Consider the following 57190-nt stretch of genomic DNA (forward strand, 5'->3'; position numbering starts at 1 on the left):
CCCGCGGGGGGGTTGGCCCCCACTAAACCCACCCTGTGTGTGGGCCCGGGGGGGGGGGGGGGCCCCCGCCCGCCCCCCCCCCCACCGTCAGTTCACGAGCGGGAGCAGTTCGCCCCGTTGAGCGAGAAACTGGTCGGGGACGAGTAGGCCCCGCTCAGGGTGCCCTGGTAGCCGAAGCTGGCCGTGCCCCCCGGTGCGACCGACCCGTTGTGGCCGACGTTGCGGGCGGTCACCGTCGACCCGCTCTGGCTCACCGTGGCGTTCCAGGCGTTGGTGACCGTCTGCCCGCCGGGCAGGCTGTAGCTCAGCGTCCAACCGTTGATCGCGCTGGACCCGGTGTTGGTGATCTGCACGTCGGCCGTGAAGCCGTTGTTCCACGAGTTCGCCGTGTACTTCACCGCGCAGCTCGCGCCACCGCTCGGCGGCGGGGTCGTCGGGTTGGTGGGCGGCTGACCGCCACCGTTGACGTTGGCCGAGAACGAGGTCACCGCGAGGCCGACACCGCCCTGCCACGGCTCGAAGCCGGCCTGGATGCTGGTCAGGTACCAGGAGTTGGTGATCGCGCCCCGGTTACGGGTGTCGTTGATGAAGTCCAGCACGCTGAAGTTCAGGCTGGAGATCGCCGAGGACGCGACGTAGGAGATGACGTTGTTGGAGCCGTTGCTGCCCCGCCAGACCTCCCAGGTGCGGCCGGCCAGGTTCGTGGTGCCGACGACCGAGCCGATGGGCTGGATCGGGCCCTGCCGGTTGAGCCAGATCATGATCTCCATCTGGTTCACGCCGTCCCGCTTGGGCGACGGGTCCAGCCAGATGTCGTACGACGCGTTGTAGGTGGCGCCGCTGACGTAGCGGTAGGAGATGCTGCTGGTGGCGCTGCTGATCTGGCTCACCTGGATCGGCAGGTTCGTGCCGGGGGAGCAGTTGGTGTAGTGACAACCAAAGAACACCGAGGGGTACGCCGTGGGCGCCCCGTTGGTGGGGCTGCTCCCGTTCAGCGTGGTGATCTCGAAGCCGTTGCTGGTGGCGTTGATGCACTGCTGGGCGGTGGTGCCCCAGCGGTTGTTCTGCACCACGTAGCGGCCCTGGATGACTGTCGAGCCGTACTGTTCGCAGATCTGGGTGTCGGCGGAGGCGCTCCCGCCGAGGGCCACGGCCACCAGTGAACTGGCGACCAGCAACCCGGCGGCGGCCAGGGCCCGAAGTTGACGTTTCATGACACTCCTCGACTCGGCGCGTGCCGGGCGCCGGATGTGGTGGGGTGGTGCGGGAGCGCTCCCACGCTCAACGACACATTTACATGTCTGAAACTGGTGCGCAACCGTCCGCGTCGAACTGGTGAATTGTGAGGATTGCCATGCCCCGCCGGACGGCTGCCGACGGACGGCCAGCCAAGCGGCTCGGGTCGCCGACGAGCGGCGGGGAGTGGACCGATTGGGCCTGGTGTGCGCCGATCGCTCCGAGTAGCGTGTTGCCTCCAACGCGTGCCGCTCCCCCTCCGGAGGCGTACACCACCATGGGTGGCTCCCCCCTGCGCATCCTCGTCGTCGGCGCGGGCATCGCCGGCCTGGCCGTAGCCCGGGCGCTGCGCCTGGCGGGCTTCCGGCCCGACGTCACCGACAAGCTGCCACCGGGGGAGTCCACCGAGACCGGTCTCTACCTGCCCGGCAACGCCGCCCGCGCGCTGCACCGGCTCGACCTGCACGACCCGGTCCGGCCGATCGGGCAGGTGATCCACCGGCAGCGGTTCTACGACGCCGCCGGCGCGCAACTCTGCGAAGTCGACCTCGACGCCCTCTGGGCCGGCGTCGGCGAGTGCCGGGCGCTGCCCCGGGCCGACCTGCACCGGGTGCTGCTCAGCGGTGCCGGCGGCGCCGTCCGGCACGGCGCCGAGGTCCGCACCCTGGACCTGCTCCCGGGCGCGGTGGGCGTCACCTTCACCGACGGCACCACCACGGAGTACGACCTGGTCATCGGTGCCGACGGGCCACGCTCCTCGGTCCGCGCGCTGGCCGCGCTCGGTGGGCCGCCGCGCCCCGTCGGGCAGGTCGTCTACCGGGCCCTCCTACGCGACGGCCCACCGGTCACCGAGTGGACCGCGCTACTCGGCCAGCGCTCCGGGTTCCTGATGGTGCCGATCGGTGCCGGACGGCTGCACATCTACGCCGACGAGGCCGGCACCGAGGAACCCGCCGACCCCCTCGCCCGGCTGCGGGACCTCTTCGCCGACTACCGCGGCCCGGTGCCCGAGGTGCTGGCGGCCCTCGACGAGGTGCACGTCGGGATCACCGACGAGGTGGAGTTGGGTCGCTGGTACCGGGGGCGCGTCCTGCTGGTCGGCGACGCCGCGCACGCCACCGCGCCCACGCTGTCGCAGGGTGCGGCAATGGCCCTCGAGGACGCCGTGGTGCTGGCCGAGTCGCTGCGCGCCGCCAACAGCGTGGAGGCGGCCCTGGTGGCGTACGAAAGTCGTCGCCGTCCGCGTACCCGATGGGTGCGGGACCGGACCCGGGACCGCAACCGCACCAGGGACGTCCCGCCGGCGCTGCGCGACCCGCTGCTGCGCGGACGCGGCGACCGGATCTTCGGGGAGCACTACCGGCTCCTGCTCGGCCCGCTGTAGGCCCGTAGTAGATCGTGTCACGCCACCCCACGCGGCGCTGCGACCTGCCGGGGACTATCCTCCTTGCGGATGACGGCCCGCCGATAACCAGCGTGTGCCGAGCGGGACAACCGAGAACCGGAGGCCACTCGTGACCACCGTCGCACCCAAGCCGGTCGTGACCCGGCCCTGGCCGGTCCGGGAGCCGGTCAAGGGGTCGGCCATCGCGCGGCTGCTGCGAACCACGGACGCGAAGCAGATCGGGATCATGTACATGATCACCGCGTTCGTGTTCTTCATGATCGGTGGCCTGATGGCTCTGGTCATGCGTGCTGAGCTGGCCCGACCCGGGCTGCAGTTCCTGTCGCCCGAGCAGTACAACCAGCTCTTCACGATGCACGGCACGATCATGTTGCTGTTCTTCGCGACGCCGATCGTGTTCGCCTTCGCGAACTACATCGTGCCGATCCAGATCGGCGCGCCTGACGTCTCCTTCCCCCGGCTGAACAGCTTCGCCTACTGGCTGTACCTGTTCGGCGGAACGATGGCGACCGCCGGGTTCATCACCCCGGGTGGCGCCGCTGACTTCGGCTGGTTCGCGTACGCGCCGCTGAGCAGCGTCGAGCACTCGCCGGGCGTCGGCGCCAACATGTGGATCATGGGTCTGGCCATCTCCGGCCTGGGCACCATCCTTGGCGCCGTGAACATGATCACTACGGTGCTGACCCTGCGTGCGCCCGGCATGACCATGTTCCGGATGCCGATCTTCACGTGGAACATCCTGGTCACCAGCCTTCTGGTGATCCTGGTCTTCCCGCTGCTGGCCGCCGCGCTCTTCGCGCTCGCCGCGGACCGCATCCTCGGCGCGCACGTGTACGACCCGGCAACCGGTGGGCCGATGCTCTGGCAGCACCTGTTCTGGTTCTTCGGTCACCCCGAGGTGTACATCGTCGCGTTGCCGTTCTTCGGCATCATCAGCGAGATCATTCCGGTCTTCTCCCGCAAGCCGATCTTCGGCTACAAGGGTCTGGTCGCCGCGACCGTCGCGATCGCCGCGCTCTCCATGAGCGTCTGGGCGCACCACATGTTCGCCACCGGCCAGGTGCTGCTGCCGTTCTTCAGCTTCCTGAGCTACCTGATCGCCGTGCCGACCGGTATGAAGTTCTTCAACTGGATCGGCACCATGTGGCGGGGCCAGATCAGCTTCGAGACGCCCATGCTCTGGGCGGTCGGCTTCCTGGTCACCTTCCTCTTCGGTGGTCTCACCGGTGTGCTGCTGGCCAGCCCGCCGATCGACTTCCACGTGTCGGACTCGTACTTCGTGGTGGCGCACTTCCACTACGTTCTCTTCGGCACCATCGTGTTCGCGGTCTTCGCGGGCATCTACTTCTGGTTCCCGAAGATGTTCGGCCGGATGCTCGACGAGCGCCTGGGCAAGGTGCACTTCTGGCTCACCATGATCGGCTTCCACACCACGTTCCTGGTGCAGCACTGGCTCGGCGCCGAGGGCATGCCCCGCCGGTACGCCGACTATCAGGTGGCCGACGGCTTCACCACGCTGAACACGATCTCCACGATCGGCGCGTTCATCACCGGTATCTCCACGCTGCCGTTCATCTACAACTGCTGGAAGTCGTACAAGACCGGCCCGGTGGTCGAGGTGAACGACCCCTGGGGTCACGGCAACTCGTTGGAGTGGGCGACCAGCAGCCCGCCGCCGCTGCGCAACTTCGACCGGATGCCGCGGATCCGCTCCGAGCGGCCGGCGTTCGACGCGAAGTTCCCGGAGTTGGCGGCCGGTGGCCAGAGCCTGGCCGGCCCGCCGGAGGGTGGCGCCAAGCCGCTCACCAGCGAGTCGGACGGCGGAGCCAGCTACCGCGAGGACACCGCGAGCGACGTCGACCGGCACTGACACTCAAGCTCAGCAGTACGACGGGCGCCGCCCCCGGGACACCGGGAGCGGCGCCCGTCGCCATTTCCAGCCACTGTCACTCCCACTGTTCGCCCTCGTTCCGGCCGCTCCCCCTCGCTCCCCAGGCCCGCTCGGCATCGGCCCGGCCCGGCCCGGCCCGGCCCGGCCCGGCCCGGCCCGGCCTGTCCTGGGTCGGCCTGGCCTGGCGTCGGTTCGCTCGGCCCCTTTTCGGCTCGTTTCGGTCCGGCCTGGCTCGGTCGGCCTGGCTCGGTCCGGCCTGGCTCGGTCGGCCTGGCTCGGTCGGCCTGGCTCGGTCCGGCCTGGCTCGGTCGGCCTGGCTCGCTCGGTCCGGCCTGGCTCCGTCCGGCCTGGCTCGGTCCGGCCCGGCTGGCGTCGGCCCGGCCCGCCCGGCGCCGGCGCCGGCGCCGGAGCAGGCAATGTCGCTAGTAAGCGTGATGTCTGTGAGTCATCACGATGACTCACAGACATCACGCTTTATGGCGTGTATGCCTGCCGGCTGTCGGGCGGACACCGGGATCTGCAGTTGTCCCGGCACGCCTGGAACTGAGCGGGCCGATGTAGCTACGTCAGATATTGAGCGCCTTGGCCGACACCGCCCTGCCCGCCCTGCCCTGCCCGCCCTGCCCGGCCCACAGCGCCCGGCCCACAGCGCCCGGCCCCGGCCGGCAGTGCCTGGCCCGCCCGGCCGGCAGTGCCTGGCCCGCCCGGCCGGCAGTGCGTGGCCCCGGCCGGCAGTGCCTGGCCCGCCCGGCCCGTTAGTGCGTGGCCCCGGCACGTAGTGCGTGGCCCCGGCACCTTGTGCGTGGCCCCGGCCCGTAGTGCGCGGCCCGGTCTGGGCTGCCGCCCGGGGCGTGTCCGGCTTAGATGGCCCTGTCCGGGCCGGGCCGTTGGATCTGGGCCCGACTGTCAGCGGGCGGCGAGGGTGAGGTCGGCCTCGGCGGGCGGCGGGGTGGCCGCTTCGGCGATGCGGCGGCGGCGCAGCTCGATCGGGAGCACCACCAGGGTGACCAGCGCGCCGAGCGCCCCGGTCACCACGAAGCCCCAGAGTGGCGCGCTGGCGTCGATCACCGCGCCGGCGAGCGGTGCGCCGACCGCGATGCCGACGGTGACCGCAGAGCCGTGCAGACCCATCGCTTCACCGCGCACCTCGGCCGGTACCAGGCGGCTGACCGCGTCCGAGCCGGCCGCGATGGTCGGCGCGCAGAGCGCGCCGGCGGGGATCAGCGCCAGGCACAGCAGCCACCAGTGCGCACCGCCCAGCCCCACCGGAATGGTGCACAGCGCCAGCGCGGCGGTCAGTGCCAGCGGGGAGAACGATCGGTGTACGGCACCGTAGGCGAAACCGCCGGCCAGCGAGGCGACCGCCCAGATGGCCAGGACCACGCCGGTCCAGCCGACCTCGCCGCTGGCCCGCAGGACAGCGACCACCGCCACGTCGGTGCCCCCGAGCACCAGGGTCGCGGCCGCGCTGAGCGCCAGGATGGCGAGCAGTCGCGGGGTCAGCCACTCCCGGCGCGGCACCCGGCGCTGTGGGCCGGCGGGTTCGTTGGCCTCCCGAATCGGTGGGTTGACGACCCACAGGGCGATCCCGGCGGCGACGATGCCGCCACCGACCAGATACATGGTGGTCTGCGCGGAGATCGCGGTGACCAGGGCCACCGCCAACGCTGGGCCGATCATGAAGGACAGCTCCACCGACATCGAGTCCAGTGCGTAGGCCGGGCGGCGTTGGTCCTCGGGTACCAGCGCGGCGATCGACTGACGGACCACGGAGAAGATGGGCAGGGCCAGGGAGCCGGCCACGAAGGCGGCCGGCAGGAGCACGGAGTACGCCAGCGACGGCGCGGTGGACCAGAAGATCGCCTCAGCGATCGCGGTGAGCACCAGGACCGGGCGCAGTCCACGCCGGTCCACGAGTCGGCCGAGCAGCGGCCCGCCGATCGCCGCGCCCACCGTGACCGCCGCGCCCACCAGGCCGGCCGCCCCATAGCCTCGATCAAGATCGAGCACCACGTGGAACGTCAGCGTCACCCCGGTCGCGGTGAGCGGAATACGGGCGAGGACGGCAACCAGTAGCAGCGACCGCAGGCCGGGCAGGGCGAGCGCCCGCCGGTAAGGCTTCATGTTCACGTGGGTCCGTACCTCCGGCGACATCCTCGACCGGCGGCGGCCCCTTGGCCAACCAATTAGCGCCTCATGCGGCCCTGATCACAGGCTGGCCGTGCATGAGCACCCCGGCGCCCTCCATGGCGCGTAGGGCCACGTCGGTGGTCGCCGGGGCGACGGCGGCGGTCAACTCCAGCAGCACGGTGGTGGCGAAACCCTCCCGGGCGGCGTCCAGCGCCGTCGCCCGGACGCAGTGGTCAGTGGCGATGCCGACCACGTCGACCCGGTCCACGTCGCGCCGGCGCAGCCAGTCGGCCAGGCACTCGCCGTCGTCGGCATGGCCCTCGAAACCGGAGTACGCCGCCGCGTGCTCGCCCTTGTGGAAGATCGCCTCGACCTTCGCGGTGTTCAGTTCCGGGTGGAACTCCGAACCGCTGGTGCCGACCACGCAGTGCCGGGGCCAGGACTCCACGAAGTCCGGGGGATCGCCGAAGTGGGCACCCGGGTCGACGTGGTAGTCCTTGGTGGCGACCAGGTGCGTCCACCGGTCCGGCTCGGCGGCGAGTAACCGGGAGATGCCGGCGGCCACCCCTGCGCCGCCGGCGACGGCCAGCGAGCCGCCCTCGCAGAAGTCGTTCTGCACGTCCACGATGATCAGCGCGTTGGCCATCGGGGGGTTTCCTCTCTCCGCACTGTCGGTCGGTGGTGCTCGGGGGATGACTCAGCCAGCGGGTACGACGGTGACCGGCACGGCCGGGTCGCCGGCCGAGAGCTTCAGTCCCTCCCACGGGATGGAGATCAGGCACTCCCGCAGGTGCTCGCGTGACTCGTCGAGGGTGGGCAGCGTCACCGACTCGCCGGCGACCACGTACGACTGCTGGAGCAGGCGGTCGTTGGGCTGCCGGTCGGGAACGCCCTGCGGGACGATGACCTCCTCGGTGGCGGTGCCGGTCGGCTTGTGCCGGCGGACCGCTACCTTCCGGCCGCCGATGGTGGCCTTGTGCTCGGAGCGCTTCACGACCGGCCGGCCCTCGACCTCGACCAATTTGTAGACCAGCCCGGCGGTCGGTGCCCCGGAGCCGGTGACCACGGCAGTGCCGGCGCCGTACATGTCCACCGGTTCGGCGGCCAGCGCGGCGATCGCGTACTCGTCCAGGTCACCGGAAACGATGATCTTGGTCTCGGTGGCGCCCAGCGAGTCGAGCAACTCCCGGGACTGCTGAGCGATCACCGCGAGGTCGCCGGAGTCGATCCGTACCGCCCGCAGGTCCGGCCCGGCCACCGCGATGGCGTTGCGGATGCCCTGGCTGATGTCGTACGTGTCGACCAGCAGCGTGGTGTCCTTGCCCAGCGTGGCGACCTGCGAGGCGAACGCAGCCCGCTCGTCGTCGTGCAGCAGGGTGAACGCGTGCGCTGCCGTGCCCGCCGTCGGGATGCCGTAGCGCGCGCCGGCGGCGAGGTTGGACGTGAACCGGAACCCGGCCAGGTACGCGGACCGCGCCGCGGCCACCGCCGCCTCCTCGTGTGCCCGACGCGACCCCATCTCGATCAGCGTCCGGCCCCGCGCCGCGGTCACCATCCGGGCCGCCGCGGCGGCCACCGCGCAATCGTGGTTGAGCACGGACAGCGCCACCGTCTCCAGCACCACGCATTCGGCGAAGCCGCCGGAGACGGTGAGGATCGGTGAACCGGGGAAGAACAGCTCACCCTCGGCGTACCCGTCGACGTCGCCGGTGAAGCGGTAGTCGGTGAGCCACGCCGCCGCCGCCTCGTCGACCACCCCGGTCCGCAGCAGGAAATCGACCTCGGTGGGGTCGAACCGGAAGTCGCGGATCAGCTCGATCAGACGGGCCGTCCCAGCGACCACGCCGTACCGGCGGCCGCTGGGCAGCCGGCGGCTGAACACCTCGAAGACGCACCGGCGATCGGCGGTGCCGTCCTTCAGTGCCGCGCTGACCATGGTCAGCTCGTAGTGGTCGGTCAGGAGCGCGGGGCGGTGGTTGCTCACCGCCCCAGCCTAAGGTTCAGCTCGGGTCGCCGCCGTCGTGGCCCGGGATCGAGCGCAACGCCGCCCAGAGTTCGGCCCGGGCGGTGACGCCGAGCTTGGCGTAGATCCGCTGGAGGTGGTTCTCCACGGTGCGCGCCGAGAGGTAGAGCCGTTCGGCGATGGCCCGGCTGGGAGCGCCGTGCGCGGCAAGGCGCGCCACCTGCCATTCCCGCTCGGTGAGCACTGGCGCGCCGGCCTGGAGCGCCGGCGTCCGGATCAGGTCACAGCGCCCGAGCAACCCGGCGAGGCGTTCCCGGGCGTCGTTGGCGGCGGCCGAGTGTTGCCGGCGCAGCCGCTGGACGGCCTGGGAGGTGGCCTCCGCGGCGTACACGGTCAACTCCAGGGCGGAGTAGTCGTCGGCGACCGCCAGCAGATCGGTGGGGGAGTCGGTCACCGCGGCGCGGGCGTGCCGGGCCAGCAGCGGCGGGAGCACCCCGTCGACCCGCTCGGATAGCTCGGCGAGGCGCTGCGCGACGGTGCGGCGGCTGCCGTCGGAGCAGGTCGGGCCGACGGCCATGCCCGCCTGGTCGAGTCGGACGAGGTCGTGCAGGACATGCACCTCGTGCCCGGCGAAGCCGTCGGAGCGCAGCCGGTCCACCAGGTCACCGAGGTGTTTGACCGCGCCCGGCAGGTCGCCCGACGTGGCGAGCGACGCGCCCCGGGCCTGCTCCAGCCACGGGTAGAGCACCGCCATGCCCGGCGCGTGCGTGCGGTCGGCCTCGGCCATCGCCGCAACCGCCTGCGCGGCGTCACCGCGCAGCGCCGCCGCCTGGGCGCGTTCGGCCTGGGCCAGACCGGCGTAGACCCGGCTCGTGGCCAGCACCGCGCAGGCACCCAGCGAGGTCCGCATGGCCGCGTCGCTCTGCCCACGCAGCCGGGCCGCGTACGCCTGAAGGATGGCCAGGTAGCCGGTGCCGAGGCGGAAGTCGCCGGCTCCGGCGAGGTCGGCGAACTCGTCGGCCACGATCGCGTCGATCCCGGCCAGGTCGCCGGTGAGCATGAGCCGGGTGCCTCGGGCCAGTTCCAGGGCCAACTGGAGGTACGGCATGTCGGTGCGCCAGCTCGCCGCGGCCGAGTGCACCTGGGCGATCGCCGTACCGCTGCGGGTCAGCTCGCCCTGCGCGGCCTGGACGTACGCGATGGTGGAGCGGGCCAGCTCGCGGGCGGCGACGCCCGCCGCCGGACGGTCGAGCACCCGTCGGCTGAGCTGCACAGCGGTGGCTGTGTCCAGGCGGTGCAGGCGCATGATCGCCTCGAATGCGTGCACCCGGGACCGGTCGGCGGAGTCGCTGAGCTGCTCGGCCCGGCTTGCGATCTCCTCCACCGTGGACTCCCGGCTCAGCCCCCAGTAGCTGACCATGCCGCGTACTGTCAGCCACCGGCAGAGCCGTCGCTCGTCGCCGGGCATGGGGGTGACCGCGTCGAGGACGTCGATCGCCTCGTCGGGCCGGTCGGCGAACATCAGGATGGTGGCCAGCAGCTCCGCCGCGTCGTAGCCGCCGTCGGCGTGCAGCGCGGCCCGCGCCAGGCGGGTCGCCAGCGGCACGTCGTAGCGGGTGAACGCCTGCACCGCGGCGTCCAGCAGCAGAGCCGGATCCTGTGCGGTGCCCGAGTCGAGTCGCCAGACCGCCACCCGCAACAGGTCGTCGCGTCGGCGTTTGCCGACCTGCTCGAGCAGGTCGGCGAGGTGTGCCTGGAGCCGGCGGGTGCGGCTGACCGGGCAGCGACGGCGCATCACCTCGCCGTAGAGCGGGTGTGCCAGCCGGACGTTGGTGCGCCGGTCGTGCTGGATGACGGTGATCAGCCCGCGTTCCTCGGCGGTCTCCACGTCCGACTGTTCGGCGGCCTGCCGCAGTAGGTGCAGGCCCAGTGGTTCGCCGAACGCGACCAGCTCGACGACCGCGCGGACGCCGTCGGTGAGTTTGCCGACCCGGGTGTCGATGAGGTCGGTCAGGTTGGGCGCCAGCTCCAGACGCCCGGTCCACTTCCAGATCCCGTACGTGCGCTTCAACTCGGCGCTGCCGTTGGCGGCGTGCACGAGCTCGCGCAGCAGCAGCGGGTTGCCGGCCGACAGCCGGCCGAGCCGGTCGGCGGAGTTCGCGTCGACCGGGCCGCCCAGGATCGCCGCCAGCAGGTCGGTGGTCTCCTCCTGCGGCATCGGGGTCAGCTCGACGTGCTCGACCAGGTCGTCGGTCCAGAGTGCGCGGATCGGCAGCGGAATCTGCTCACCGTCGCGCAGGGTGCCGACCACTGTGGCGTTCTCGGCGCGGGCGACGAGATGCACGAGTGCGGCCGAGGGGGGATCGAGCAGGTGGGCGTCGTCGATGGCGAGCACGATCCGTCGGCCGGCCGCCTGCTGTTGCAGAACGTTGAGCGCCCAGCGCAGGATGCCGGCGGGGGAGAGGCCCTGCGGCTGCTCGGCGGGGAGGACCTGGACGAGCCCACCGAACGGCAGCGCCGCGGTGGTGGCGCTGGCGGCGATGGACCAGATCGCGAACCGGTCGGTGGGCAACGCGCCCACGCCCTCGCGCAGCAGGCGACTCTTGCCGATGCCAGCGCTGCCGCTGAAGAAGAGCCCGCGGCCGGCCTCGCCGGTCACGGCCTCCAGCAGGCGGTTGAGCTCATCCGTGCGGCCGACGAACTCCCATCGACTCATTCGCGCAGCATATCGACCGGAATCCGTCCGCGCCCGTACCGTCACCGTGCGAAGTTGAGTAATCGCACAATTACCGCTGAGTATTCGAGGTGTTCCGCCCGGTCGTCGGCCCGCCCGTAGTCTTCCGACATCCGATTGACGTACCGGAAATTCCGCGACCGGATTTCCGGTCACCCGCAACGGGAGGCACCTGATGAAGCAGGGCCCTCTCCCCTCGGTCGATTCGCCGGACGACATGACCGGCCCAGCAAACCTACCGACCTGCGGCCCCCTCCCCACCCGGGTCGGCGTGTCCGGCGCCGCCCCGGATGAGCCGCTCGGTGTGGTCGCCGTTGGCCCGGCGGGTGCTGAGCGGCGTGCTGTGCTGGCCACCCTGCTCGAGCTCGACCCGGTCATGCTCACAGTGCCGGCGGGCAGTTGGTTGGTGGTGCGCGACGCCAAGGTGCCCACCCGGGCGGCGTTCGTGCCCGGTTACCGGCAGCCGCACTCGTACGGCGCGGACCGGGACGCCGCCGGTCCGGCGTTGGCCCGCCCGCCCCGGCGTGTCGAGCTGAGCGTGCCCCAGCCGCTGCTGCGGCACTTCACCCTGGTCGACGTTCCGGACACCGCCACCCTCGGTGTGTCCGGCACCCGGGTGCTGCTCGAAGCGGTGGGCCGGGCCGGCGCGATGCTCTTCGTGATCGCCGCCGACCAGGCCTTCACCGCCGCCGAGTTGAACCTGCTCGCCGAAGTCGCCCCGACCTCGGTGGAGGTCGTCTTCGCGGTGACCCCGGGCGCGGCGGGGTGGGCTCCGCTGGCCGACGGCACGGCGACTACGGAGGGCGCGGGGGCGTCCGTCCCGCCGGTCGGGGGTGCGGAGACCGAGGTGGATGCGGTCGCGGTCACTGTGGAGGCGCATCGGGCGGCGCTCCTGGCCGCGGTGCCGGCGCTGGCCGGCGCGCGGTGGTTCCCGGTCGACGGCGCCGACACTGCCGCCGCCCTACGGCGGGCGCTGGTGGGTTGGGCGTCGCGTGAGGGGTTGCAGCGGGCCAGCGTCGACCCACCGATCCTGCCGGGCCAGCAGGGCCGTGTGGCCGTGGCCGCCGATCCGGGTGACTGGTCCGAGCGGCTCGACCGCCATGCCCGCTCGTGTGCTCAGCGGATCCGCCAGCACCTCGCCCTGGAGTTGGCGAACATCCACCTTCGGGCCGTTCAGGAGATCGTGTTCGGAGTCGGCCTTGCCGGCCTACCGGATCTTCTCGACCGTGAGATGGCGGCGTTGTCGTTGTTGGCGACCGCGCAGTGCGATCAGGCGGTGCGCGGCATCATGACCGACGTCGCGTCCCAGGTGCTCGGCGCGCCGCCGGCCGAAGGCGTGCGCCGCCGGATCGCCACCGCTGTGCAGTACGGCCTGGCCGATCACCGGCCCGGCCACGAATTGGACAAGGTGCTGTTGATCACCAGCACGGCGGGCGTGGCCGAGTTGACCGGCATGGAGGCGATCGATGCCGCCGCCAGCTATCCGATGGCGTCCCGGGACGAGGTGCTCCCGCCCATTGCGGTGGCGCTCTCCGGCGGGTGCTGGCAGCAGTGGCGTACGCCGGGCAACGGTGACCACAGCGCGGCGCGAGCCTGGTCCCAGCGGGCGGTGCGCGAGGTCGAGTTGGGCTTGTCCAGGGAGATCTCCCGACGGTTCGAGGTGATCCGCCTCTCGCTGGGCGTGGTGCTCTCCGATGCAGTCGATCACGGCATTCTGCTCGCCTGACGGCGCGCCCACCGGTTGGTCCGGGTCCGGGCCGGACCCCACCTCCGATGGCGTCCGGGGCGGGTCGGGAGGGCCCGGGGTGGGTGATCCGCGCCGGTCCGGCGTTCCGGTTCCTCGGTTCCGGGGAACCGGTGGCACGATGGGGGGCATGGCGGCTCCGCAGGTTGCACCGGTCGAGACGCCGGACACTGACGAGGTGCCGGCGTCCGACCGGCAGTGGGTGACGATCGTGTGGGACGACCCGGTCAATCTGATGACGTACGTGACCTGGGTCTTCCAGAAGCTTTTCGGCTACAGCCGGGAGAGGGCCGAACAGCTGATGCTGGACGTGCACCACAAGGGCCGTGCCGTGGTCTCCACCGGTGCCCGCGAACGGATGGAGCACGACGCGTCGCAGCTGCACGCGTACGGGCTGTGGGCGACGGTGGACAGGTCATGAGCATGTTCCATCGCCAGGCCGGTCATTACGTCGCCGTCTTCGCCGTCGACGAGGTGCGGGTGCTGCGCAAGGTCGCCTCCGAGGTGGTGGGTCTGCTCACCGATGGCTTCGACCACACCGACCCGGTGGTCGGTCGGCTCTTTCCGGCGGTCTACCCGCAGGACGCTCCCGGCACCGCCGAGTTCCGCCGCTACACCGAGGGCGACCTGAAGACCGCGAAGATCGATCAGGCGGGGGCGATCCTGGCCGCGTTGCCGGACGAGGCCGGCGGCGAGGTGCGGCTGGACGCCGAGGCCGCCGAGGCGTGGTTGCGGGCGCTGAACGACGCACGGCTCGCGATGGGCGTCCGCCTGGAGATCAAGGACGGCACGGATCTGGGCGAGGAGCTGGACGACGCTGTCGCTGAGGACCCGGGTTCCAGCCGGGTGTTCCAGCTTTCGGTCTACGCCTATCTCGGGTATCTACAGGAGTCGCTGCTCAACGCCTTGATCGACTAAGGGTGACCGGCACCACTTCGACCTGTGCCCGGCAGGCGTTAGGCTGGTACACGTGCTGAGCATCGACCGGTCGATCATTGACGCGATCGTCGCCCACGCGCGCCGGGATCACCCTGACGAGGCGTGCGGCGTGGTCGCCGGTCCCGTCGGCAGCGACACCCCGACCCGGCACATCCCGATGGACAATGCGGCGCGGTCGATGACCTTCTACGAGTTCGACTCGATGGAGCATCTGCGCGTGTGGCGGGAGATGGACGACCGGGACGAGGAGCCCGTCGTCATCTACCACTCGCACACCGCCACCGAGGCGTACCCGTCGCGGACGGACGTCGCCTTCGCCGGTGAGCCGGGGGCGCACTACCTGCTCGTCTCGACCCGTGAGCCCGACTCGGAGGAGATCCGGTCGTTCCGGATCGTCGACGGCGTGATCACCGAGGAGCCGGTCCGTGTCGTGGAGGCCGGTGTCGACCCGCACGCCGTCCAGTCCTACATGTTCGGGCAGAGCCCGGCGACGGTCGATTACGAGTGTTCCGGCCGCTGACCTGTCAGCGCCGCAGCCATCTCGTCCCGTCACCGTAGGCACACCCGATCGAGGAGTTCCCATCATGGCCATTGAGGTTCGCATCCCCACCATCCTGCGCAGCTACACCGGCGGCGCCAAGGTCGTCGACGGCACCGGCGACACGCTCGCCGATCTGCTCACCGACCTGGATTCCCGGCACGGCGGTCTGCGCGGCCGGCTGATCACCGACGCGGGCACGCTGCACCGCTTCGTCAACGTCTACGTCAACGACGAGGACGTTCGCTTCCTCGGTGCGCTCGACGCGAAGCTCTCCGATGGCGACAGCGTCACCATCCTGCCGGCGGTGGCCGGCGGCGCGTTCGGCTTCGCCGCGGCAGCGGCGATCAGTTCGCACAGCGCCGCGGCAGCGGCGATCAGCGCGCGCAGCGCCGCGGCAGCGGCGATCAGTTCGCACAGCGCCGCGGCAGCGGCGATCAGCGCGCACAGCGCCGCGGCAGCGGCGATCAGCTCGCACAGCATCAGCTCGCAGAGTGCCGTCGACGCGGTGGCCCGCGACGCCGTCGCGGCTCGCTGAGGTCGGCCGCCATGGCGCGGTACGACAGCCTGCTCGACGCCTGCGGGGGTACGCCGCTGGTCGGCCTGCCCCGACTTTCCCCGACGGCGCCCGAGGGAGCCCCTCCGGTGCGGCTCTGGGCCAAGCTGGAGGACCGCAACCCCACCGGCAGCATCAAGGACCGCGCGGCGCTGTTCATGGTCCGGGCGGCGGAGGAGGCTGGCCGGCTCCGCACTGGTGACACCATCCTCGAGCCGACGAGCGGCAACACCGGCATCTCGTTGGCCATGGTGGCGAAGATGCGCGGCTACCGGTTGGTCTGCGTGATGCCGGAGAACGTCTCCACCGAGCGGGTGCAGATGCTCCGGATGTACGGGGCCGAGATCATCTTCTCGCCGGCGGCGGGTGGTTCCAACCAGGCGGTCGCCACGGCGAAGCAGATCGCCGTCGAGCACCCCGACTGGGTGATGCTCTACCAGTACGGCAACGAGGCGAACGCGCGGGCGCACTACGAGACGACCGGGCCGGAGCTGCTGCACGACCTGCCCAGCATCACGCACTTCGTGGCCGGGCTGGGCACCACCGGCACCCTGATGGGCACCGGGCGTTATCTGCGGGAAAAGGTCGAGGGCATTCAGATCGTGGCTGCCGAGCCGCGCTACGGCGAGTTGGTCTACGGGCTGCGCAACATCGACGAGGGGTACGTTCCGGAGCTCTACGACGCCTCGGTGCTCTCCCGGCGGTTCTCGGTCGGCACCCGGGACGCGGTGTTGCGCACCCGCCAGCTGGTGGAGGTGGAGGGCATCTTCGCCGGCTTCTCCACCGGTGCGATCCTGCACGCCGCGCTGGCGGTGGCGCACGAGGCGGTGCGCGACGGCCGGCGGGCCGATGTGGCCTTCGTGGTCTGCGACGGCGGATGGAAGTACCTGTCCACCGGCGCGTACGGCGGCACCCTCGCCGACGCCGAGGACGCCCTGGAGGGGCAGCTCTGGGCCTGACCGATCTGGTCTGCCGATTACGGGCCGTCGACATTCGTCGACGGCCCGTACGCCTTTTGATGTACCGCGAGCAGGTGTCACGTTCGTGACAACTTCCGTTGGATGATTCTTGCTGCCGGGTGCGCCAGCGTAGGCTGCGCAGCGTGGCGTACGCGTCGGTAGAGATCATGGCTGGGACCATCGCCGGCGCAGCTGCTACTGACAGTGACAGCGAGACCACTCGATGCGACTGACAGTTCTGGGGAGCGCCGGCAGTTTCCCTGGCCCCGAGTCGCCCTGCTCGGCCTACCTCGTCGAGGCCGACGGTTTCCGGCTTTTGGTCGACTTCGGCTCGGGGTCGCTGTCCAGCCTCCAGCGGTACGCGGGGTTGCACGCCCCGGATGCCATCCTGCTGACCCACCTGCACTGTGATCACATGTTCGACGCCGTGCTCTACGTGGTGGTGCGCCGGTACGCCCCGGACGGCCCCTACCCGGCGCTGCCGGTGTACGCGCCCGCCGGCGCGCCGGACCGGCTCAGCGCCGCCTACGGGGACGACGGTTCGGTGGAGGACGTGTACCAGTTCTACGCGCTCCAGCCGGGCACCTTCCCGATCGGCCCGTTCGCCGTCACCGTCGACCGGGTCAACCACCCCGTCGAGACGTACGGTGTGCGGCTGGAGCACGACGGCCGTTCGCTGTGCTACTCGTCGGACACCGCGCCCTGTGAGGCGCTGCTGCGGCTGGCCCAGAACGCCGACGTGTTCCTCTGCGAGGCCAGTTACCTCGACGGCGTGGACAATCCGCCGGATCTGCACCTGACCGGCCGGGAGGCCGGCGAGGCGGCGACCAAGGCCGCTGTGGGTCGACTGCTGCTCACCCACCTGGTGCCCGCCTGGGGCAGCGAGGCGCACACGTTGGAGTCGGCCGCCGCCGCGTACAGCGGGCCGCTCGAGGTGGTCCGGCCCGGCGCCAGCTACGACATCTGACGCACCGGGTCCCGGGCGCGGGCCGAGGAGTTCGGCTGGCCGGCCGCGGTCGCCGGGTTCCTCGGTGCGCACGGCGCGGGCGTTCTCCTGGGCACCGCGAGCGGGGTGGATCGCCGCACCGCATAAGGTGCAGGCATGGCGCGACCTGACGGGCGAGGGCCCTCTCAACTCCGACCGGTGACCCTGACCCGAGGCTGGAGCACCCATCCGGAGGGCTCGGTGCTCGTCGAGTTCGGCGGCACCCGGGTGCTCTGCACGGCGAGCGTCACCGAGGGGGTGCCCCGCTGGCGCAAGGGCTCCGGGCTCGGTTGGGTGACCGCCGAGTACGCGATGCTGCCCCGGGCCACCAACACCCGCTCCGACCGGGAAAGCGTCAAGGGCCGGGTCGGTGGCCGTACCCATGAGATCTCCCGGTTGATCGGCCGTAGTCTGCGGGCCAGCATCGACCTCAAGGCGCTCGGCGAGAACTCGATAGTGCTCGACTGCGACGTGCTCCAGGCGGACGGCGGCACCCGCACGGCCGCTATCACCGGCGCGTACGTCGCGTTGCACGACGCGGTGAGCTGGCTTGCCGCCCGCAAGTCGTTGGCCGGTAAGCCGGAGAAGGTGATGCACCGCTCGGTGGCCGCGGTCAGCGTGGGGATCATCGCCGGGGAGGCCCGGCTCGATCTCTGCTACGAGGAGGACGTCGCCGCCGAGGTGGACATGAACGTGGTGTGCACCGGCACTGGCGACTTCGTCGAGGTGCAGGGCACCGGCGAGGCGGGCGTGTTCGCCCGCGACCAGCTCGACGCCCTGCTCGACCTGGCCGTCGCCGGCTGCGCCGAGTTGGCCGAAGCCCAGCGGAAGGCACTCGCATGAACAAGGTCCTGCTCGCCACCCGTAACCGTAAGAAGCTGGTCGAGCTTCAGCGGATCCTGGACGGCGCGCTCGGCGCGCACCGGATCGCCCTGCTCGGGCTGGACGACATCGAGCAGTACGCGGAGCTGCCGGAGACCGGCCTGACCTTCGGCGAGAACGCGCTGATCAAGGCGCGGGAGGGCTGCCGGCAGAGCGGCCTGCCGACCATCGCCGACGACTCCGGGCTCGCTGTCGACGCGCTCAACGGGATGCCAGGGGTGTTCAGCGCCCGCTGGTCCGGCAAGCACGGCGACGACCGGGCCAACCTTCAGCTGGTGCTGGACCAGATCGGCGACGTGCCCGACGAGCAGCGGGCCGCCTCGTTCGTCTGCACCGTCGCGTTGGTGCTGCCGGGCGGCAAGGAGCACCTCGTCGACGGCCGGCAGTCCGGTCGGGTGCTGCGCGCGCCGCGCGGTGACGGTGGGTTCGGCTACGACCCGATCTTCCTGGGCGACGGACAGGACCGGACCAACGCCGAGCTGACCCCGGCGGAGAAGGACGCCATCAGTCACCGGGGCAAGGCGTTGCGCGAGCTGGCCAAGCTGATCGCCAAGGTGCTGCCGCCCGCCGCCTGACCCGCGGCGGACGACAGCGACCCGCCGGAGATCAGCCCAGCGGGCCGACCTCCCGTTCGATGGCGGCGCGTAACTCCGGCCCGGCGACGACGGCACGGGCCGCCTCCATCACCGGGGCGAGGAACACGTCCGGGCCGGGCTCGCCGGCTGCCGTACCGAGCGCGGCGACGGCCGCCCTGCCGGCCGGGGACGGCTCCAGTGGGGCGCGCAGTTGGAGGCCGCGTACGCCGGCCAGCAGCTCCACCGCGAGCAGGCTGGTCAGGTTGTCCAGGACGGTGCGCAGCTTCTTCGCGGCGGCCCAGCCCATCGAGACGTGGTCCTCCTGCATTCCGCTGGTGGGCAGCGAGTCCACCGAGGCGGGGGCGGCCAGTCGACGGTTCTCGGCGACGATCCCCGCCGCCGTGTACTGGGCGATCATCAGCCCGGAGTTGACCCCGGCGTCGGGGGAGAGGAACGCCGGCAGTTCCCGGGAGCGGGTCACGTCGAGCAGCCGGTCGACCCGCCGCTCGGCGATCGCGCCCACCTCGGCGGCGGCGATGGCGAGGAAGTCCGCGGCGAAGCCGAGCGGTGCGCCGTGGAAGTTCCCGGTCGACTCGACCCGGCCGTCCGGCAGCACCACCGGGTTGTCCACAACGGACACCAGTTCCCGGCCGGCGACGGTGCGGACGAAGTCCAGGGTGTCGCGGGCCGCGCCGGCCACCTGCGGCGCGCAGCGCATCGAGTACGCGTCCTGCACGGCGTGCGCCAGGTCGTCGCGGTGCGAGTCCATCACCCGGGAGTCCTGCAACAGACGGTGGATGTTCGCCGCCGACGTCGCCTGACCGGGGTGTGGGCGGATCGCGTGCAGCTCGGGCAGGAACGGCCGCTCCGAGCCGAGCATCGCTTCGATGGCCAGTGCGGCCGTCACGTCGGCCATGGCGAACAGGTGCTCCGCGTCGTGGATGGCCAGCAGCAGCATGCCGAGCATGCCGTCGGTGCCGTTGATCAGCGCCAGCCCCTCCTTGGCGGCCAGCTCGATCGGCTTGAGCCCGGCGGCGGTCAACGCGTCGGCGGCGTCCTGCCGTTCACCGGCCGGGCCGAGCACCCAGCCCTCGCCGAGCAGTACCAGCGCGCAGTGCGCCAGCGGCGCCAGGTCACCGGAGGCGCCCAGCGAGCCGTGCTCGGGGACCCACGGGGTGATGTCGTGGTTGAGCAGGTCGACCAGGGCTTCCGCGACCAGCGGCCGGACCCCGGAGCGGCCCAGGGCGAGGGACCGGACGCGCAGCAGCATCATGGCCCGGACCACCTCGCGCGGCATCGGGGCGCCCACCCCGGCGGCGTGCGAGCGGATCAGCGCGTGTTGCAGCTCGGCCCGCCGCTCCGGCGCGACGAAGGTGTTTGCCAACGCGCCGAACCCGGTGGAGACCCCGTAGACGGGACGGCCCGACGACTCGATGCCGTCCACGATGGCCCGGCTTGTCGCCATCGCGTCGATGGTGGCCGGGGCGAGGACGACGGTGGCGGTGCCGCGGGCCACCGCGAGCACGTCGTCGGCGGAGACTCCGGTGGGCTGGATGGTCACGTGCGTCATTGCGGAACTCCGTTGCGTATTACCTGGCGGATCAGGGGGACACCGGGCCGGTAGGCCAGGTGCAGGTGTGACGGCGCGTCGAGGACGACGAGGTCGGCCCGTGCGCCGGGGGTGAGGACACCGATGTCGTCGCGGCGCAGCGCCCGTGCGCCACCGGCGGTGGCGGCCCAGACCGCCTCCGCCGGGGTCATCCGCATCTCGCGGACCGCGAGGGCCACGCAGAACGGCATCGACGAGGTGTACGACGACCCGGGGTTGCAGTCCGTCGCCAGCGCCACCGTGACACCGACGTCGAGCAGCCGGCGGGCATCCGGGTAGGGCGAGCGGGTGGAGAACTCCGCGCCGGGCAGCAGGGTCGCCACGGTGCGGGTGCCCGACCCGTCGCTGTGGGCCGTGTCGGCCAGCGCGGCCACGTCGGCGTCGCTCAGGTGGGTGCAGTGGTCGACACTGGCCGCGTCCAGCTCCACACCCAGTTGCACCCCGGGGCCGGGGCCGAGCTGGTTGGCGTGCAGCCGTACGCCCAGGCCGGCGGCCTGACCGCAGGCCAGGATGGCGCGGGCGTGGTCCACGTCGAAGGCGCCCCGCTCGCAGAACACGTCGATCCACTTCGCGTACGGAGCGGCGGCGGCCAGCATCGGCCCGCAGACCAACCCCACGTAGTCGTCGGGGCGGTCGGCGTACTCGGCGGGCACCACGTGCGCGCCCAGGAAGGTGGTCTCGGTGCTGGTCTCGGCGGCGATCCGCAGCGAGCGGGCCTCGTCGGCGACGGTCAGGCCGTACCCACTCTTGATCTCCATGGTCGTGGTGCCCTGGCGCAGCGCCTCCCCGCGCAGCCGGCGCACCGTGGCACGCAGTTCCTCGTCGGTGGCGGCCCGGGTGGCACCGACGGTGGTCCGGATGCCGCCGCCGGTGTAGGGCTGACCGGCCATCCGGGCGGCGAACTCGGGGGCCCGGTCCCCGGCGAAGACCAGGTGGGCGTGGCTGTCCACGAACCCGGGCAGCACGGCGGCACCACCGGCGTCGACGTGGTGGTCGGCGGCCGGCGCGTACGCGGACGGCCCGACCCAGACCACCCGACCCGCCTCGACCAGCACGGCGGCGTCGCGGCGGATGCCGAGCGGGCCCTCGCCGGCACCGTTGGTGACCAGTTCCCCGATGTTGTCGACGAGCAGGCTGCCGCTCATGCGGGCGTCACCGCCTCGATCGCTGACGACAGTTCGGCCGGTACGTCGACGGTCAGGTGCCGGCCCTCGGCCACCACCACCCGGCCGTCCACCACCACCTGCTCGACGTCCGCCGCGCCGGCGGCGAAGAACGCGCCCACCGGTGGCACCCCGGCGGTGCGGGCGCTGTCCAGGCGTACCGTCACCAGGTCGGCGCGGGTGCCCACCGCGATCCTTCCGGCGTCGGCCCAGCCCAGCGCGGCGTGCCCGGCGACGCTGGCCGCGTTGAGCAGGTCGAGCGGCGCGAAGTGGCCGCGCCGGCGGGTCCGCAGCCGCTCGTCCAGCTCGACCGCCCGAGCCTCCTCGAACAGGTCGATCACTGCGTGGCTGTCGCTGCCGAGGCTCAACCGGATGCCGGCGTCGGCCATCAGCCGGGCCGGGCCGATGCCGTCGGCGAGGTCCCGCTCGGTGGTCGGGCAGAGGCACACCCCGGTCCGGCTGTCGGCGAGCACTGACAGGTCCGCGCTGGTGGGGTGGGTGGCGTGGACGGCGGTGGTGTGCGGCCCGAGCACGCCGTGCTCGGCGAGCAGCGCGGTGGGCGAGTGCCCGTGCACGGCCCGGCACTCGTCGTTCTCGGCGGGCTGTTCGGAGAGGTGCACGTGCAGCGGCGCCTGCCGCTCCCGGGCCCAGTCGGCGACGGTGCGCAACTGATCGGCCGGGACGGCCCGCACCGAGTGCACGGCCGCGCCGACCCGGACGTGCGGGTCCGTCGGTTGGAACGCCGCGGCCCGCTCGGCCCAGCGGCCCGCGTCACTGTCGCCGAAGCGGCGTTGCGGCCCGGCGAGGGGCTGACCGTCCACGCTGGAGGTCAGGTAGCAGGCGTCGAGCAGCGTGAGCCGGATCCCGGCGTGCGCGGCGGCCTCGACCAGCGCCGCGCCCATCTCGTTCGGGTCGTCGTACGCGCCGCCGTCGGGCCGGTGGTGCAGGTAGTGGAACTCGCCCACGCAGGTGATCCCGGCGAGCGCCATCTCGGCGTAGACGGCCCGGGCCAGGGCGAGGTAGGTGTCCGGGTCCAGCCGGTCCGCGATGCCGTACATCTGGTCCCGCCAGGTCCAGAAGTCACCCCGGCCGCCGTGGGTACGCCCGCGCAGCGCCCGGTGAAAGGCGTGCGAGTGCGCGTTGGCCAGGCCGGGAAGGGTCAGTCCGGGCAGTGCCACCGCGTCGGCGTACACCTCGACCCCGGCCTCCGGTCCGTGCGCTCCCAGCAGCGGCGTCACCGCGGTGATCCGGCCGTCCTCGACCTCGATCAGCACGTCGGGGGTGGGTTCGGCGTGCTCGGGCAGCCAGGCGTACTCGGCGAGCCAGCGGTTCGGTGTCACCGGCATGTCAGCTCCTCCAGCACCCGGGCCAGCGCCCGCACCCCGGCGGCGCAGTCGTCGTCGGTGGCGGCCTCGGCGGGGGAGTGCGAGACGCCGGTCGGGTTGCGCACGAAGAGCATCGCGGTGGGCAGGTACGCGGCGAGCACCCCGGCGTCGTGCCCCGCGCCGGTGGGCAGCACCGGCGCGTCGAGCAGCGCGGCGAGGCGTTTGGCAAGCCCTCCGTCGAAGGCGACCACCGCTGTGGCGGACTCCTCGGTGACGGTCACCTCGGTACCGTCGCGGCGGGCCCTCTCGGCGAGCTTGCCGCGTACCGCGTCGACCAGACCGGCGAGCGTCTCCGGGTCGGCGGCCCGGGCGTCCAGCCAACCGGTCACCTTCGACGGGATCGCGTTTGTGGCGTTGGGTTCGACGGCGACCCGACCCACAGTGGCGTGCGCGCCGCGCAGCCGGGCCTCCTTGTTGGCCGCCAGCACCGTGAACGCGTATGTCAGCATCGGGTCGCGGCGGTCGGCCATCCGGGTCGTACCCGCGTGGTTGCCCTCGCCGACGACGTCGAAGCGCCAGCGGCCGTGCGGCCAGATCGCGCTGGCCACCGCGACCGGCGCGTCGGTGTCGACGAGCGCGCGGCCCTGCTCGACGTGCAGCTCGACGAACGCCCCGATCCGGCCCAGCAGCTCCGGGCGGGCGCCCGCCGGCCGGTCACCGAGCGCCTCGGCGAAGCTCACCCCGGCCGCGTCGCGCAGGCCGGCCGCGCGTTCGGGCGCCAGCGCCCCGGTGAGCAGCCGAGACCCCAGGCAGGGTACGCCGAAGCGCGCTCCCTCCTCCTCGACGAAGGCACCCAGCACCAGCGGTCGGCCGGGGGTGACGCCGGCGGCGCGCAGCTCGTCCACGGCGAGGAACGCGCTGACGATGCCGAGCGGCCCGTCGTACGCCCCGCCGTGCGGCACCGAGTCGAAGTGGCTGCCGGTCAGCACCGCGTCGGACGCCTGCGGGTCACCCCAGTGGGCGAAGAGGTTGCCGTTGCCGTCCTCGGTGACCGGCATCGCACGACGCTCGGCCTGCGCCCGGAACCAGGCGCGCAGCTCCCGCTCCGGCTCGGTCAACGCGTACCGCAGATAGCCGCCGCTGTCGGCGTCCCGCCCGACCGGCGCGATCTCGTCCCACAGCGCCCGGAACCGGGCGGAAAGGTCGTCGCTCGCTGAGTCTCTGTTGTTCGCGACTGCGGGGCTCCGCTCCGCTGCACTCCTCGCGCTCACGCGGGGTCGCCCTCGGTCATCGGTACCCGGACCCCGGTGCGGTCGGCGACCTCGCGGGCGCTCTCGTAGCCGGCGTCGACGTGCCGGATGACGCCCATCGCCGGGTCGTTGGTGAGCACCCGCTCGATCTTCTGACCGGCGAGGGCGGTGCCGTCGGCCACGCACACCTGCCCGGCGTGGATCGACCGGCCGATACCCACCCCGCCGCCGTGGTGGATGGACACCCAGGACGCCCCGCTTGCCGTGTTGACCAGGGCGTTGAGCAGCGGCCAGTCGGCGATGGCGTCGGAGCCGTCGGCCATCCCCTCGGTCTCCCGGTACGGGCTCGCGACGCTGCCGGTGTCCAGGTGGTCCCGGCCGATCACCACCGGGGCGGAGAGTTCGCCGGAGGCGACCATGTCGTTGAACCGCACGCCCGCCCGGTCCCGTTCGCCCTGACCCAGCCAGCAGATCCGGGCCGGCAGGCCCTGGAAGGCGACCCGCTCGCCGGCCAACTTGATCCACCGGGCCAACGACTCGTTCTCCGGGAACAGGTCGAGGATGGCGCGGTCGGTGGCCGCGATGTCGGCCGGGTCGCCGGAGAGCGCCGCCCACCGGAACGGACCCCTGCCCTCGCAGAACAACGGCCGGATGTACGCGGGCACGAAGCCCGGGAAGTCGAAGGCGCGCTGATAGCCGCCGAGCTGCGCCTCACCCCGGATCGAGTTGCCGTAGTCGAACACCTCGGCGCCCGCGTCGAGGAAGCCGACCATCGCCTCGACGTGCCGGGCCATCGACGCGCGTGCCCGGTCGGAGAACTCGGCCGGCTTCGCGGCGGCGTAGTCCCGGGCCTCGGCCAGCTCCACCCCCACCGGCAGGTACGCCAGCGGGTCGTGCGCGCTGGTCTGGTCGGTCACGATGTCGATCTCGACGCCCCGGTTCAGCAAGTCCGGGAAGACCTCGGCGGCGTTGCCGACCACGCCCACGCTCAGGGCCCGGCGCTCCCGCTTCGCCGCGAGGACCCGAGCGATCGCGTCGTCCAGGGAGTCGGCGACCTCATCCAGGTAGCGGTCGTGCACCCGACGGTCGAGCCGGGTGCGGTCCACGTCCACGATCAGGCAGACGCCGCCGTTCATGGTGACCGCGAGCGGCTGCGCGCCGCCCATCCCGCCGCAGCCGGCGGTCAGCGTCAGCGTGCCGGCGAGGGTGCTCCCGAACCTCTTGGCGGCCACCGCCGCGAACGTCTCGTAGGTGCCCTGGAGGATGCCCTGGGTGCCGATGTAGATCCACGAGCCGGCCGTCATCTGCCCGTACATGGTCAGGCCGAGCTGTTCGAGGCGGCGGAACTCCGGCCAGGTCGCCCAGTCGCCGACCAGGTTCGAGTTGGCCAGCAGCACCCGCGGCGCCCACTCGTGGGTGCGCATCACCCCCACCGGACGGCCCGACTGCACCAGCATCGTCTCGTCCTCGCGCAGGTCGGTCAGCGTGCGGACCAACGCGTGGTACGACGGCCAGTCCCGCGCCGCCTTGCCGGTGCCGCCGTAGACCACCAGGTCGTCGGGGCGCTCGGCCACCTCGGGGTCGAGGTTGTTCATCAACATCCGCAGGGCGCCCTCCTGCTGCCACCCGCGGGTGGTCAGCTGGCTGCCCCGTGCGGCACGAATGGGCTGGGTCATCTCTGGTTCTCCTCCGGTCAACCGAGGAACAACTGTCGGCGGGCCGCGGAGGCTTCGAATGCCTCCAGTCGGCGCTGGGTTTCGCCCGGTGTGGCGTCGCAGATCGCCTGCAACAGCACCATGGCCAGGGTCATCGGGGCGGTGTGCAGGTCGAAGACGAGCTGCGCGCCGACCGCGGCGGCGAGCACCACGTCGGCGTGTTCGGTGGCCGGGCTGACCGGCGAGTCGGTGATCGCCACCACCGTCAACCCGGCGTGGCGGGCGTCGCGCAGCGCGTCCAGGGTTTCCCGGGGGTAGCGGGGCAGCACGAAGGCCAGGACGGCGGACGCCCCGGCCTCGGCCGCCTGCTCCAGGCGGTCGGTGAGCAGGCTGCCGCCGTCGTCGAGGACCCGTACGTCCGGGTGCACCTTCGCCGCGAAGTAGGCGAAGTACGCGGCCAGTGGCGCGGCGGCGCGCAGGCCGAGCACCGGCAGTGGGCGACTCTCGGCGAGCAACCGCCCGGTCTCGGCGATCCGGTCCCGGTCGGCGAGCTGACCGGCCAGCCGGTCCAGGTTGCCCATCTCCGCGCGTACCGCCTGCTGGAGTTCGTTGCCGGTGTCCGTCGATCCGCCCGGAGTCGAGCCGGTGAGATCGCGCAGCCGGCGGCGCAGGGCCGGGTAGCCGTCGTGCCCGAGCGCGACGGCGAACCGGGTGACCGACGGCTGACTCACGCCGGCCAGCTCGGCGACCTCGGCGGCGGACAGGTACGCCACGCCGGGGGCGTGCTGCACCAGGCAGTGCGCGATGCGGCGCTGGGTGGGGGTGAGGCGCACCCCTTGGAACAGGTCGAGCACCCGGTCAGCGGGTGCCGCGACAGCTCCTTCATTCATGAGCTGACTCTATGCATAGAAACTTTCATAGACAACCACCTCGGGTCACCCCCGCCCCCCGTTCAGCCGTCGCGACTCGTAACATGCGGGCGTCCAGCGCGAGCAGGATCGCGCCAGCGAGAAGGAGCGTCGTGGTCGCAGTCGAGGACGCCCCACCCATTCAGGCCTCTCGTCCGGCGCCTTCTCCGCGCGTTCGGGGGGCGGTCGGTGAGGCGCTGCCGATCATCGCCCTGATCGGGGCCTTCTTCGTCGTCAACGACATCCGGTCGTGGCTGACAGCCCAGTACTGGGGCGACGAGGCGTGGGTCGCGCTCTCGGTCCGCTTTCCCCTCGCCGACCTGCCGGTGACGACCTCGTCGAGCCCGATCGGGTGGAGTTTCCTGCTCCGACTGGTCCCGGACATCGACCACCTCCGGGTCGTACCCCTGGGCTTCCAACTGCTGACCGTCGTCGCGGCCTACTTCTTCGGTCGTGCTGTTGGCCGGAACCGTGCGCATGGCATTCTCATCGGCCTTGTGACCGGGCTCGTCGTCCTGCTGCTGCCGGCCCAGCAGATCCGTCACGACCTGAAGCAGTACACGGCTGACGCCGCAGTGGCGGTCTGCCTGCTCGCCCTGGCCGCCTGGACGGAGCAGTCGTGGTCCCGACGGAGGCTTGCCGTCGTAGTAGCGGTGGTCTTCGCAGGGATGCTGGTGAGCCACACGACCGCGATCATCGCACCCTGCGTTTTCGGGGGCCTGCTGTTCGCCGCTGCGGTTTTCTCTCGTAACTGGTCGAGGACTGTTCGAACAGCGGTCGCCGGCCTCGCTGCCGGAGGGTTTGCGGCAGCTGTCTACTTCGGTGTCTCCGTCCGCGCCGACAACGACGCCATGCACGGCTATTGGACCTCCTACTTTCCGACCCTCTCCTCGCTACCCGAATACCTCGTAGCCCGGATCAGCAATCTGCTTCCCCTGCTTGGCGTTCCCGGATGGCTCCTCGTCGCGCTGCTGCTGCTCGGTGTGCTGACCCTGGTCCGTCAAGGTCGCCCTGGTACAGGCATCGCCATCCTGCTGGTACCGGTCGTGGCTACTGGGCTGGGACTCGCGCAGATCTACCCCCTTCTCGACCTTCGCACCTCGCACTTTCTGCTTGTGCTCACCGCGGTGGTCGCTGGCATTGGCGTCGCGGGACTGGCTGACCTGGTCGCGATGGTGGTCCGTCGTGGTCGGCCGGTCGTTGTCTCCGGCGTGATCTGCGCGCTGCTGCTGTCCAGTTACGCGGTCGCCAACCAGCGTTGGTGGCGCTTCGACGGCGACGAAGCCGGCCTCTGGCGCAACCACAGCGCGGTGACGACCATTGGTTCGGCTACCCGTTACGTCGCCACACACGCCGGCCCGAACGACATAGTGGTGGTCGCCGGACCGGCCTGGTTTGGATTCGCCCTCTACTCCGACGACCCCCTCGAACTCGTCGCGCCCATATCCAGCACCGTGGGCTTCACGGTGGGCATGCCCAACCGACCGAACGTGGTGCTCCCTCTGATTGACCCGGCCGGCGGCGCGCGGAGCATTCAGCGGGCCCTGGACGAGATCCTGGCGAAAGCATCGACGCGGCCACCTGGAACGCAGGTGTGGCTGATCCGGACCTACACCCATCCCAGCGAGCCGGACTGGCGCGCCGCGCTGGCCGCCTACCAGGTGCGCTCGGTCACCTCCGGGCCGGAACCGGTCGTCGTGATCAGCAGGAGGTGACGGCCGGAGCGAGCGGCCCTGCAGGGGACCGCGGACGGGCGTCCGCTCGCTACAACCCGCGCGATGGTTGATCTCTCCGTCCGTCGACCGGCGGGTGGCAAGTTGTGTGCCGCTCGGTACTATCCGCAGGGCGTCGAGCGGAGGAGTGCCAATGCAGCCGGAGGGCCCATACCGCTTCACCCACATGTTGGGTGGATCCCCGGTGGGTAAGGCTTGGGCCGCGATCGATGGGCAGGGACGTTTCGCTACGGTGGCGGTGCTGGATGCCGCCGTGGCCGCCGACGTCAAGTGGCGACAAGCGTTCGTCACTGTGGCGAACGCTCTCGCCCAGTCGAGCGACGGGCCTGCCTTCGCGTACGCGGACTTCTCCGCGGCGAGCCCGTGGGTCGCGTATCCCGCTGAGGCTGGGCCCGGGGCGGAGCGGCTGTTCCGAGCCCTCGGCGTCGAGTATCAGGCAGTCGACGTAGCACCGCAGCCCGTGTCGGGTGTGCCGCAGCCGGTGTCGGGTGTGCCGCAGCCGGTGTCGGGTGTGCCGCAGCCCGTCTCCGGTGTGCCGCAGCCGGTGTCGGGTGTGCCGCAGCCGGTGTCGGGTGTGCCGCAGCCGGTGTCGGGTGTGCCGCAGCCGGTGTCGGGTGTGCCGCAGCCCGTCTCCGGGGGGCCGCCAGCGCCGTGGGCCATCCACGGCAACCCGATCCCTGGCCAGGCAGCCGACTCGACCACCCAGCCCGTCTCGGCCGCCCCGGCGTCGCCCGCTGGCGAACCGGCCTCCGCGCACACAGTTCAGGTGCCCGTTGCCCAACCCGGCATGCAGAGCGAGCTGCCCACGCACGATCCGTTCGCCGCGCCCGTCCGTCGGATCAAGCCGTCCGCGCCACCCAGGCGGCGCACCGGGCTGTGGGCCGCGCTCTCCGCGCTGGCCGTGGTTGTGGTCGTGGGAGGTGGGGTGGGCATCTGGGCGGTGACGTCCGGTGACCCCGCAGATCCAGTGCCCACGCCCCCGGTGACGTCCACTGCCTTCCCGGGCGAGGCGCAGGCGCTTCCTGGCCTGAAGCCATGGGCGGAGGCCGCCCTGCGTAGCCCCGAGGAACGTGCGTTGGCGGTGGCCGGACCGTCCATGGTGTTCCTTGAAGCAGTCTTCACCGGGTACCTCCGAAACAAGGTCGACAATGCGCTGCTGCGCGAGGGCCCGGTCACCGTCAGCCGGCGCTGCAGCGGGTTTGTCATCAACCACGGTGGATACGCCCTCAGTAACGGCATCTGCCTGCAACCGCCGCCCGAGATCCTGCTCGGCGGTGCCCTGAACACCGTGGCCAATGTGCTGGTTTCGGAGGGACGACTCGCCGCGAAGGACTTCGATGCCTTCATCAGGGACCGGGTGAGGACCTCGGCCTTCACCGGCATGGGTGCGGCCGACCAGCCCGAGTTGAAGCTGTATGGACAGCTCAACCTCGCTAAGGGTGACCTGACGGCGACCCCAGCGGTGAGTGGCGCAGTGGTGCGGACGCTTCCCGTCGAAGCTGGCAACCTCACCCTGGTCAAGCTCGCTCAGGAGAATCTACCGACCGCTGAGTTGAATCCGTCTGCCGTCGTCGCCGCGGACACCCCCGTCATGCTCCTCGGCTACAACACCACGGATACCACCTACCGGTCCGCCGAATACAGAGTGGAAACCAAGACGGTGAACGTCACCGGGGTGGACGATCGCTCGGCCCTGACTGTCTACCGCGTGAACGAGGACCTGGGGCCATACTCGAAGGGCGGCATAGCAATCGACCCGAGCGGCCGCATCGTCGGCATGGTGGACTCCGACCTGCTGAGGCCGGACAAGGCCAACCGCATCCTCGTGCCGGTCTCCACCATGGTTGGTCTGCTCGGTGCCGCGGGGATCAGCAACGATCTCGGCCCGGCCGACAAGGTCTATCGCAGCGGGCTGGAGGCGTACTTCGCCGGCGACGATTCGACCGCCGCGGCACGCTTTGACGAAGCGGCCAGGTCGTCGCCGGCCAATCTGCTTGCCCAGTCCTACCGCGAGGCCGCCATGGCGAGCGGTCGGAACGGCGGCACGTCGGACCGGCCCGCATGGGCGGTGCCGTTGCTCGCCGGCGCCGGCGGGGCCCTGGCCGTCGGGCTCGTGGTGCTGGTGGTGTTTGTGCTCGGGCGTCGTAGAGGCAGCTACTAGGAGGTCCACGGTTGCCCGGTCCCATCCCCGCATTGGGCCGTCTTTGGGCGGGGCCTCGCCTCGTCTGGGTTGCTGCTGGCGTTGTCGGTCTACTGGTGGCGGTCGTCGTAGCGATTGACTGGCCACCGTCGGACGGCGGCCGGCCCACCGCCGCCTGGTCGGCGCCGGAGTTCGACGACGCGCAGCGACCAGTGACGCCAATCGACGACACCGCCTGCTCCGCCAATGCCGGCGGCATGGCTGGTTTCCTCCCAGTTAGTGCCATCGACCTGCCCGAACGGGGGGACGGGCGGCCCCCGGCCCTCGTCTTCGACAAATCCTCGACCATCACCGGCGGATTCGACCGGGTCGGCTACTGCCTCGAACTGGACCGCCCACCCGGCCGACAGTGGGTATGGACGGCAATGGCGCCCTTCACCGACGACGTCCACCGGCTGGGCCTGCCCGACCGATCCGACCCGATCGTCCGGCAGCGCGTCGCCGACCTGGAAGTCGCTACGAACGTCCCCGGGCTTACCACCGGGACCGGTCTCACCGGCTATCTGGAGATATGGCCCAACAGCTATCGTCCTTTCGCCTCCCGCCAGATCCCCGCCGCCTCGACTCAGCAGTACGACGCCGACGACGATCCCCAGGTCGCAGACTTCTATGGCTCATTCCAGGTGCATCGTGTGGCCGCAGACCGACCAGCCGCCGAGGTGCCACAGACGATCCTGGCCGTCAACGGCTTCACCCAACCGGGTCGGCCGCTCTCCCTCGGCATCGGATCGGCGCCGACCGGTAACTCCGACTGGACCTTCGCCGACAACGCAGGTGCGCTCGGGCAGCGGCGCCTGACCGTGTATGCCCGCCCAGCCCTCCTCGCCGTCGATCAACATCCAGCGGACCGGCAGTTGTACCAGCGAGATGAAGCAGGCGGCGCGACGGTGCTGGTGGCCGGACGGGCCGCGGACCCGCGGGCCGCCGCAGTGCGCATCAAGGTCGTCAGCGGTTCCGAAGCCTGGGAGGAAAGCACGGTGGTTCGTCCCGGTGGCGCGTTCTCACTCCGCCACCGGATCTCCGCAGCGCTGCGCGCGTACCGATTCGACCTCTACGTGCTGGGCGACGGTGTGCATCGTCGCGTCGCCCGGTGGGAGGGTGTCGTGGCCGGCGACGTGTACGTGATTCAAGGCCAGTCGAACGCGGTGGCGGCTGCCTACCGCGGATCCTCAGGGGAGGAGGAACACGAGTTCATTCGCAGTTTCGGCTCGTCGACTCCGGAACCGGACTTCTCAGCGGCCGATCGGAGCTGGAACTACGCGGTCTCTGACGTCATCCAGCAACCCGGGTCGGTGGGTCAGTGGGGGATCCGGACAGCACGGCGGCTCGTGGACACCTACCAGGTGCCGGTGGCCATCCTCAACGGTGGCTTCGCCGGAAAGACCGTGTCGTACTTCCAACGTAGCGACGTTGACCCCGGAGACGTACGTACCAACTACGGTCGGCTGCGCCAGCGTCTCCTTGCCGCAGGGCTGTTCGGCCAGATCCGGGCGGTCTTCTGGTACCACGGCGAGGCTGACCGGAACGACGCCGCTGGGCACATGGCCGGTGTCACGAACCTGCTGCGTAACTGGCGTGCCGAGCTGGGGACGGACAGCCGCTACTACGTGTTCCAGGTACGGACGTCGCCCTGCGATGACAGCTCGCCTGGCCCGCTCCGAGAGGCCCAGCGGCGGATGGCGGACACGCTCGGGGTGACAGTGCTGTCCACCAGCGGCCTCACTGGCCGAGAAAACTGCCACTTCGCATGGGAGAAGGGTTACCGGGAACTCGGTGACCAGGTCTTCGCGACGGTGGCTCGTGATCTCTACGGGGGTGCGGCCGCTGGTGTAGCGGCGCCGAACCCCCGGTCGGCGGCATTCGTCGACGGCCGCACCCGGGTCGTCATCCAGCTCCGCGACAACGACAAGCTCACTGTCAACCCCGGGGCCGCGGCCGACTTTCGGATCACCCGCAGCGGGGTCTCGGTCAGTGGCGTGGAGTACCGCGACGGTGGCCAGTTGGAGCTGACGCTCACCGGCCCCGCGTTCCCCACGAGCGGCGTCAGCTATCTGGGCCGGACCGCGCCGGGGATCGTCACGGGTATCGGGGCCGGACTGCTGGCCTTCCAGGACCTGCCGATCGTTGATGGCTAGCTGCCGGGCATGGCGGCTGGGGTCGTCAGCGCCTTGGCGAGCGAGGGTCGCAGAGCTGCCGTCAACAGCGGCGCGAGGCTGCGGGCGTACTCGCTGGTGATGTGTGAGGCGTCCCGCCGCACGACCACACCGTTCACGAACGCGGGACAACGATCGTCAGGGGCGCAGAACCACGACCGGGTCGATACGTACGCGGATCCCGGTTCGCTCCACACGCGTTCGTCGGCCTCCGCGTACGACCGCCACAGCGCCTGGATTTTCGCCACGCAGTCCTTCGGGCTGGAGAAGCGGGTGGCACAAGCGGTCGGGTTCATCGCCGGAGGCGGGGGCTGAAGGGCAACCACTTCGCCAGCGGGTGAGAGCCACTCCCTGGCCTTCCTGGCCGATGCCTCCCAGATGGTTAGCGAGGGCTTCCCGCCCTCTGCCTGCAGCCGCTGCGCGTAGGTGTTGGTCACGATGACCAGCGCCGGCTTCACGTCGGCGATGAACGAGCGCACGATCTCCTTGTGGGCCGGGCAGGCCCGGGTAATGCTGTCGTCGTCGGCGATGGTCGTCGTCGACAGCAGCGGGCAGCCGACGTAGGTCATCGGGTGGACCGTCCAGCCCTGAGGCTCCAGCGCAGCCCGGATGGCCGGCAGCCACGCGATGGCGGTCGAGTCGCCGACCACCACGGCAAGGCGTTGCGGATCGACGTTGACAGCTGAACAGTCCCGACCGCGCGGTGTGGCCGGTCCGCAACCCTGGGAGTCCTCCCGGGCGAAGCCCTGCCGACCCACCTCGGACAGGGCGGGGGTGACTGGCGGCCACTCCTTCGCCCGCAACGCCTCCTCGACTGCGGCGGCCAGTGCGGTCTCGCTCGTGAAGGCGGCCGGATTCGGTGCGGGCGGCCGGGATCCGGGCCCGAAGGCGACTACGGTGACCAGGACCAAGCCCGCAGTGAGGGCGGCGACCGGTGCGCCCCACAGGAGACCACGCACCCGGGACCGGGGGCGGCCCGGTTCCCGCGGCTTGCTGTCCAGCCACGAGGAGCGCCGGATCGGGTCCTCCAAGAGGTGGTACGAGGCGACGGACAACAACGCGGTGCCGGCGAGCACGACGAGTTGCGTCTTGCTGCTCTCTGCCGGCAGCACCGCGCCGATCAGAACGATCAGTGGGAAGTGCCACAGGTAGAGGGAGTAGGAGATATCGCCGACATACCGTGACGCGGGATTCGTGAGCGGGAGCATTCGCGGCGCGCCGCCGGCACCGCCTGCCACCACCAGGACCGCGGCGAGCACCGGCAGCGCCGCACCCGGGACGGGGAATGGCGTCTGGGGGCCCACGAGGAAGAGCGAGGCGACCAGACCCCCGAGGCCAACCCACTGCATGGCGAGCCGTACCCGGGCCGGTAGGGCCGCCCACCGGTGTGCCGTCAGCGCGATGAGCCCACCCACCGCCAGTTCCCAGGCGCGGGAGAAGGTCGAGTAGTACGCGTCGGTGGGGGCATGTCCTGTCTGCCACAGGCCGAAGGCGACTGAGGCGAGGGCTAGCACCGCCATGATGCCGCCGAGCACCCACCGTGCCTTCGGTTGCGTCCAGCGGAGCCGTTGTGCGGTGAAGCCGAGAACCAGTGTGATCAGGACCGGCCAGACGAAGTAGAACTGCTCCTCGACCGAAAGCGACCAGTAGTGCCGTAGCGGCGACACGGGCCCATCCGCCTGGAAGTAGTCGGTGCCGGCGGCGGCGAAGCGCCAGTTGGCCGAGAAGAGGGCAGCGGCCAGGGCATCCCAGGCTGTCGACCGCAGGCGCTCGCCGATGAACAGCAGGGAGGCCGCGAGGTAGGTGGTGACAAGGACCAGCAGCGCCAGCGGAAGGATCCGCCGGATCCGTCGTCGATAGAAGTCCGTGAAGGAGATCCTGCCGGTCCGTTGGTGTTCCTTGAGCAGGAGGCCGCTGATGAGAAACCCGGAGATGACAAAGAAGACGTCGACTCCGACGAAGCCGCCAGCCGGCCAGTGGAAGACGTGATCGGCGATCACCACGACGACGGCGAAGGCCCGGAGCCCTTGGATATCCGGACGGAAACTGGAAACCGCAACCGGCGTACCAACTGTCGTGGACGTCCCGGGGTTGGCCGGTGCTGCCGCGGTGGCGTGATGCCGTCCCGTCAGCCACCTGAGGCTGGCGAATGGGCCGGGCCGGTCTACCAGGTCCACCGGTCCGGGCGACTGGGCGCGGGCCGGGGTCGCGGACACCGAGGCGGTCAGCATCAGCAGCATGGCGATCCAGGTCAGCCCGTCAGCCGACAGCGGGTTCCACACGACTTCGGTGAACGAGTAGATGACAAAGAGGACGAGCGGGGTCTTTGCTGAGAAGGCCCGCCCGTCGACGACTGGTCGGTGCAGCAATGCAGCCAACCAGAGGCCCCACAATGTCAGCGCGACGAAGCCCCCGGAGAAGATGGCCAAGACGTAGCCGGAGTGGAAGAAGTGGTGAGGCGCGTCGCCGATGTCCCGGAGGTAGTACCACTTCGAGACCCCGACGCCGGTCACCTCCGACCCTGCGATGTATTCGCGAACGTGGACCCAGATGTTGCCACGGTTGCTCAGGGTGGTCTTGGACGCGCTCCAGGTCAGGTAGGTGGCCGCTCCCACGGCGCCGACGACCAAGGCAACGCAGAACGCGAAGTTGATCTGTGCGTACGCTCGCCGCCGCTCGAGGAACGACGCGCCGAGCAGCCATCCGCCTACCGCTGCGAGGGCCAGGAAACTGGTCCGGGATCCGGTGGCAATGATGATCAGCAGGCAGAACGCCACAGCGGCCCACCGCTCCCAGCGACGCAGGCCGCAGACGGCCGCCACCGCCGTGAACGAGGCGATCATGGCAACGTAGTTCTCAGAGTCGTAGAAACTCTTGAACAGTGCCCCGGCCAGCGAACACTTCTCCAACTGCCCGCCGGTGCAGGTTCGCCACGACTGCTCGTACAGCGCGGTCGGGATGGCCAGCAGTGCCAGGACCGCCAGCCCCGTGTAGGCCACCGCCCGGACGCTCACTGCGGTGCGGGCAGCCATCAACCAGACGGCGAGCAGCACTAGCGCGGCCGCCGAGTAAGCCGGCAACCGAGAACCGTAGAAGCCGTCTCCGGTGAGGGCGTCGACGCCGGCAGACCAGGCGAGCAGCGCGCCGGCCATCGCGATCGAGATCCGCAGCCACACATCGGAAGGTCCGCGCAGAACCGCCCGGCCGGTGAGCACCAGCCAGGCCAGCAGCGTGATCAGCAGTACGCCGATCAGCGCCGAGCTCTTGTCGCCGACGAGCGCGGGCGCCGCGTTGGTGAGCACGGCGAACCCGACCAGAGCGACAGCGGTCGCACCGTCGCCAAAGGCGGCGGCGATGTTCCGCGGGACTCGGACCAACCACAGGGCTACCGCGATGCCACCGACGGTCAGTAGGACACCGAAGATGGTGGTCACGTCAGACCCTTTCTCGGTCAGCTGCCGATGCCGCCTCAGCATCGGCGTCGCGGTGCGGGTCGCGTCGCAGGGCAGCGACGAGGCACCCCCACAGCAGGACGGCGAGCAGAGCGTCGCACACCAGACTCGACACCACCGCACCCTGCCACCCGTACGCCGGAATCAGCCAGACGTTCAGGCCGGCATTGACCACGCCGACCGCAATCTGGGCCACAGTCCGGCGTCCCTGCATACGGGCACCGGACAGGGTATCGGCGGCGAGGTAATGGATTGCCTTCAGCACCAGCAGTGCACTCAGGCCCTGCAGAGCGAGGGTGGCGGCCTCGTACTCGGGGCCGAAGACCACTGGCATCATCCAGGCGAACGCGACGAGAAGAAGCGATGCCGGCACGCTGAACGCCAGGTAGCGCGGCAGCAGCTTGCGGGTGAGCCGCAGTGCGGCTCGAGGGCCGTTGCGCCCCGCCTCAAAGAAGTTGGGGTACGCGACAGCCGCCATCGACCGGGCGGGCGTGTACGCGAAGTCGACGACGCGGTACGCCGCGGCGTAGATGGCCGCGCTCTCCGTGGTGCCCAGCTTGGAGAGCATCACCTTGTCGAGATCGTTGTACACGGTCTGGGCGGACAGACCCACGGCGAACAGCATGCCGGTCCGCGCCTGCGCCAACGATCCCCGGACTTCCAGGGGAGTCCGACCTGACCCGCGTAGGCCACCCAGGACCACTGCCACGCACACCACCGTCGACAGCAGCACCGAGGTCACGGCCCAGGCGTGCAGGGTGACCGGTCCGGCCGCCGCAGCCAGCACGATGACCCCGACCAACCGGGAGACCTGTAGCAACGCGGGGATGACGGAGGCCAGCAGAATCCGGCCCCGGGCCTGGACTGAGGCGGCCACCGCCTCGATGAGGCGCCAGGCCACCAGGTCGGCGAAGGCCAGACAGAACAGGTCGATCAGGCTCGCCTGCGCGCCCCAGATCAGCGCGCCCGCCGCAGCGACGAGCACTGTCGCGCCAGCCCCGAACACCACCGACAGCAGCAGCCCTCGGGCCAGGTGACGGGCCCACTCGGCAGGCGCGTCGGCGTGGCTCTGGAAGATCAGGCTCGGTGCGCCGGCCGACGCGAAGGGCGAGATGACCGCCACCAAGGCCGTGATGCCGACGAAGAGGCCATACGTGTCGATGGGCATCTCCCGCGCCAGCAGCACGAAGAGTGCTCCCTGGGCGAGAGTCCGCAGCAGGGTTCCCACGAAGAACCTGCCGGACTTGCGCAGGAAGGCGTCACCCCGGCGAGGCGCCCGGTGACGTGGCGACGCGCTCCGGTCCGGCTCGCCCACGAGGTCGACTGCTCCTTGGGCGAGGGTCATCGTCGTACCGCCTCCACCCACTGTCGGCTGATCCCGGCCGGATCGAAGGCGGCCGAGCGGGCGTGCCAGGCCTTCTCGAACTCCACCGGACCGGGCCGGCCGAAACCCGTCAGGTGCCTGATCGCCTCGGCGAGGGCGGTCGAGGTCGGGGCCGTCGTCAGCACGCCGGGCACCAGGTCCGGCACCATCTCGTCGACGGCGGACACGGGCATCGCGGCGACGGGCAGCCCCACTTCGGCTGCCTCCACGAGGCTGAATCCGAAGGTCTCCGCCAGTGACGGGTGGACGAGCAGGTCGGCGTCGGTCAGCAGCCCACGGACGTCAGGGATCCGACCGAGAAAGGTCACCCGATCCGCCAGGCCGCGCTCGCGCGCCCGGGTCTCCAGCAGTGTCCGCTCCTCGCCGTCTCCGGCAAGGGTCAGGTGGTAGGAGGTGGGCAGTTCCGCGAGCGCGTCGATGGCGCACAGGTGGTTCTTCAGGGGGCGGAGCGCGCCGGTGGTGACCAGCCGGATCCTCCTTGGATCGGCGATCGGCCGGGGCGGGACGAACGGCGCGGTCGGCACCGGGTTGGGGATCGTGACGACGCGCGACCCGGAGTGGAGACTGCGTACCGTCCGGGCGACGCCGTCGGACACGGCCACGACGAGCCGTGGCCGGAGGGCACCGAACCCGGAAGCACGGGCGAGCATCCGTACCCGACGGTCGGCCCGCATTCGCTCGGGCAGCAGCGAGTGCTCCCATGCGATGAAGGTCCGAGATGAGCCAGCCAGAGCCGCCCCGACGGGCACGCTGCCCCACAACCCGCTGGCGACGACCTCCACGTCCGGGGGCAGGCTCCGCAGCCTGCGGCGCAGCGGGGGTACGGCCTCCACCAGCCGGGTGAGCCGCGACCCGAGGTCCAGGGTGTCGATACGGAGATCGTCGAGCCCGTGCGGAACTCCCCGGGACAGAACGGTCGCGGACACCTCCACGCCGTGACGTGCGAGCCCGCGCATCACCAGGACTGCGGCGCGCTCCATGCCGTAGTACGGCTCGAGCTGCGGCAGTACGAAGTGCAGACGCATCAGTGTGGCCGTTCGGTCTCAAGCGGTCGAGTGGGGCTGCTGGGGGCCTTCGACTTGCGCATGGCGACCCGTTCCAGGGTCGACCTGGGTACGAGCCCGAGCGCCGCCAGCACCGCGTTCCGGGCGGACGGAGGCGAGTTGCGGCGGATCGCCCGCACCATCTCCCGCACGCCCTCCCGGTCCCGGGCCTGGAGAGCGTAGCGGAGGGTCTGGGCCGCGATGAAGTCCGAGAAGGTCCCCGGTGCCCACACTCCCTCCCAGCGCTGGGCCCAGTGCCACGAGGTACGCCAGTCGGCGCCGGCCGAGATCGACCCGGGGCTGCCCACCGTGTAGACGGCCGTCGCCTCCTCCACCTGGACGATCTTCACGCGCGGCAGCCGGGCGACCCGGACCAGCCAGTCCCAGTCCTGGTGTCGGGGGAGCGTCTCGTCCCAGCGGCACTCGGTCGCCAACTCGTACGTGGTCAGGAGCGTCGACGTGGGCAACGACTGCCGGCCGATGCCGAGGTGACGGCGGCGGAACAGGTAGTCCTCCGGCAGCATGCCGTCGGGGATCACCTCGGCGGGTGCCGGTGTCGGCAGCGGCTCCGCGCCGTCCTTGCGTTGCAGGATCCGGGACGACACGACAGGGCGGAACCCGGCCGCCGCGACCCGCTCGAGCGCGGGAACCTGTGCCGCCAGCTTGGTCGGCAGCCAGGTGTCGTCGTCGTCGAGGAACGCGACGTGGCTGCCCGGGATGGCGTGGGTGACTCCGAGGTTGCGGGCGTACGACCCGCGCCGGCCGCCGCCGGTGCAGACCACCCGGTCGATGTGCTGCCCCAGGTTCCGCACCGTCTGCGGCACCTCCGGGGTGTCACAGACGACCACGATGTGTACGGATGTGCCCTGCTGCGATCGGGCGGAGAGCACCGCGTCGGCGATGCTGGGGCGGCCGGTGGTGGGGATCACGACGGATACGTTCGGCATTGCGTTCTCCATGCGTTGGGGTACGACCTGCACACGGCCGCCGGGCACGGCCGTGGCCGTACCCGGCGGTGTGCCGGTGCGTGGGCGGATCAGCGGCCGCCGGCGCGGAACACCTCGGTCACCGTACGGAGCACCACCTTGACGTCGAGCCAGAGGGACCAGTTCTCGATGTAGAAGTTGTCGAAGCGGGCCCGGTCGGAGATCGGGGTGTCGCCGCGCAACCCGCTGACCTGCGCCAGACCGGTGAGCCCGACCGGAACGCGGTGGCGCATCGCGTACTGGGGGTATTCGGCCGAGAACTTCTCGACGAAGTAGGGGCGCTCGGGTCGGGGGCCGACCACGCTCATGTCGCCACGGAGGATGTTCCAGAGCTGCGGCAGCTCGTCGAGGGAGGTCCTGCGCATGATCCGACCGATCGGCCCGACCCGCCGGTCGTTGGCGATGGACCAGTTGGTCTGCGACTCGTGCTCGTCGACGGGGCGCATGGACCGGAACTTGATGATGTTGAAAGGTCGGCCGAACCGACCGATGCGCTCCTGGTAGAAGAAGATGCCGGGGCCGCCGTCGATGAGCGTGGCGACAGCGCAGATGAGGAGCACCGGGCTCAGCAGGAGCAGCGCCACCGAGGCGAACGCGATGTCCGACGCGCGCTTGAGCGCGGACTGCGGGCCGGAGAGGGTGATGTCGCCGATGCTGACGACCGGGACCGCGCCGATGTGGTCGCCGTGCGAACGGGACCCCCAGAGGGGGGTGGCCGCCCACAGGTCGCACTCCGCCGTCCGTGGCCGGGCCAGGATCTCCATGAGTGAGGTCTCGGAGCAGCTCGCGTCCGCGACGATCACCACGTCGCACTCGCGCAGCCGTACGAGGCTGTCGAGGTCGTCGAGGGATCCGATCAGCGGCAGCGCCGACGGGCCGTCCGGGGTGTCGACACAACCCACGAAGCGCAGGCCGTACTGGGGGTAGCGGCGCAGGAGCCGGGCGAGTTCCACGGCGGTGGGGCCACTGCCGACGATGATGGTGTTGTGCTCGACCCACCGGCGCTTGCGGGCGATGATGGCGAATTCGCGGGTGAAGGCCCGGCCGAGGATGACCAGCCCTGCCGACGCGGCGACACCGCGGGTGAAGCTGAAGACGTACTCGGCGGATTCGTGACGCATCGCCGCGACGATGGCGACCGCGGACGCCGCGGCCAGCAGACGCCCGCAGAGGCTCGGCACCTCGTCGAGGAAGCTCACGTGCCGTCGTGCCCGGTAGAGGCCGCCGCTGGCAAAGACGATCACGGTCAGGACCGTCATGGCCAGGGTGCCGCGCCAGTACTGCTGAGTGACGAGCAACGGCGTCAGCAGTGCCAGGACGTCGACCGGCGCGGTCATCATCCAGGCCCGCAGCCACCGGGTCCGGGTCGAGGCGCGCGAGCCGGCGTACGGCAGGACGGCGGTCGTGTCCAGGCCGGCGCGAGGCTCGTGCTGTTCAGGTGCGGGTGCGGGTGCGGGTGCCGGGGCCGGCGAGGTCGAGCGCCGGTCGGCGGGAGCAGGGAAGGCCGGGGTCTGGTGGCCGGCAGGCTGGTAACCGGGAGGTTGGTAGCCGGCAGGCTGGTAACCGGGGAACTGGTAGGCGGGAGGGCTACTCCCGCCGCGACTCCCTTCGTCGTCCCCCTCACCGTCGCCCGGGGCGTCGGTGGCGTTGCCGGCCCGGTCATCGGCCGGCACCGGTCGATGCCACATAGCGGGCTGATTGGACATTGTGGACCTCCCCGTGAGGGCCGGCTGACCTGGCCGGTCCGTAATTCGAGACAAGGCGGCGGACGGCAACGGCCACCGGCCCAGGGGTTACTTGGCGCTGGCGAGAATCTCGTCGACGGAGTCCCGGCGCACGGCATCGTAGAAGGTCTTTGCCTTCTCGGTGTTCGCGAAGACGACGCTTTCGCTGCCCACTCGACCGGTGCCCTTCGTCGGGCTTGTGACGAAGGTGAGGTTACGACCACGGAGGCTCCGCAGGTCTGTCGCCATGCTGACGAGCGACATCTTCTCGTCCACCGCCACGGCGCTCGAGGTCGCCTTGACGAAGGAGTTGAGCCGCCCAGGGTTGGTGACGATGCCGCCGGACACGGCCTTGTCGAGGATGGCCTTGATGACCTGCTGCTGGTGACGGATGCGGGCGAAGTCGCCGTCAGCGAACTGTTTGCGCTGGCGGGAGTAGTCCAGGGCCGTCTCGCCGTCCATCCGCTGCACGCCCTGCTCGAACTTGCGGAACGGCGGGTGGATCGACGTGAACGACTTCTCCGCGTTGATGTCGACGCCGTCCAGGGCGTCGATGATTTCCTTGAAGCCAGCGAAGTCGACAATCATGACGTGGTCGATTCGCACCGTCGTGAACGATTCGACTGTTTGCACCATCAGCGGAATGCCACCCCAGGCGTACGCTGCGTTGATCTTCGCATCGCGGCCGCCGTGCCCCCCGTTCTTGGCCTTCGGCACGTTCACCCAGGTGTCCCGAGGGATCGAGACGAGTTGCGCGCTGGCCCGGTCCTTCGGGATGTGCGCGACGATGATGGTGTCCGTGCGCGAACCGCCAGTGCTCTCCGGGTCGCGGGAATCGCTGCCCAGGATCAGGATGTTCATCGCGCCGTCGGCCACCGCCTGCGGGCGCCCCTCCTCGGGAACGTCGGCGAAGGCATCCACCCGGTCGATGTCCTTCTCGACCGAGCGGAGATAGAGGGCGCCACCGATCATGCTGCCGCCGCCCAGGATCGCTGCGACTACCAGGCAGATGACGAGGACGCGACGCCAGCGAGGGCCACGACGTCGCCGCTTGCCCCCGGCCGGGACATCCTCCTGCGGATCGGCTGCGTGTGGGTCGAAGAATTCGGTGTCGGCATCGGTGTACCGCTGAGCACCAGACATGCCGGCGATGCTACTGATTGCATGCGCCTGACGTGCACCCTCGTCCTTTCGGCTATCGCACGCCCGCCGACCGGTGCGGCGAACCCGACCCTGCGTTCGGACGGACTGCCGGTAACGCCGGCCCGGGAACCTTTTCCAGGCCCTATTCTGCTGCCCCTGCGGGCAGGTGAAGGCAACGTGAACATCGGCTTTCGCGAGGACGCTCCCGTCGCCGCCCGAACCCTGCTACAACGGCACTTGTGGATCGAATCAAGCTCCGACGGGCCGTCGCGCGCACTCCACTCGCCCCGATCGCCGCCTTTCCCAAGAGGCTTCGCACTGTCGCACGGCACGACGCGAAGATGCTGCGCCGCTCGGCGCGCTGGCTGCTGACCTCCCGCGAGCACCACAACTACACGTACGACCTCACCTCGTTGAGCCGCAACCACCTCGCCTGGTTCGTCAGCGTGGTCTGCGACATCCCGGTCAGACAGGTACGCGCGTACCTCGGCGAGATCGAGTCGGACGACGGCCTGCGCCAACACCTCCTGGCGGCGATAGCCGCCTCCGACCGGCGCCGCCTCGCCGACAAGGAGATCCGCTACGCCCGGCGGATCGGCTGGTACGCCATCGTCCGTGCCACCCGCCCCACCCACGTCGTCGAGACCGGCGTCGACAAGGGACTCGGCAGCGTCGTCCTGGCGTCCGCCCTGCTGCGCAACGCGCAGGAAGGGCACCCGGGCCGCGTCACCTCCCTGGACATCAACCCCGAGGCCGGCTACCTCGCCCGGGTCGCGCCGTGGTCGGAGGTCGTCGACCTGGTGATCGGCGACTCGATCGCCTCGATCGGCGCGTTGGACCGCCCGGTCGACCTGTTCCTGCACGACAGCGACCACAGCCGTGCCCACGAGAAGCGTGAGTTCGACGCCGTGGAACCCAGGCTCGCACCCGGCGCGATCCTGCTCACCGACAACGTCACCAGCACCAACGTGCTCGCTGAGTACGCCGAACGCACCGGCCGGCGGTTCCTCGCCTACCGGGAGACCCCGGCCAACCACTGGTACCCGGGCGACGGGATCGGCGTGGCATGGTAGCCGGGTGCGGCTGACCTCGATTCACACGTACCCCGTCAAGGGCTGTCACCGGCTCGACCACGACGGCGCGTTCGTGCACCGGTGGGGTCTGGCCGGCGACCGGCGTTGGATGCTCGTGGACGCCGACGGGGTCGGCGTCACCCAGCGGGACACGACCCGGCTCGTCAGCCTGCGCGCCTCCGTGCACCCCGGGGGTCTGTCACTGCGCGCCGACGGGCACCCCGACCTCGACGTGCCCGAGCCGGCCGGCGGCGAACCGGTCCCGGTCCGTACCTTCCGCAGCCGCACCTTCCCGGTCCCCGCGCTGCCGGCCGGCCACGCGGCCGACGACTGGCTCGGCGCCCTGCTAGGCCGACCGGTCCGACTGGTCTGGCTGGCCCAGCCGACCCGCCACCTGGCCGCCGGGACCCGCGAACACGACACCGGTGACCAGGTCAGCTTCGCCGACGCCTACCCGGTGCTGCTGGCCAACGCCACCTCCCTCGACGCCCTCAACGACTGGCTGGCCGAGGCGGGGGAGGAACCAGTACCGATGACCCGCTTCCGACCCAACCTGGTCGTCAGCGGTGCGCCGGCCTGGGCCGAGGACGACTGGGTGGGTCGGCGGCTGCGCATCGGCGACCGGACGTTCCAGGCCGCCGGGCCGTGCGACCGCTGCGTGGTGACCACCACCGACCAGGAGACCGGGGTACGCACCAGGGAGCCGCTGCGCACCCTCGGGCGGCACCGCAACGTCAAGCAGAAACTCCTCTTCGGACTGAACCTGGTGCCGCTCGACAGCGGACCGCTGGCTGTGGACGCCCCGGTGGTTCTCGCGCCCTGACCGGGAGCCGACCAGCAACCGGCACCCCACGGTCACCGTCCGTCGATGCTGTCTTAGCTTTGGCTTAGCCCGCTTGTCCGTACCCGACCGGGTCCGGCAGCATCGCCGTCGTGACGGACGGAAGCGCTGTCGACATCAACATCGACCTGGACCATCCTCCAGAGGACCGGCCCGCGCCGTCGTCCGGCGCGAAACCCTGGCTGGTAGCCACCGGCGTCACAGTCCTCGCGGCGACGCTCGGGCTCACCCTCGCCCTGCGATCCGGCTCCACCCCGGCCTGCGCCGCCGGCCGGACGCTGGCCGCCGCGCCACCCACCGGCAACGCCACGCACACCGGCAAGGCCACCTTCTACGACTCCAAGGGCGCCGGCGGCAACTGCTCGAACCCGGCTGCCCCCGCCAACCGGCTCTACGTCGCGCTCGGACCGACGGAATACTCCGCCGGTGCCGCCTGCGGCGGATTCCTCGACGTCGTCGGCCCCAAGGGCACCGTCCGGGTGCTCATCATGGACCAGTGCCCGGAGTGCGAGCCCGGCCACCTCGACCTGTCCCGCGAGGCGTTCGCCCGGATCGCCGACCCCGTCCAGGGCCTCGTTCCGGTGACCTACCGCGCGGTGGTCAACCCGCCGCTGCCCGGACCACTCAGCTTCCGGATCAAGGAGGGCGCGTCGCAGTGGTGGTTCGCCGTCCGCGTCGGCAACCACGGCAACCCGCTGCGGTCCGTCGAGGTCCGGCAGCGCGACAGCGACCCCTGGCAGTCGGCCGCCCGGCAGGACTACAACTACTGGCTGATCGCCTCCGGCGCCGGGCCGGGCCCGTTCACCGTCCGGGTCACCGACGTGTACGGCAACCGGGTCACCGCCGGCGGCATCCGAATGGCACCGGGCCAGGTGCAGAACAGCACGATCCGGATGTACGGACCCGGTGCCGGTGCCGCCACCCGCCGTCCGTCCGCGTCGACCCGTCCGCCAAGCAGCCGACCCGCCGTCACGCCGACGCCGACCCGTCGCTCGGTCGAGGTGGCGAGGACGAGCGCTCCGGCCACCGACGCGCCGACCACCAGTTCGGCCCGGGCCAACGCCCGGTGGTGCGAGGGCTGACCGCTCAGCCGGCCACCGTCAGATCGAGCCACATCAGGATCTCGTCCCGGTCGTCATCGGGGGCCACCCGCAACGCACCCGGAAGCCGGCCGACCTCCCGGTACCCGAGGCGACCGTAGAACTTGTCCAACCCCAGCCCGTCGCGCACCGTGACGTGCAGTGCCTCGTGGCCCAACGCCCTGCCCAGTCGCTCGGCCTCCACCATCAGCGCCGAGCCGTAGCCGGCGCCCTGGGTGTCCGGGTGGACCATCACCCGCTTCACTGTGCACCAGTGCGCCGTGAGCGGAAAACGGTTGTCACTGAAGATCAGCATTGCCGCCAGCCGGTCCCCGGAGTAGCCGACCAACAGCTGGTCCGGTCCGTCGGCGATGCCGGCGAAGGTCGGATCGGCGGTGACGTGCACGTCGGCGGCGGTGACAGGTGGTACGAAGCCGACCGCCCCGCCCGCGTTGCTGACGTCCACCCAGAGGTCGACGATCTCGGCGCGTAGCTGCGGGGTCAGGTCAGGATCAAGGACGAAGCGCAGACTCACGCTCGCCATCCTGACCCAACGACCAGGGCCACGACCCGCGGCAGTGACGCGCCCGACAACCGTGCGCGGGTATGTGATCGGTGTTGCCTGTGCGGGAGAGGGGATTCGAACCCCCACATCCTTCCGGATACAGGTTCCTAAGACCTGCGCGGCTGCCGTTACGCCACTCCCGCCAACTCCCTGAGTCTAGAGTGTCTGGCTGCGACGGTGTTGAGCCCGGCCTCCTTGAGAATGGTCGAGATCGTGCCGTGACCAACTCTGCATCCCCCACGGGGCAAATCGCGAAGGATGCCGGACAGCCGCTTCGGCCCGACATCCGGGTGCTCCAGCGCCTGTTCTATTACCGCCTCACGATGAGCCCTCGAACGCCAACCACGGTTCGGACGTGGTCTCAACACCCCGTCCTGCTCCAGTCTTCGCCGAATCTTGTGCAGATACGCCGGGGTCCAGCCCAACTGTCGTGCTGCCGCCGTGGCCGTCACCTGTTGGGCATCGACCCGGCCGCACACGTCGACAATTTCTTGGCGAGTGGCCGGTCGGCGTTCGGAGCCGGACTCGCGTTCCTCTCCATCGGTCGGCGTCGCGACGATGGGAAGTTCAGAAGAACGGTTCCGGCGGCCGGCGTAGGTGTCGGTCTGGCTGTGGCAGTTCGGGCAGAGAATTCGCAGGTTCGGCGGCCGGTTGTCGAGGAAATCCCCGTTGATGTGGTCGACGTGCAGGATGAGCGAAGCGCCCCGCCACGCCGGCCCTATCCCGCACCCCTCGCACTCCTCCAGCACGCCGATCGTGCCCAGCGCCCACTTCAACCGCGCGCCTGGCGTCCGCCGGGACCCGTCGGGCAGCACGACCAGGAGCTGCGAGGAGGTGATGCGCCGTTCGCCACGTCGCCCCTTGTTGTGTGCCTGCCTCGTGAAGTGCGACGTGTCGATGCCGAACCGCTTGAGCTGTCGGCTGATGTGCGCGTGTGAGCCACCACTGACCCGAACGCCGAGCAACCGCATCACCTCGGTGATGTTGCGGGCGACGGCGGCAGCGGCGGCCAGTGCTTCCGGTGTGTACTTGTATCGGACCACTGACGGAACGTAGCGCCCCGGTACGACAGGTCAGTCCAGGCCGAGGTCGCGGCGGAGCTTGGCGACGTGCCCGGTTGCTTTGACGTTGTAGAGCGCCCGCTCGACCTTGCCGTCGGCGTCGATCACGAACGTCGAGCGGATCACGCCGGTGACGGTCTTGCCGTAGAGCTGCTTCTCGCCGTACGCGCCGTAGGCGGTCAGCACCGACTTGTCCGGGTCGGACACCAGCGGGAAGGTGATGGCGTCGCGCTCGCGGAACTTCGCCAGTTTCTCCGGCTTGTCCGGGGAGATGCCGACGACCTCGTAGCCGGCGGCCTGGAGTGAGGCGAGTGAGTCGCGGAAGTCGCAGGCCTGCTTGGTGCAGCCGGGAGTCATCGCGGCCGGGTAGGCGTACAGGACGACCTTGCGACCTCGCAGGTCGGCGAGGGAGAGCTGGTCGCCGGTGTCGGTGGCGAGGGCGAACTCGGGCGCTGGGTCACCGGGGGAGAGTCGGTCGGGCGAGGTCATGGCCCCGACCCTACCGCCGTGCCGGCCAGCGCCATCACCGACGACGCGGGCCGTCGCTACGTCTGTTGGCTGGGATGCGGGGGGTGATCATCAGGGGGTCGGCTGGTGGAAACCCGCCGTTCATCCGCCTGACCAGGTAGAGGTGATCAAGGCCATGCCCTGTTGCCAGACTCTGGCAACAACTACTCCTGGGAAATAGGCTGTCCCACGCCGGCCCGGTCGGGCCCGCTGACGCGTAGGAGGTCGCGTGGAGACACTGGCGATGCACATCTCGAACGGGATCATCGACGGTCCCGTGGCAGCGATCTTCGCTGCGCTCGCTCTTGCCGCGCTTACCTTTTGCGTTCTGCGCGGCCGGCGCGACCTGGACGACCGGCTGGCCCCGATGGCCGGCCTGGTGGCGGCGTTCATCTTCGCCGTCCAGATGCTCAACTTCCCGATCTTCACGGCTGGTGTCAGTGGCCACCTGCTCGGTGGGGCGCTCGCCGCGATGCTTGTCGGTCCGTGGGTCGGCGCGCTCTGCGTCTCCGTGGTGCTGGTCGTGCAGGCGCTGGTCTTCGGCGACGGCGGCGTGGCGATGCTCGGCCTCAACATCACCAACATGGCGCTGCTCGGCACCGCCGCGGCGTACGCGCTGATCGCGCTGCTGCTGCGGGTGCTGCCCCGGACCCGGGCTGGTCTGGCGGCGACCGCGTTCGTCGCCGCGATGCTCAGCGTGGTGGTCGCGTCCCAGGGCTTCGTCCTGCAGTACTGGCTGGGCGGCACCACCGACCTGGGCGGCAACCTGGCCGGCCTGGCCGGCACGATGGCCGGAACCCACCTGCTGATCGGCATCGGCGAGGGCCTGATCACCGCGACCACCGTGCTCACCGTCGCGAAGGTGCGACCCGACCTGGTGTACGCGCTGCGCTCCCTGCGCACCCCCACCACCCCCGCTGTCCCGGTCTCCGGAGGTGTCCGATGAAGAACCGTTCCTGGGCCTTCCTGGCCGGCGGCCTGCTGGTCGCCCTGCTGCTCGCCGGCGTGGTCAGCAACTACGCCTCGTCCCACCCGGACGGGTTGGACTCCTCGCTGCTCAAGGGCTGCACCGTCGACGCCGACGACAACATCGTGGCCGGCAGCTGCCCGGCGCAGCAGGCGAAGGACCACGAGCTCGGGGACAGCCCGCTCGCCGACTACGGCGTACGGGGCATCGAGAACAGCTTCGTCTCCACCGGCCTGTCCGGGGTGCTCGGGGTGCTGGTCACCTTCGCTATCGGGGCCGGCGGGTTCTGGCTGCTGCGCCGCCGGGGCGGCACGCCGACCGACGCTGACGCGGCCACGCCCACCGGGGACGCCACGACCGCCGAGGATGACGCGGCGGCGACGCCGCACGCCGCCACGACAAGCTGAACAGGGGTACGCGGATGGGAGCCGGTCACGGGCACGTGCTGTACCGCGAGTCGGACTCGCCGGTGCACCGGCTCCCGCCCGAGGTCAAGACCGTGGCGATGGTGGTCTTCACCCTCGCCGTGGTGGCCACCCCACGCGAGGCGTTCTGGGCCTTCGGCGCGTACGCCGTGCTGGTGGCGGTGGTGGCGACGCTGGCCCGGGTGGGCCCATGGTGGTTGCTCAGCCGCGCGTTGATCGAGTTGCCGTTCGTGTTGTTCGCGGTCGCCCTGCCGTTCCTCGGCAGCGGCGACCGGGTCGAGGTGCTGGGCCTGCGGCTGTCCGAGGACGGGCTGCACGGCGCGTGGAACATCCTGGCCAAGGGCACCCTGGGGGTGCTCGCCTCGCTGCTGCTCGCCGCGACCACCACCACCCGGGACCTGATCGTGGGGCTGGACCGGCTGCACTGCCCGCAGGTGCTCACCCAGATCGCCTCGTTCATGCTGCGCTACCTCGACGTGTTGGTCGGCGAGGCGCGGCGGATGCGGGTGGCGCGGATATCCCGTGGAGACGACCCCCGTTTCCTGTGGCAGCTGCGTGGCTTCGCGGCCGGGATCGGGGCGTTGTTCCTGCGCGCCTTCGAGCGCGGCGAGCGGGTCTATCTGGCGATGCTGTCCCGCGGCTACACCGGGAGGATGCCCGCTGTGTGGCAGGGCGAGGGTGCGGCGAGTGCCGGTCAGTGGCTGGTCGCGGCGACCGTACCGGTGTTGGCGGCCTCCATCGCCGCGACCGCCGTCGTGCTGTCATGATCGGTGTTGTGCAGACCGCTGTCTCGCTGGACGTTCGGGGTGTTCGTTACGCGTACCCGGACGGGCACGTCGCCCTTCAGGGGGTCGACCTGAACGTGCCGCGGGGCGACCGGGTGGCGCTGCTCGGGCCCAACGGCGCCGGCAAGACCACCCTGGTGCTGCACCTCAACGGCATTCTCACCCCGACCGAGGGCAGCGTGAGCGTCGGCGGGTTGACCGTCACCCCGGATCGGGCCACCCTGGCCGAGGTCCGCCGCCGGGTGGGCATCGTCTTCCAGGACCCGGACGACCAGTTGTTCCTGCCCACGGTGGCGGAGGACGTGGCGTTCGGGCCGGCGAACCTGGGTCTGCGCGGGGCCGAGTTGGCCGCCCGGGTGGACGAGGCGCTCGCCGCGGTGGGGATGAGTGAGCACCGGGGCCGGGCCCCGCAGCACCTGTCGTTCGGGCAGCGTCGCCGGGTGGCGGTGGCCACCGTGCTCGCCATGCACCCGGAGATCCTGGTGCTCGACGAGCCGTCGTCGAACCTGGACCCGGCGGCCCGTCGGGAGCTCGCCGAGATCCTGCGCGGCCTGCCGGTGACCCTGCTGATGGTCACGCACGACCTGCCGTACGCGGCGGAGCTGTGCGAGCGTTCGGTGATCCTCGACGACGGCCGGATCGTCGCGGACGCCCCCACCACCACCCTGCTCAACAACGCGCCCCTGCTGGCCAGACACCGCCTGGAACTGCCCTACGGCTTCACCCCCCAGCCCTGAACCCCGCTCTCAGCGACCAAACCCCCGCCATGCCCCGCGCCATGCCCGCGCCCCGCCGATCTTGCACTTTCTGTCCCCGCCTTTCGGGGTGAAAGCCGCATATGGCCAACCCAAAGTGCAAGATCGGCGCGGGCTGGGGGCGCGGGGGGGGGGGGGTCAGGGGGCTGGAGTTGGGACTGCTGGCGTGGTGGTGCGGGAGGTGGCGTGCAGGCGCAGGATGCCGGCGGCTGTCGCGCCGGCCCCGGTGATCAGGAAGAGCGCCACCATCACCCGGGCGGCCGCGGGCGACCAGGGCACCGGGGCGATGGCGCGGGCGAACACTGCGGCGTTCGACGCTCCGGCGAAGAGTGCCAGGCAGGCCCCGGCCAGGGCGACCACGAAGTCGGCGGCCGGGCGGCGGCTCAGCGCGTACCAGCCGGCGGCGATCGCGCCGAGGCCGGTGACCAGGGGCCAGATCTGCCCGGAGAGCAGCCCGACGAGCACTCCGCCCACGCCCTGGGCCCCCGCGTCCAACTCCCGTCCCACCGGGTACCCGACGGCCAGCGCGCCGCCGACGATCAGCAGCACGCCGAGCGCGGACAGCGCGCGGGCGCCGGCCGGGGCGGTGGCGGCGAACAGGCCGAGCGCGCCCACCGCCAGCAGCCCCACGATGGTCACGGCCCACCAGGTGTACGCGTCCGGCGGCGGCACCCAGTCCAGCGTGCCGCCGATCACCATCGGGTCGGTGCCGTCGCGAAGCGGGATGGTCCAGTCCCGGACCCGGTGCTCGCGGTCCGGTGCGGCGCGTACTGCGGCCGGTGGTGCCGACTCCTGCCACAGCGCGCGTTGGTCGTGCCAGCGAGCTGTGGTGCCGTCGTCGACCCGTTGCCAGGAGGGTGCGGCGGCCGGGTCGGCCTCGGCCGGGAGTTCGGTGTCCCCGTCGATGATGCGGTTCAGGTACGTGGCGGGGGAGTGGCTGTTCTCGAAGACCCCGTCCGGGCCGACGCGCAGGTACGGCTCGCCGGAGTAGCCGATGACCTCGATGGTGCGGCCGGTGCGGTTGGTCAGTTCCAGTCGGGCGCCCGCCTCGATGACGCGTACCTCAAGCCCTGGCCGTGCCGGTGCGACGCCGGTGGTCCGGGTGCGGTAGTCGGTGCCGTCCGGTGCGTCCGCGCCGTGGGCGGCGGCGGGCGCCGCGCTGATCACTGTGGCCAGGCCGGCTGCGGCGGCGACCAGGCCGGCGCGGCCCAGCAGGGTACGGATCACTTGCCGGCCGCCGCCACGGCTGCGGTGAGAGCGTCCGGGGTGGGGTTCTCGACGGGTTGACCATTGACCTTCACGGTCGGCGTGCCGGTGACGTTGCTCCGGCTGGCGTCGTCGGTGACGTGTTCGGTCCAGCCCTTGTACGTCCCATCCTTCACGCAGCTGCCGAAGGAGCCCCGGTCGAGGCCCACGCTGGTGCCGATGTCGATGAGCGTGTCGTCGGTGAGCCCGGCGCTGCCCTCCGGCGGCTGCTGGGCGAAGAGCGCCTTGGCGTACTCGTGGTACTTGCCGCCCGCCGCGGCGCAGCCGGAGGCGGCCGAGGAGCGGGTGGAGTACTGGGTGGTGGAGAAGCGGTTGAGGTACGCGACCGGGTGGTAGACCACTTTCGCCTTGTTGTCGGCCACCAACTGTTCGAGGGTGGACCCGCTGGTCTGCTCGAACTGCTTGCAGGCCGGGCAGAGGAAGTCCTCGTAGACGTCGACGGTGACCGGCCCGCCGCCGGTGACGATGCCGGTGCCCTCCGCGTTGGCGCCGGGTGGGGTGGTGAAGTCGTCGGAGCGCTGGCTGGACCAGACGGCCCAGCCGATGCCGGCGGCGATGACCAGGACGACGACCGCGGCGGCGGAGACCCAGATCGTGCGGCGGCGGCGCCGCTCGCGGGCCAACTGCTCGCGGACCACCCGGGCGGCGTCCCGCTGCCCCTTGCGACTACTCATCCTCGTCCTCCACAACGGGTTCGCCGGACAACCACCCGTCCACCGATACCGGCGTACGTGGCCAGATCAGCAGGAATCCGGCCAAGACCAAGAATCCCAGGTCCCGGAGGATCTCCGGGAGGTAACTGGGTGCCTGCCCCGCTGCCAGTTGCCCGCCGCTGCCGAAGCAGCCGCAGTCGATGGCCAGCCCCCGCGCCCAGGCCGAGGCGATCCCCGCGATGAAGACCACCAGCAGCGCGGCGGACACCCCGGCGACAAGCCGGGTGGCCAGCCCGAGCAGCAGCAACACGCCCAACGCCAGCTCGACGAAGGGCAGCGCCGCGCCGATCACTGTCGCCACGTCGTACGGCATCACCTGGTACGCGTTGACCGCCCGCCCGGAGGCGGCGAGGTCGCTGACCTTCGACGCGCCGGCGACCAGCCAGACGGCGGCGAGGCCGAGTCGGGCCGCGATGCCGAGCCACGGGCGGACCAGTGGCCAACGGCCCGACCGGGTGGAAGGTGGTGTCACGCTCATTTGTCGTCCCGTCCGCGCCGGAAGTTCCGCGTTCAGCCGGTCAGGGCGTCGCCGACCGCCTCGACCAGGTCGTCCCGGGCCCGGGCGACCCGGGACCGGATGGTGCCCACCGGCACCCCTTCGACGGCGGCGGCCTCGGCGTACGACAGGCCGAGCAGTTGGGTGAGCACGAACGCGGCGCGCCGCTCGGGGCCGAGGCGACGGACGAGGTCGGCGGCGCCGAACTGGCCGGCCGGGTCGGGGTGCGGTCGGTCGGTGTACGCGTTCGCCGCCAGGCGCTCGTCGAGCCGCCGACGCCTGATGACAGTGCGCAGGTGGTCGGCGCAGGCCCGGCGGGCGATGCCGAGCAACCAGGTGCGGGCGCTGGAGCGACCCTCGAAGGCGGGAAGTGCCCGGAACGCCCGCAGGTAGGTTTCCTGGGTCAGGTCGTCGGCGCTGTCCGGGTCGACCAGGGCGGCGGCGAACCGCCAGACCTCGGCCTGGGTCAGGCGGACGAACGCCGCCTGGGCGGTCGGGTCGCCGTCGCGGGCGGTCAGCGCCCACTCGGTTGCCGGGTCCCGGGCGACCTCGTCGGCCGGCTCTGCCGGACTGACGGCACCGGAGTTACGCGGGACAGGGATCACGACACACCAGGTTACGCGGCGGCCGGCGGCGCGTCAGGGTCGTTCGACCCTTGGATGGTCTGCGCCACGTCGGGAACTTTTCTCCGTTCCGGGCCGACTACCAGTTCATGACGTGCGACCACCGACGCCCCCACCCCCCTCGGGTCGCCGAAAGGCACACCTATCGGCGACCATGTCCGGCATGACTGTCGCCCCCCGCCGCTGGGCCGCCAGGCTGGCGGCAGCCGCCGGCCTGCTCGTCACCGTCGTCGCCCTGTTGATCGCGCCAGCCACCTCCGCCAGCGCCCACGCGGTGTTGGAGAGCAGCAGCCCGGCCGCCTCCTCCATCGTGCCGAGCGGGCCGTCCGAGGTGGTCCTCACGTTCAGTGAGTCGGTCCGCAAGGTGCCCGGCAAGATCCGGATCATCGCACCGGACGGTTCCCGGGCCGACCGGGGCGAACCGTCGTTCGGTGACGCTGTCGTGACCATCCCGGTGGACCCGGCCGGCTCGCGCGGCACCTACCTGGTCAGCTTCCGGGTGATCTCCGCCGACAGCCACCCGGTTTCCGGCGCGTTCACCTACTCGGTCGGCGCGCCCTCGACCCCACCCGTCGACTCCGGCACTGACAGCCGCGCCAACCCGGTGGTGGAGACGGCGGTGAAGGTCGCCCGCTTCCTCGGCTACGCCGGTCTGGTGCTGCTGGTCGGGCCGGCGCTGGTGCTCGCCGCCCTGTGGCCGCGCCGGCTCTCCCGCCGGGGGCCGACCCGGCTGGCCTGGACCGGCCTCGGTCTGGTGGCCTTCGCCACCCTCGCCGACCTGTGGTTGCAGGTGCCCTACACGGCCGGTGGTGGTCTCTTCGACGTCACCGGCGAAGGGTTCGGCACTGTCTTCGGCAGCGCCTTCGGCGCCGCCCACCTGGTCCGACTCGGCTTGCTGGCAGCGTCCATCTTCCTGCTCCGCCCGCTGCTGGCCCGGCCCGCCGGCCGCGCGGACGCGATCATCCTGGCCGTGCTCGGCGGCGCCGCCCTGCTGACCTGGCCGCTGGCCGGGCACGCGGCGGCCTCCCCGGCGCCGGCGGTCTCGGTGGTGGTCGACGCGGTCCACCTGGGCAGCATGGCGGTCTGGCTTGGTGGCCTGCTCATGCTCGCCGTCTTCCTGCTGCGCCAGGCCGACGAGCGGGAGCTGGGCGCGATCCTGCCGATCTGGTCGCGCTGGGCGGCGCTCGCCGTCTCGGCGCTGCTGCTGGCCGGCACCGTTCAGGCGCTGATCGAGGTGGCCACCCCGCAGGCGCTCTTCGACACCACGTACGGGCGCCTGCTGCTCGCCAAGATCGGGCTGTTCGCGATTGTGATCGCCGTGGCCGCGTACTCCCGGAAGTTGGTGCGCAGCCGCGTCGCGGCGCAACGCCCGGTACCGGTGCGCCGGGCGGTCCTGGTGGAGCTGGCCGTCACCGTCGTGGTGCTGGCCGTGTCCGCCACGCTCGTGCAGACCACGCCCGCGCGCACCGCCGCGGCCGGGCCGTCCGCCGGGGCCGAGTCCGGCCTCTTCAGCACCAGGCTCGCCAGCCCGCTCCTGTCCGTCGAGGTCGAGGTGAGCCCGGCCGGGCGGGGCAACAACACGGTGCACCTGTACGCGTACGACAAGGCCAACCAGCCACTGCTGGTCGCGGAGTGGAAGGCGACAGCCGCGCTGCCCTCGGCCGGGATCGAGCCGATCGAGGTGCCGTTGCTGCGGTTGACGGACAGTCACGCCTACGGCGACATCAGCATGCCGACGTCCGGCGACTGGCAGCTGAAGATCACCGCCCGAACGACCGACATCGACCAGGCCACGGTGACCGCCACCGTGCCCATCCGTTAGAGAGGTTCGCGAAACCCATGACCCGATTCCGGCGTACCGCAACCGCCGCTGCCGCCCTGGCGTTCACCGCCGCCGCCACCGCTGTGCTCGGCTTCGCCGGACCGGCGTCCGCGCACGTCACGGTGAACCCGAAGGAGGCAACCCAGGGTGGCTACGCCCGGGTGGCGTTCCGGGTGCCCAACGAGAGCGACACCGCGTCGACCACCAAGCTGGAGGTCGTGCTGCCGGAGAACGCCCCGGTCGGCTCGGTGTCGACGATGCCGGTGCCCGGCTGGACGGTCGCCACGGAGAAGCGCAAGGTGGATCCGCCGATCGAGGTGCACGGCAGTCAGCTCACCGAGGCCGTCTCCAAGATCACCTGGACGGCCTCCGCCGACGCCGGGGTGAAGCCGGGTCAGTTCCAGGAGTTCCCCGTCTCGATGGGGCCGCTGCCGCAGGTCGACTCGATGGTCTTCAAGGTCCTGCAGACCTACTCGGACGGCAACATCTCGCGGTGGATCGACGAGCCGGCGCCGGGTGCCGAGGAGCCGGAGAACCCCGCTCCGGTTCTCACCCTGGCCGCCGCGGCGGCACCGGCGGGTTCGGCCTCGCCCAGCGCGGCAGTGGCCTCGCCGGACGACGATGACGACGACGACGGCAACGGGCTCGCGGTCGGCCTCGGTGTGGCCGGTCTCGTCGCCGGCCTGGCCGGTCTGGTGCTGGGCGGGCTGGCGTTCACGCGTACCCGCCGGGAGCCGGTCGCGAAGGTCTGACCCTGTTTCACCCGCTGGCCCGCCGGATCTTCCGGCGGGCCAGCGTGCTTTCCGCAGCCGATGTCGACCGTGCCGTGGATATCCCCTGATCAGACGGTGTACGTCGGTAAGGTCGGCCGGGTATTTGGCTGCGGAGGGGGACGGTGCGGATGCGGTTCGTGCGGATGATCGCCGGAGTGCTGCTGTTGGTGGTGGGGATTCCGGCGCTGTTCGCCGGTGGCGGGCTGTGGCTGGTGACCCGACACGCCGACCCCGGCGGGTCCTTCGCCGCCCGGTTCGAAACGGTCCGCACGCCCGGTCACGCGATCGTCGTCACCGACCTCGACCGGTTGCTGCGGCAGGAGGCGCCCTTCGCGCGTACCGCCCAGACCCGGCTTCGCCTGGACGCCCGCACCACGGGCGGGCCGGCCTTCATCGGTCTGGCGCCCACCGCCGAGGTGCGTGGGTGGCTGGAGGCGGTGCCGCACGCCACGGTCCGCCGCGTGGCGCTGGCCCGGGGTCCGCTGCCGGTCCGGCTCGATCCGGCCGGACCGGCCGCCGACACGCCGGGCGTCGCGCCGGCCGACGGGTTCGTCACGCCGCTGGGCCAACCCTTCTGGGTACGCGAGGGGATCGGTTCGCTGGACTGGAGCGCGGACGACCTCGCCGGCGAACCCATGAGCCTGGTGGTGATGCGCCCCGACGGGGAGGGCGACCTCGCTCTGGACCTGCACGCCGAGTTGCGGGTCGGGTGGACCGGCCCGGCCACCTGGGGTCTGCTGACGGTCGGCGTGCTGCTGGTGGTGTGCGCGGCGCTGCTTCTGCTGCGGCCGCTACGGCCACGCGAGGTGATCTTCGTGGTCGAGCCGGATCAGGTGCCGGTGCTCGCCGGCCGGCTCGGGGTCACCTCGCTGAGTGGCCTGGGCCCCCGGCAACCCGAGCCGACCTCGCCGTTGCCGCTCCGACAACTCGCCCCGGTCGGCTCCGGCGCCCCGGAACCCGCCCGGTCGGCGATCGGCGCGGCCCGCGCGGCCACCCTCGCCGACCTGGCCGAACCGGTCCGGCTGCCCCGCCCGCCGGAGGTGACGTTGAGTCTCGCCTGGCCGCCGGCCGACGTGGACGAGCCCACGGCCCGGCCGGTGGCGGCCGCACCGGGCGACGACCCGGCCCGTGGCGGCCCGCTCGGGTGACGGCCCGGCCGGTGGTGGTGGATGAG

At 71.2% G+C, this 57190-nt stretch carries 47 protein-coding genes, 1 tRNA gene and 1 pseudogene; 23 read left to right on the forward strand and 26 right to left on the reverse strand.

The annotated features are described in order from the left end of the window. Nucleotides 1–92 precede the first annotated feature (92 nt). On the reverse strand, nucleotides 93–1214 hold the full coding sequence (locus ACFYPG_RS25220; RefSeq protein ID WP_355005450.1) for a cellulose binding domain-containing protein: 1122 nt from the start codon (nucleotides 1212–1214) through the stop codon (nucleotides 93–95). A 299-nt stretch (nucleotides 1215–1513) separates the two neighbouring features. Between ACFYPG_RS25220 and ACFYPG_RS25225 the strand changes: the two genes are divergently transcribed. Continuing rightward, nucleotides 1514–2620: an FAD-dependent monooxygenase gene (locus ACFYPG_RS25225; protein ID WP_355005449.1), complete on the forward strand. Its 1107-nt coding sequence runs from the start codon at nucleotides 1514–1516 to the stop codon at nucleotides 2618–2620. A 130-nt stretch (nucleotides 2621–2750) separates the two neighbouring features. Further along, nucleotides 2751–4511, forward strand: coding sequence for a cytochrome c oxidase subunit I (ctaD, locus tag ACFYPG_RS25230; RefSeq protein ID WP_355005448.1), 1761 nt, complete (start codon nucleotides 2751–2753; stop codon nucleotides 4509–4511). A 927-nt stretch (nucleotides 4512–5438) separates the two neighbouring features. On the opposite strand, the gene ACFYPG_RS25235 is transcribed toward ctaD, so the two are convergent. Genes ACFYPG_RS25235 through ACFYPG_RS25250 form a run of 4 tightly spaced genes read right to left on the reverse strand, consistent with a single transcriptional unit; the run spans nucleotide 5439 to nucleotide 11341 of the window. Next, the gene (locus tag ACFYPG_RS25235; protein WP_387354086.1) at nucleotides 5439–6686 is read right to left on the reverse strand and encodes an MFS transporter; all 1248 of its coding nucleotides are present in this window, start codon (nucleotides 6684–6686) and stop codon (nucleotides 5439–5441) included. A gap of 40 nt (nucleotides 6687–6726) precedes the next feature. Next, nucleotides 6727–7308: an isochorismatase family protein gene (locus ACFYPG_RS25240; RefSeq protein WP_387354087.1), complete on the reverse strand. Its 582-nt coding sequence runs from the start codon at nucleotides 7306–7308 to the stop codon at nucleotides 6727–6729. A 51-nt stretch (nucleotides 7309–7359) separates the two neighbouring features. Continuing rightward, nucleotides 7360–8646 carry a nicotinate phosphoribosyltransferase gene (locus ACFYPG_RS25245; protein ID WP_387354088.1) on the reverse strand — a complete coding sequence of 429 codons (1287 nt, stop codon included), beginning with the start codon at nucleotides 8644–8646 and terminating at the stop codon, nucleotides 7360–7362. A gap of 16 nt (nucleotides 8647–8662) precedes the next feature. Continuing rightward, entirely contained in the window at nucleotides 8663–11341 is a 2679-nt protein-coding gene (locus ACFYPG_RS25250; protein WP_387354089.1) for a LuxR C-terminal-related transcriptional regulator, read from the reverse strand. Nucleotides 11342–11534: 193 nt separating this feature from the next. Between ACFYPG_RS25250 and ACFYPG_RS25255 the strand changes: the two genes are divergently transcribed. From ACFYPG_RS25255 to rdgB, 9 genes and pseudogenes are all read left to right on the forward strand, one after another. Continuing rightward, nucleotides 11535–13085 (forward strand): hypothetical protein, encoded by a 1551-nt coding sequence (locus ACFYPG_RS25255; protein WP_387354090.1) that lies wholly within the window; start codon nucleotides 11535–11537, stop codon nucleotides 13083–13085. 148 nt (nucleotides 13086–13233) lie between these two features. Beyond that, entirely contained in the window at nucleotides 13234–13524 is a 291-nt protein-coding gene (gene clpS, locus ACFYPG_RS25260; RefSeq protein ID WP_088946433.1) for an ATP-dependent Clp protease adapter ClpS, read from the forward strand. Next, on the forward strand, nucleotides 13521–14021 hold the full coding sequence (locus tag ACFYPG_RS25265) for a DUF2017 domain-containing protein (RefSeq protein WP_210780952.1): 501 nt from the start codon (nucleotides 13521–13523) through the stop codon (nucleotides 14019–14021). Before clpS ends, ACFYPG_RS25265 begins: the two co-directional genes overlap by 4 nt. Nucleotides 14022–14073: 52 nt before the next feature. Further along, entirely contained in the window at nucleotides 14074–14562 is a 489-nt protein-coding gene (locus tag ACFYPG_RS25270; protein ID WP_357195301.1) for a M67 family metallopeptidase, read from the forward strand. Nucleotides 14563–14626: 64 nt separating this feature from the next. Further along, nucleotides 14627–14956 (forward strand): annotated as a pseudogene (locus tag ACFYPG_RS25275) (MoaD/ThiS family protein); the annotation flags it as partial. A 173-nt stretch (nucleotides 14957–15129) separates the two neighbouring features. Next, on the forward strand, nucleotides 15130–16095 hold the full coding sequence (locus ACFYPG_RS25280) for a PLP-dependent cysteine synthase family protein (protein WP_387354091.1): 966 nt from the start codon (nucleotides 15130–15132) through the stop codon (nucleotides 16093–16095). Between the two features lie 223 nt (nucleotides 16096–16318). Next, entirely contained in the window at nucleotides 16319–17062 is a 744-nt protein-coding gene (locus ACFYPG_RS25285) for an MBL fold metallo-hydrolase (RefSeq protein ID WP_357195310.1), read from the forward strand. Between the two features lie 135 nt (nucleotides 17063–17197). After that, nucleotides 17198–17923, forward strand: coding sequence for a ribonuclease PH (rph, locus tag ACFYPG_RS25290; RefSeq protein ID WP_355005439.1), 726 nt, complete (start codon nucleotides 17198–17200; stop codon nucleotides 17921–17923). Further along, nucleotides 17920–18537 carry an RdgB/HAM1 family non-canonical purine NTP pyrophosphatase gene (gene rdgB / locus ACFYPG_RS25295; protein WP_355005438.1) on the forward strand — a complete coding sequence of 206 codons (618 nt, stop codon included), beginning with the start codon at nucleotides 17920–17922 and terminating at the stop codon, nucleotides 18535–18537. Before rph ends, rdgB begins: the two co-directional genes overlap by 4 nt. Before the next feature lie 31 nt (nucleotides 18538–18568). Here the strand turns inward: rdgB and hutH are convergent, their stop codons facing one another. The 6 genes from hutH to ACFYPG_RS25325 all read right to left on the reverse strand — a co-directional run bounded on the left by hutH (nucleotide 18569) and on the right by ACFYPG_RS25325 (nucleotide 26429). Further along, entirely contained in the window at nucleotides 18569–20107 is a 1539-nt protein-coding gene (gene hutH / locus ACFYPG_RS25300) for a histidine ammonia-lyase (RefSeq protein WP_355005437.1), read from the reverse strand. Continuing rightward, on the reverse strand, nucleotides 20104–21291 hold the full coding sequence (gene hutI / locus ACFYPG_RS25305; protein WP_387354092.1) for an imidazolonepropionase: 1188 nt from the start codon (nucleotides 21289–21291) through the stop codon (nucleotides 20104–20106). The genes hutH and hutI overlap by 4 nt, the downstream gene beginning before the upstream one ends. Beyond that, nucleotides 21288–22655, reverse strand: coding sequence for a formimidoylglutamate deiminase (locus ACFYPG_RS25310; RefSeq protein WP_387354093.1), 1368 nt, complete (start codon nucleotides 22653–22655; stop codon nucleotides 21288–21290). Before ACFYPG_RS25310 ends, hutI begins: the two co-directional genes overlap by 4 nt. Beyond that, entirely contained in the window at nucleotides 22646–23815 is a 1170-nt protein-coding gene (locus tag ACFYPG_RS25315; RefSeq protein ID WP_387354240.1) for an allantoate amidohydrolase, read from the reverse strand. The genes ACFYPG_RS25310 and ACFYPG_RS25315 overlap by 10 nt, the downstream gene beginning before the upstream one ends. Nucleotides 23816–23901: 86 nt before the next feature. Beyond that, nucleotides 23902–25560 (reverse strand): urocanate hydratase, encoded by a 1659-nt coding sequence (gene hutU / locus ACFYPG_RS25320; RefSeq protein ID WP_387354094.1) that lies wholly within the window; start codon nucleotides 25558–25560, stop codon nucleotides 23902–23904. Nucleotides 25561–25577: 17 nt separating this feature from the next. Continuing rightward, nucleotides 25578–26429 (reverse strand): MurR/RpiR family transcriptional regulator, encoded by an 852-nt coding sequence (locus tag ACFYPG_RS25325; RefSeq protein ID WP_355005433.1) that lies wholly within the window; start codon nucleotides 26427–26429, stop codon nucleotides 25578–25580. An 11-nt stretch (nucleotides 26430–26440) separates the two neighbouring features. On the opposite strand from ACFYPG_RS25325, the gene ACFYPG_RS25330 reads away from it, so the two are divergent. Then, a complete protein-coding gene (locus ACFYPG_RS25330; RefSeq protein ID WP_387354095.1) occupies nucleotides 26441–28162 on the forward strand; it encodes a hypothetical protein in 1722 nt (573 codons plus the stop codon). 305 nt (nucleotides 28163–28467) lie between these two features. Here ACFYPG_RS25330 and ACFYPG_RS25335 read toward each other — a convergent pair whose 3' ends face one another. Then, nucleotides 28468–28941, reverse strand: coding sequence for a hypothetical protein (locus ACFYPG_RS25335; RefSeq protein ID WP_387354241.1), 474 nt, complete (start codon nucleotides 28939–28941; stop codon nucleotides 28468–28470). Between the two features lie 1495 nt (nucleotides 28942–30436). On the opposite strand from ACFYPG_RS25335, the gene ACFYPG_RS25340 reads away from it, so the two are divergent. Continuing rightward, nucleotides 30437–32515 carry a sialate O-acetylesterase gene (locus tag ACFYPG_RS25340; RefSeq protein WP_387354096.1) on the forward strand — a complete coding sequence of 693 codons (2079 nt, stop codon included), beginning with the start codon at nucleotides 30437–30439 and terminating at the stop codon, nucleotides 32513–32515. On the opposite strand, the gene ACFYPG_RS25345 is transcribed toward ACFYPG_RS25340, so the two are convergent. From ACFYPG_RS25345 to ACFYPG_RS25370, 6 genes are all read right to left on the reverse strand, one after another. Beyond that, complete coding sequence (locus ACFYPG_RS25345; RefSeq protein ID WP_387354097.1) at nucleotides 32512–35967, reverse strand: acyltransferase family protein; 3456 nt, start codon at nucleotides 35965–35967, stop codon at nucleotides 32512–32514. The genes ACFYPG_RS25340 and ACFYPG_RS25345 overlap by 4 nt on opposite strands. A 1-nt stretch (nucleotide 35968) precedes the next feature. Continuing rightward, nucleotides 35969–37300 (reverse strand): polysaccharide biosynthesis C-terminal domain-containing protein, encoded by a 1332-nt coding sequence (locus ACFYPG_RS25350; protein WP_355005428.1) that lies wholly within the window; start codon nucleotides 37298–37300, stop codon nucleotides 35969–35971. A 26-nt stretch (nucleotides 37301–37326) separates the two neighbouring features. Further along, a complete protein-coding gene (locus ACFYPG_RS25355) occupies nucleotides 37327–38394 on the reverse strand; it encodes a glycosyltransferase (protein ID WP_355005427.1) in 1068 nt (355 codons plus the stop codon). Next, a complete protein-coding gene (locus tag ACFYPG_RS25360; RefSeq protein WP_355005426.1) occupies nucleotides 38394–39359 on the reverse strand; it encodes a glycosyltransferase family A protein in 966 nt (321 codons plus the stop codon). Before ACFYPG_RS25360 ends, ACFYPG_RS25355 begins: the two co-directional genes overlap by 1 nt. Nucleotides 39360–39448: 89 nt before the next feature. After that, nucleotides 39449–41104 carry a sugar transferase gene (locus ACFYPG_RS25365; protein ID WP_387354098.1) on the reverse strand — a complete coding sequence of 552 codons (1656 nt, stop codon included), beginning with the start codon at nucleotides 41102–41104 and terminating at the stop codon, nucleotides 39449–39451. 87 nt (nucleotides 41105–41191) lie between these two features. Beyond that, nucleotides 41192–42094 carry an LCP family protein gene (locus ACFYPG_RS25370; protein ID WP_238684410.1) on the reverse strand — a complete coding sequence of 301 codons (903 nt, stop codon included), beginning with the start codon at nucleotides 42092–42094 and terminating at the stop codon, nucleotides 41192–41194. Between the two features lie 410 nt (nucleotides 42095–42504). Here ACFYPG_RS25370 and ACFYPG_RS25375 point away from each other — a divergent pair, with 410 nt between their 5' ends. The 3 genes from ACFYPG_RS25375 (at nucleotide 42505) to ACFYPG_RS25385 (ending at nucleotide 45261) form a co-directional block, all read left to right on the forward strand. Next, nucleotides 42505–43338 (forward strand): O-methyltransferase, encoded by an 834-nt coding sequence (locus ACFYPG_RS25375; RefSeq protein ID WP_387354099.1) that lies wholly within the window; start codon nucleotides 42505–42507, stop codon nucleotides 43336–43338. Between the two features lie 4 nt (nucleotides 43339–43342). Continuing rightward, nucleotides 43343–44161 (forward strand): MOSC domain-containing protein, encoded by an 819-nt coding sequence (locus ACFYPG_RS25380; RefSeq protein ID WP_387354100.1) that lies wholly within the window; start codon nucleotides 43343–43345, stop codon nucleotides 44159–44161. Between the two features lie 110 nt (nucleotides 44162–44271). Then, nucleotides 44272–45261, forward strand: coding sequence for an expansin EXLX1 family cellulose-binding protein (locus ACFYPG_RS25385; RefSeq protein ID WP_387354101.1), 990 nt, complete (start codon nucleotides 44272–44274; stop codon nucleotides 45259–45261). A 4-nt stretch (nucleotides 45262–45265) separates the two neighbouring features. Here ACFYPG_RS25385 and ACFYPG_RS25390 read toward each other — a convergent pair whose 3' ends face one another. The 4 genes from ACFYPG_RS25390 to bcp all read right to left on the reverse strand — a co-directional run bounded on the left by ACFYPG_RS25390 (nucleotide 45266) and on the right by bcp (nucleotide 47373). Then, nucleotides 45266–45793, reverse strand: coding sequence for a GNAT family N-acetyltransferase (locus ACFYPG_RS25390; RefSeq protein ID WP_355005420.1), 528 nt, complete (start codon nucleotides 45791–45793; stop codon nucleotides 45266–45268). A gap of 90 nt (nucleotides 45794–45883) precedes the next feature. Beyond that, nucleotides 45884–45966: transfer RNA gene (locus ACFYPG_RS25395), tRNA-Leu, on the reverse strand. After that, on the reverse strand, nucleotides 45952–46797 hold the full coding sequence (locus ACFYPG_RS25400; RefSeq protein WP_355005419.1) for a hypothetical protein: 846 nt from the start codon (nucleotides 46795–46797) through the stop codon (nucleotides 45952–45954). The genes ACFYPG_RS25395 and ACFYPG_RS25400 overlap by 15 nt, the downstream gene beginning before the upstream one ends. Before the next feature lie 99 nt (nucleotides 46798–46896). Further along, nucleotides 46897–47373 (reverse strand): thioredoxin-dependent thiol peroxidase, encoded by a 477-nt coding sequence (gene bcp / locus ACFYPG_RS25405; RefSeq protein WP_387354102.1) that lies wholly within the window; start codon nucleotides 47371–47373, stop codon nucleotides 46897–46899. Between the two features lie 247 nt (nucleotides 47374–47620). On the opposite strand from bcp, the gene ACFYPG_RS25410 reads away from it, so the two are divergent. From ACFYPG_RS25410 to ACFYPG_RS25425, 4 genes are read left to right on the forward strand one after another with little or no spacing between them, the layout of a single operon-like run. Further along, nucleotides 47621–48337 (forward strand): energy-coupling factor ABC transporter permease, encoded by a 717-nt coding sequence (locus tag ACFYPG_RS25410; RefSeq protein WP_387354103.1) that lies wholly within the window; start codon nucleotides 47621–47623, stop codon nucleotides 48335–48337. Then, nucleotides 48334–48765: a PDGLE domain-containing protein gene (locus tag ACFYPG_RS25415; RefSeq protein WP_387354104.1), complete on the forward strand. Its 432-nt coding sequence runs from the start codon at nucleotides 48334–48336 to the stop codon at nucleotides 48763–48765. The genes ACFYPG_RS25410 and ACFYPG_RS25415 overlap by 4 nt, the downstream gene beginning before the upstream one ends. 14 nt (nucleotides 48766–48779) lie before the next feature. Beyond that, on the forward strand, nucleotides 48780–49550 hold the full coding sequence (gene cbiQ, locus ACFYPG_RS25420) for a cobalt ECF transporter T component CbiQ (RefSeq protein WP_387354105.1): 771 nt from the start codon (nucleotides 48780–48782) through the stop codon (nucleotides 49548–49550). After that, entirely contained in the window at nucleotides 49547–50305 is a 759-nt protein-coding gene (locus tag ACFYPG_RS25425; protein ID WP_355005415.1) for an ABC transporter ATP-binding protein, read from the forward strand. The genes cbiQ and ACFYPG_RS25425 overlap by 4 nt, the downstream gene beginning before the upstream one ends. A 156-nt stretch (nucleotides 50306–50461) precedes the next feature. On the opposite strand, the gene ACFYPG_RS25430 is transcribed toward ACFYPG_RS25425, so the two are convergent. The 4 genes from ACFYPG_RS25430 to ACFYPG_RS25445 are packed head-to-tail and all read right to left on the reverse strand — an operon-like array spanning nucleotide 50462 to nucleotide 53403. Continuing rightward, nucleotides 50462–51550, reverse strand: coding sequence for a hypothetical protein (locus tag ACFYPG_RS25430; protein WP_387354106.1), 1089 nt, complete (start codon nucleotides 51548–51550; stop codon nucleotides 50462–50464). After that, nucleotides 51547–52263, reverse strand: coding sequence for a thioredoxin domain-containing protein (locus tag ACFYPG_RS25435; protein WP_355005413.1), 717 nt, complete (start codon nucleotides 52261–52263; stop codon nucleotides 51547–51549). The genes ACFYPG_RS25430 and ACFYPG_RS25435 overlap by 4 nt, the downstream gene beginning before the upstream one ends. Then, complete coding sequence (locus ACFYPG_RS25440) at nucleotides 52256–52780, reverse strand: MauE/DoxX family redox-associated membrane protein (protein ID WP_355005412.1); 525 nt, start codon at nucleotides 52778–52780, stop codon at nucleotides 52256–52258. The genes ACFYPG_RS25435 and ACFYPG_RS25440 overlap by 8 nt, the downstream gene beginning before the upstream one ends. A gap of 32 nt (nucleotides 52781–52812) precedes the next feature. Beyond that, nucleotides 52813–53403 (reverse strand): sigma-70 family RNA polymerase sigma factor, encoded by a 591-nt coding sequence (locus ACFYPG_RS25445; protein ID WP_387354107.1) that lies wholly within the window; start codon nucleotides 53401–53403, stop codon nucleotides 52813–52815. 172 nt (nucleotides 53404–53575) lie between these two features. On the opposite strand from ACFYPG_RS25445, the gene ACFYPG_RS25450 reads away from it, so the two are divergent. The 3 genes from ACFYPG_RS25450 (at nucleotide 53576) to ACFYPG_RS25460 (ending at nucleotide 57164) form a co-directional block, all read left to right on the forward strand. Further along, nucleotides 53576–55243, forward strand: a complete 1668-nt coding sequence (locus ACFYPG_RS25450; protein WP_355005410.1) for a copper resistance protein CopC — start codon at nucleotides 53576–53578, stop codon at nucleotides 55241–55243. Between the two features lie 17 nt (nucleotides 55244–55260). Beyond that, nucleotides 55261–55995, forward strand: a complete 735-nt coding sequence (locus tag ACFYPG_RS25455) for a YcnI family protein (protein WP_355005409.1) — start codon at nucleotides 55261–55263, stop codon at nucleotides 55993–55995. A 149-nt stretch (nucleotides 55996–56144) separates the two neighbouring features. Next, the gene (locus ACFYPG_RS25460; RefSeq protein WP_387354242.1) at nucleotides 56145–57164 is read left to right on the forward strand and encodes a hypothetical protein; all 1020 of its coding nucleotides are present in this window, start codon (nucleotides 56145–56147) and stop codon (nucleotides 57162–57164) included. The last annotated feature ends 26 nt before the right edge of the window (nucleotides 57165–57190 follow it).

Source organism: Micromonospora sp. NPDC005553, assembly GCF_042871765.1.
Taxonomy (GTDB): domain Bacteria; phylum Actinomycetota; class Actinomycetes; order Mycobacteriales; family Micromonosporaceae; genus Micromonospora.

Coding starts and splice junctions, on each gene's coding strand:
- ACFYPG_RS25220 (WP_355005450.1), bottom strand. CDS start 1,214: ATGAAACGTCAACTTCGGGCCCTGGCCGCCGCCGGGTTGCTGGTCGCC.
- ACFYPG_RS25225 (WP_355005449.1), top strand. CDS start 1,514: ATGGGTGGCTCCCCCCTGCGCATCCTCGTCGTCGGCGCGGGCATCGCC.
- ACFYPG_RS25235 (WP_387354086.1), bottom strand. CDS start 6,686: ATGTCGCCGGAGGTACGGACCCACGTGAACATGAAGCCTTACCGGCGG.
- ACFYPG_RS25240 (WP_387354087.1), bottom strand. CDS start 7,308: ATGGCCAACGCGCTGATCATCGTGGACGTGCAGAACGACTTCTGCGAG.
- ACFYPG_RS25250 (WP_387354089.1), bottom strand. CDS start 11,341: ATGAGTCGATGGGAGTTCGTCGGCCGCACGGATGAGCTCAACCGCCTG.
- ACFYPG_RS25255 (WP_387354090.1), top strand. CDS start 11,535: ATGAAGCAGGGCCCTCTCCCCTCGGTCGATTCGCCGGACGACATGACC.
- clpS (WP_088946433.1), top strand. CDS start 13,234: ATGGCGGCTCCGCAGGTTGCACCGGTCGAGACGCCGGACACTGACGAG.
- ACFYPG_RS25265 (WP_210780952.1), top strand. CDS start 13,521: ATGAGCATGTTCCATCGCCAGGCCGGTCATTACGTCGCCGTCTTCGCC.
- ACFYPG_RS25280 (WP_387354091.1), top strand. CDS start 15,130: ATGGCGCGGTACGACAGCCTGCTCGACGCCTGCGGGGGTACGCCGCTG.
- ACFYPG_RS25285 (WP_357195310.1), top strand. CDS start 16,319: ATGCGACTGACAGTTCTGGGGAGCGCCGGCAGTTTCCCTGGCCCCGAG.
- rph (WP_355005439.1), top strand. CDS start 17,198: ATGGCGCGACCTGACGGGCGAGGGCCCTCTCAACTCCGACCGGTGACC.
- rdgB (WP_355005438.1), top strand. CDS start 17,920: ATGAACAAGGTCCTGCTCGCCACCCGTAACCGTAAGAAGCTGGTCGAG.
- hutH (WP_355005437.1), bottom strand. CDS start 20,107: ATGACGCACGTGACCATCCAGCCCACCGGAGTCTCCGCCGACGACGTG.
- hutI (WP_387354092.1), bottom strand. CDS start 21,291: ATGAGCGGCAGCCTGCTCGTCGACAACATCGGGGAACTGGTCACCAAC.
- ACFYPG_RS25310 (WP_387354093.1), bottom strand. CDS start 22,655: ATGCCGGTGACACCGAACCGCTGGCTCGCCGAGTACGCCTGGCTGCCC.
- hutU (WP_387354094.1), bottom strand. CDS start 25,560: ATGACCCAGCCCATTCGTGCCGCACGGGGCAGCCAGCTGACCACCCGC.
- ACFYPG_RS25325 (WP_355005433.1), bottom strand. CDS start 26,429: ATGAATGAAGGAGCTGTCGCGGCACCCGCTGACCGGGTGCTCGACCTG.
- ACFYPG_RS25330 (WP_387354095.1), top strand. CDS start 26,441: ATGCATAGAAACTTTCATAGACAACCACCTCGGGTCACCCCCGCCCCC.
- ACFYPG_RS25355 (WP_355005427.1), bottom strand. CDS start 38,394: ATGCGTCTGCACTTCGTACTGCCGCAGCTCGAGCCGTACTACGGCATG.
- ACFYPG_RS25360 (WP_355005426.1), bottom strand. CDS start 39,359: ATGCCGAACGTATCCGTCGTGATCCCCACCACCGGCCGCCCCAGCATC.
- ACFYPG_RS25365 (WP_387354098.1), bottom strand. CDS start 41,104: ATGTCCAATCAGCCCGCTATGTGGCATCGACCGGTGCCGGCCGATGAC.
- ACFYPG_RS25370 (WP_238684410.1), bottom strand. CDS start 42,094: ATGATCGGTGGCGCCCTCTATCTCCGCTCGGTCGAGAAGGACATCGAC.
- bcp (WP_387354102.1), bottom strand. CDS start 47,373: ATGACCTCGCCCGACCGACTCTCCCCCGGTGACCCAGCGCCCGAGTTC.
- ACFYPG_RS25415 (WP_387354104.1), top strand. CDS start 48,334: ATGAAGAACCGTTCCTGGGCCTTCCTGGCCGGCGGCCTGCTGGTCGCC.
- cbiQ (WP_387354105.1), top strand. CDS start 48,780: ATGGGAGCCGGTCACGGGCACGTGCTGTACCGCGAGTCGGACTCGCCG.
- ACFYPG_RS25425 (WP_355005415.1), top strand. CDS start 49,547: ATGATCGGTGTTGTGCAGACCGCTGTCTCGCTGGACGTTCGGGGTGTT.
- ACFYPG_RS25435 (WP_355005413.1), bottom strand. CDS start 52,263: ATGAGTAGTCGCAAGGGGCAGCGGGACGCCGCCCGGGTGGTCCGCGAG.
- ACFYPG_RS25440 (WP_355005412.1), bottom strand. CDS start 52,780: ATGAGCGTGACACCACCTTCCACCCGGTCGGGCCGTTGGCCACTGGTC.
- ACFYPG_RS25450 (WP_355005410.1), top strand. CDS start 53,576: ATGTCCGGCATGACTGTCGCCCCCCGCCGCTGGGCCGCCAGGCTGGCG.
- ACFYPG_RS25455 (WP_355005409.1), top strand. CDS start 55,261: ATGACCCGATTCCGGCGTACCGCAACCGCCGCTGCCGCCCTGGCGTTC.
- ACFYPG_RS25460 (WP_387354242.1), top strand. CDS start 56,145: ATGCGGTTCGTGCGGATGATCGCCGGAGTGCTGCTGTTGGTGGTGGGG.